58 protein-coding genes (1 of these 58 running past the window's edge) are annotated in these 57,671 nt (G+C 66.5%); 35 read left to right on the plus strand and 23 right to left on the minus strand.

What is annotated here, in order from left to right; translation table 11 throughout:
* The 3 genes from P9A17_RS32190 to P9A17_RS32200 all read right to left on the minus strand — a co-directional run.
* Positions 1-233: alcohol dehydrogenase catalytic domain-containing protein (locus tag P9A17_RS32190; RefSeq protein WP_278042869.1), on the minus strand; the 233-nt coding region annotated here is incomplete at its 3' end.
* 48 nt (positions 234-281) lie between these two features.
* Complete coding sequence (locus tag P9A17_RS32195) at positions 282-911, minus strand: cupin domain-containing protein (RefSeq protein ID WP_278042870.1); 630 nt, start codon at positions 909-911, stop codon at positions 282-284.
* A 152-nt stretch (positions 912-1,063) separates the two neighbouring features.
* Positions 1,064-1,198: a hypothetical protein gene (locus P9A17_RS32200; RefSeq protein ID WP_278042871.1), complete on the minus strand. Its 135-nt coding sequence runs from the start codon at positions 1,196-1,198 to the stop codon at positions 1,064-1,066.
* Positions 1,199-1,562: 364 nt separating this feature from the next.
* On the opposite strand from P9A17_RS32200, the gene P9A17_RS32205 reads away from it, so the two are divergent.
* The 6 genes from P9A17_RS32205 (at position 1,563) to P9A17_RS32230 (ending at position 6,890) form a co-directional block, all read left to right on the plus strand.
* Positions 1,563-2,804: an ABC transporter substrate-binding protein gene (locus tag P9A17_RS32205; protein WP_278042872.1), complete on the plus strand. Its 1,242-nt coding sequence runs from the start codon at positions 1,563-1,565 to the stop codon at positions 2,802-2,804.
* Between the two features lie 69 nt (positions 2,805-2,873).
* Entirely contained in the window at positions 2,874-3,734 is an 861-nt protein-coding gene (locus P9A17_RS32210) for a branched-chain amino acid ABC transporter permease (RefSeq protein ID WP_278042873.1), read from the plus strand.
* The gene (locus tag P9A17_RS32215) at positions 3,731-4,759 is read left to right on the plus strand and encodes a branched-chain amino acid ABC transporter permease (RefSeq protein ID WP_278042874.1); all 1,029 of its coding nucleotides are present in this window, start codon (positions 3,731-3,733) and stop codon (positions 4,757-4,759) included. Before P9A17_RS32210 ends, P9A17_RS32215 begins: the two co-directional genes overlap by 4 nt.
* Positions 4,743-5,528, plus strand: coding sequence for an ABC transporter ATP-binding protein (locus tag P9A17_RS32220; RefSeq protein ID WP_278042875.1), 786 nt, complete (start codon positions 4,743-4,745; stop codon positions 5,526-5,528). Before P9A17_RS32215 ends, P9A17_RS32220 begins: the two co-directional genes overlap by 17 nt.
* A complete protein-coding gene (locus P9A17_RS32225; protein WP_278042876.1) occupies positions 5,518-6,228 on the plus strand; it encodes an ATP-binding cassette domain-containing protein in 711 nt (236 codons plus the stop codon). The genes P9A17_RS32220 and P9A17_RS32225 overlap by 11 nt, the downstream gene beginning before the upstream one ends.
* A 38-nt stretch (positions 6,229-6,266) precedes the next feature.
* Positions 6,267-6,890, plus strand: coding sequence for an SRPBCC domain-containing protein (locus tag P9A17_RS32230; RefSeq protein ID WP_278042877.1), 624 nt, complete (start codon positions 6,267-6,269; stop codon positions 6,888-6,890).
* Here the strand turns inward: P9A17_RS32230 and P9A17_RS32235 are convergent.
* Together P9A17_RS32235 and P9A17_RS32240 are read right to left on the minus strand one after the other, a co-directional pair.
* Positions 6,859-7,977: an XdhC/CoxI family protein gene (locus tag P9A17_RS32235; RefSeq protein WP_278042878.1), complete on the minus strand. Its 1,119-nt coding sequence runs from the start codon at positions 7,975-7,977 to the stop codon at positions 6,859-6,861. The two genes, P9A17_RS32230 and P9A17_RS32235, sit on opposite strands and share 32 nt — an antisense overlap.
* Before the next feature lie 5 nt (positions 7,978-7,982).
* Entirely contained in the window at positions 7,983-8,831 is an 849-nt protein-coding gene (locus P9A17_RS32240) for a cupin domain-containing protein (protein ID WP_278042879.1), read from the minus strand.
* Positions 8,832-9,156: 325 nt separating this feature from the next.
* On the opposite strand from P9A17_RS32240, the gene P9A17_RS32245 reads away from it, so the two are divergent.
* The 15 genes from P9A17_RS32245 to P9A17_RS32315 all read left to right on the plus strand — a co-directional run bounded on the left by P9A17_RS32245 (position 9,157) and on the right by P9A17_RS32315 (position 24,931).
* Positions 9,157-11,151 (plus strand): acetoacetate--CoA ligase, encoded by a 1,995-nt coding sequence (locus tag P9A17_RS32245; RefSeq protein ID WP_278042880.1) that lies wholly within the window; start codon positions 9,157-9,159, stop codon positions 11,149-11,151.
* Positions 11,148-11,828 (plus strand): HAD family hydrolase, encoded by a 681-nt coding sequence (locus tag P9A17_RS32250; RefSeq protein WP_278042881.1) that lies wholly within the window; start codon positions 11,148-11,150, stop codon positions 11,826-11,828. The genes P9A17_RS32245 and P9A17_RS32250 overlap by 4 nt, the downstream gene beginning before the upstream one ends.
* Positions 11,829-12,135: 307 nt before the next feature.
* A complete protein-coding gene (locus tag P9A17_RS32255; protein WP_278042882.1) occupies positions 12,136-13,128 on the plus strand; it encodes an aromatic ring-hydroxylating dioxygenase subunit alpha in 993 nt (330 codons plus the stop codon).
* A 17-nt stretch (positions 13,129-13,145) separates the two neighbouring features.
* A complete protein-coding gene (locus tag P9A17_RS32260; RefSeq protein ID WP_278042883.1) occupies positions 13,146-13,364 on the plus strand; it encodes a hypothetical protein in 219 nt (72 codons plus the stop codon).
* On the plus strand, positions 13,361-14,077 hold the full coding sequence (locus P9A17_RS32265) for a cupin domain-containing protein (RefSeq protein WP_278042884.1): 717 nt from the start codon (positions 13,361-13,363) through the stop codon (positions 14,075-14,077). The genes P9A17_RS32260 and P9A17_RS32265 overlap by 4 nt, the downstream gene beginning before the upstream one ends.
* Before the next feature lie 69 nt (positions 14,078-14,146).
* Positions 14,147-15,025: a nitrilase-related carbon-nitrogen hydrolase gene (locus tag P9A17_RS32270; protein WP_278042885.1), complete on the plus strand. Its 879-nt coding sequence runs from the start codon at positions 14,147-14,149 to the stop codon at positions 15,023-15,025.
* On the plus strand, positions 15,022-15,888 hold the full coding sequence (locus P9A17_RS32275; RefSeq protein WP_278042886.1) for an FAD binding domain-containing protein: 867 nt from the start codon (positions 15,022-15,024) through the stop codon (positions 15,886-15,888). Before P9A17_RS32270 ends, P9A17_RS32275 begins: the two co-directional genes overlap by 4 nt.
* Complete coding sequence (locus tag P9A17_RS32280) at positions 15,885-18,332, plus strand: xanthine dehydrogenase family protein molybdopterin-binding subunit (protein ID WP_278042887.1); 2,448 nt, start codon at positions 15,885-15,887, stop codon at positions 18,330-18,332. The genes P9A17_RS32275 and P9A17_RS32280 overlap by 4 nt, the downstream gene beginning before the upstream one ends.
* Positions 18,329-18,841: a (2Fe-2S)-binding protein gene (locus P9A17_RS32285; RefSeq protein WP_278042888.1), complete on the plus strand. Its 513-nt coding sequence runs from the start codon at positions 18,329-18,331 to the stop codon at positions 18,839-18,841. The genes P9A17_RS32280 and P9A17_RS32285 overlap by 4 nt, the downstream gene beginning before the upstream one ends.
* On the plus strand, positions 18,838-21,201 hold the full coding sequence (locus P9A17_RS32290) for a xanthine dehydrogenase family protein molybdopterin-binding subunit (protein ID WP_278042889.1): 2,364 nt from the start codon (positions 18,838-18,840) through the stop codon (positions 21,199-21,201). The genes P9A17_RS32285 and P9A17_RS32290 overlap by 4 nt, the downstream gene beginning before the upstream one ends.
* Before the next feature lie 45 nt (positions 21,202-21,246).
* Positions 21,247-22,074 carry a cyclase family protein gene (locus tag P9A17_RS32295; RefSeq protein ID WP_278042890.1) on the plus strand — a complete coding sequence of 276 codons (828 nt, stop codon included), beginning with the start codon at positions 21,247-21,249 and terminating at the stop codon, positions 22,072-22,074.
* Between the two features lie 42 nt (positions 22,075-22,116).
* Complete coding sequence (locus tag P9A17_RS32300) at positions 22,117-22,830, plus strand: SRPBCC family protein (protein WP_278042891.1); 714 nt, start codon at positions 22,117-22,119, stop codon at positions 22,828-22,830.
* Positions 22,827-23,402, plus strand: coding sequence for a carboxymuconolactone decarboxylase family protein (locus P9A17_RS32305; protein ID WP_278042892.1), 576 nt, complete (start codon positions 22,827-22,829; stop codon positions 23,400-23,402). Before P9A17_RS32300 ends, P9A17_RS32305 begins: the two co-directional genes overlap by 4 nt.
* A gap of 107 nt (positions 23,403-23,509) precedes the next feature.
* The gene (locus tag P9A17_RS32310) at positions 23,510-24,400 is read left to right on the plus strand and encodes a PDR/VanB family oxidoreductase (protein ID WP_278042926.1); all 891 of its coding nucleotides are present in this window, start codon (positions 23,510-23,512) and stop codon (positions 24,398-24,400) included.
* A gap of 15 nt (positions 24,401-24,415) precedes the next feature.
* Positions 24,416-24,931 (plus strand): nitroreductase family protein, encoded by a 516-nt coding sequence (locus P9A17_RS32315; protein ID WP_278042893.1) that lies wholly within the window; start codon positions 24,416-24,418, stop codon positions 24,929-24,931.
* A gap of 15 nt (positions 24,932-24,946) precedes the next feature.
* Here the strand turns inward: P9A17_RS32315 and P9A17_RS32320 are convergent, their stop codons facing one another.
* The 5 genes from P9A17_RS32320 to P9A17_RS32340 all read right to left on the minus strand — a co-directional run bounded on the left by P9A17_RS32320 (position 24,947) and on the right by P9A17_RS32340 (position 30,316).
* Entirely contained in the window at positions 24,947-27,052 is a 2,106-nt protein-coding gene (locus tag P9A17_RS32320; protein ID WP_278042894.1) for an acyltransferase family protein, read from the minus strand.
* A 171-nt stretch (positions 27,053-27,223) separates the two neighbouring features.
* Positions 27,224-28,303, minus strand: coding sequence for an ATP-binding cassette domain-containing protein (locus P9A17_RS32325; protein ID WP_278042895.1), 1,080 nt, complete (start codon positions 28,301-28,303; stop codon positions 27,224-27,226).
* On the minus strand, positions 28,300-29,112 hold the full coding sequence (locus P9A17_RS32330; RefSeq protein WP_278042896.1) for an ABC transporter permease: 813 nt from the start codon (positions 29,110-29,112) through the stop codon (positions 28,300-28,302). The genes P9A17_RS32325 and P9A17_RS32330 overlap by 4 nt, the downstream gene beginning before the upstream one ends.
* Positions 29,109-29,918, minus strand: a complete 810-nt coding sequence (modA, locus tag P9A17_RS32335; protein WP_278042927.1) for a molybdate ABC transporter substrate-binding protein — start codon at positions 29,916-29,918, stop codon at positions 29,109-29,111. Before modA ends, P9A17_RS32330 begins: the two co-directional genes overlap by 4 nt.
* The gene (locus P9A17_RS32340; RefSeq protein WP_278042897.1) at positions 29,912-30,316 is read right to left on the minus strand and encodes a helix-turn-helix transcriptional regulator; all 405 of its coding nucleotides are present in this window, start codon (positions 30,314-30,316) and stop codon (positions 29,912-29,914) included. The genes modA and P9A17_RS32340 overlap by 7 nt, the downstream gene beginning before the upstream one ends.
* Before the next feature lie 207 nt (positions 30,317-30,523).
* On the opposite strand from P9A17_RS32340, the gene P9A17_RS32345 reads away from it, so the two are divergent.
* Together P9A17_RS32345 and P9A17_RS32350 are read left to right on the plus strand one after the other, a co-directional pair.
* The gene (locus P9A17_RS32345) at positions 30,524-31,978 is read left to right on the plus strand and encodes an aldehyde dehydrogenase family protein (protein ID WP_278042898.1); all 1,455 of its coding nucleotides are present in this window, start codon (positions 30,524-30,526) and stop codon (positions 31,976-31,978) included.
* A gap of 277 nt (positions 31,979-32,255) precedes the next feature.
* Entirely contained in the window at positions 32,256-32,639 is a 384-nt protein-coding gene (locus tag P9A17_RS32350; protein WP_278042899.1) for an STAS domain-containing protein, read from the plus strand.
* A 97-nt stretch (positions 32,640-32,736) separates the two neighbouring features.
* On the opposite strand, the gene P9A17_RS32355 is transcribed toward P9A17_RS32350, so the two are convergent.
* The 8 genes from P9A17_RS32355 to P9A17_RS32390 form a co-directional block, all read right to left on the minus strand.
* On the minus strand, positions 32,737-34,254 hold the full coding sequence (locus tag P9A17_RS32355) for an HNH endonuclease signature motif containing protein (RefSeq protein ID WP_278042900.1): 1,518 nt from the start codon (positions 34,252-34,254) through the stop codon (positions 32,737-32,739).
* Positions 34,255-34,345: 91 nt separating this feature from the next.
* Entirely contained in the window at positions 34,346-34,489 is a 144-nt protein-coding gene (locus tag P9A17_RS32360) for a hypothetical protein (protein ID WP_278042901.1), read from the minus strand.
* Positions 34,490-34,831: 342 nt separating this feature from the next.
* On the minus strand, positions 34,832-36,103 hold the full coding sequence (locus P9A17_RS32365) for a DUF4032 domain-containing protein (RefSeq protein ID WP_278042903.1): 1,272 nt from the start codon (positions 36,101-36,103) through the stop codon (positions 34,832-34,834).
* Between the two features lie 10 nt (positions 36,104-36,113).
* Entirely contained in the window at positions 36,114-37,313 is a 1,200-nt protein-coding gene (gene ugpC, locus P9A17_RS32370; protein ID WP_278042904.1) for a sn-glycerol-3-phosphate ABC transporter ATP-binding protein UgpC, read from the minus strand.
* 4 nt (positions 37,314-37,317) lie between these two features.
* Positions 37,318-38,145 carry a carbohydrate ABC transporter permease gene (locus P9A17_RS32375; RefSeq protein ID WP_278042905.1) on the minus strand — a complete coding sequence of 276 codons (828 nt, stop codon included), beginning with the start codon at positions 38,143-38,145 and terminating at the stop codon, positions 37,318-37,320.
* The gene (locus P9A17_RS32380) at positions 38,142-39,074 is read right to left on the minus strand and encodes a sugar ABC transporter permease (protein WP_278042906.1); all 933 of its coding nucleotides are present in this window, start codon (positions 39,072-39,074) and stop codon (positions 38,142-38,144) included. Before P9A17_RS32380 ends, P9A17_RS32375 begins: the two co-directional genes overlap by 4 nt.
* Positions 39,071-40,381 carry an extracellular solute-binding protein gene (locus tag P9A17_RS32385; protein WP_278042907.1) on the minus strand — a complete coding sequence of 437 codons (1,311 nt, stop codon included), beginning with the start codon at positions 40,379-40,381 and terminating at the stop codon, positions 39,071-39,073. The genes P9A17_RS32380 and P9A17_RS32385 overlap by 4 nt, the downstream gene beginning before the upstream one ends.
* 125 nt (positions 40,382-40,506) lie before the next feature.
* On the minus strand, positions 40,507-41,541 hold the full coding sequence (locus tag P9A17_RS32390) for a LacI family DNA-binding transcriptional regulator (protein WP_278042928.1): 1,035 nt from the start codon (positions 41,539-41,541) through the stop codon (positions 40,507-40,509).
* 120 nt (positions 41,542-41,661) lie between these two features.
* On the opposite strand from P9A17_RS32390, the gene P9A17_RS32395 reads away from it, so the two are divergent.
* Entirely contained in the window at positions 41,662-43,302 is a 1,641-nt protein-coding gene (locus P9A17_RS32395; protein ID WP_278042908.1) for a glycoside hydrolase family 13 protein, read from the plus strand.
* Positions 43,303-43,351: 49 nt separating this feature from the next.
* The gene (locus P9A17_RS32400; protein ID WP_278042909.1) at positions 43,352-44,344 is read left to right on the plus strand and encodes an NAD(P)H nitroreductase; all 993 of its coding nucleotides are present in this window, start codon (positions 43,352-43,354) and stop codon (positions 44,342-44,344) included.
* Between the two features lie 5 nt (positions 44,345-44,349).
* Here P9A17_RS32400 and P9A17_RS32405 read toward each other — a convergent pair whose 3' ends face one another.
* The 3 genes from P9A17_RS32405 to P9A17_RS32415 are packed head-to-tail and all read right to left on the minus strand — an operon-like array spanning position 44,350 to position 46,841.
* Complete coding sequence (locus tag P9A17_RS32405; RefSeq protein WP_278042910.1) at positions 44,350-45,000, minus strand: response regulator transcription factor; 651 nt, start codon at positions 44,998-45,000, stop codon at positions 44,350-44,352.
* A 33-nt stretch (positions 45,001-45,033) separates the two neighbouring features.
* Complete coding sequence (locus tag P9A17_RS32410) at positions 45,034-45,858, minus strand: universal stress protein (protein ID WP_278042911.1); 825 nt, start codon at positions 45,856-45,858, stop codon at positions 45,034-45,036.
* 11 nt (positions 45,859-45,869) lie between these two features.
* Positions 45,870-46,841, minus strand: a complete 972-nt coding sequence (locus tag P9A17_RS32415) for an NAD(P)H nitroreductase (RefSeq protein ID WP_278042912.1) — start codon at positions 46,839-46,841, stop codon at positions 45,870-45,872.
* 104 nt (positions 46,842-46,945) lie between these two features.
* On the opposite strand from P9A17_RS32415, the gene P9A17_RS32420 reads away from it, so the two are divergent.
* A complete protein-coding gene (locus P9A17_RS32420) occupies positions 46,946-48,655 on the plus strand; it encodes a GAF domain-containing sensor histidine kinase (RefSeq protein WP_278042913.1) in 1,710 nt (569 codons plus the stop codon).
* A 4-nt stretch (positions 48,656-48,659) separates the two neighbouring features.
* On the opposite strand, the gene P9A17_RS32425 is transcribed toward P9A17_RS32420, so the two are convergent.
* Both P9A17_RS32425 and P9A17_RS32430 read right to left on the minus strand, forming a co-directional pair.
* Complete coding sequence (locus tag P9A17_RS32425) at positions 48,660-49,376, minus strand: GAF and ANTAR domain-containing protein (RefSeq protein WP_278042914.1); 717 nt, start codon at positions 49,374-49,376, stop codon at positions 48,660-48,662.
* Between the two features lie 192 nt (positions 49,377-49,568).
* The gene (locus tag P9A17_RS32430) at positions 49,569-50,066 is read right to left on the minus strand and encodes a DUF1990 domain-containing protein (RefSeq protein WP_278042915.1); all 498 of its coding nucleotides are present in this window, start codon (positions 50,064-50,066) and stop codon (positions 49,569-49,571) included.
* A gap of 37 nt (positions 50,067-50,103) precedes the next feature.
* On the opposite strand from P9A17_RS32430, the gene P9A17_RS32435 reads away from it, so the two are divergent.
* From P9A17_RS32435 to P9A17_RS32475, 9 genes are all read left to right on the plus strand, one after another.
* A complete protein-coding gene (locus P9A17_RS32435) occupies positions 50,104-50,955 on the plus strand; it encodes an aldo/keto reductase (RefSeq protein WP_278042916.1) in 852 nt (283 codons plus the stop codon).
* Between the two features lie 21 nt (positions 50,956-50,976).
* Positions 50,977-51,606 (plus strand): PaaI family thioesterase, encoded by a 630-nt coding sequence (locus P9A17_RS32440; protein ID WP_278042917.1) that lies wholly within the window; start codon positions 50,977-50,979, stop codon positions 51,604-51,606.
* The gene (locus tag P9A17_RS32445; RefSeq protein ID WP_278042918.1) at positions 51,603-52,031 is read left to right on the plus strand and encodes a TIGR02611 family protein; all 429 of its coding nucleotides are present in this window, start codon (positions 51,603-51,605) and stop codon (positions 52,029-52,031) included. The genes P9A17_RS32440 and P9A17_RS32445 overlap by 4 nt, the downstream gene beginning before the upstream one ends.
* Positions 52,032-52,103: 72 nt before the next feature.
* Positions 52,104-54,170: a threonine--tRNA ligase gene (gene thrS, locus P9A17_RS32450; protein ID WP_278042919.1), complete on the plus strand. Its 2,067-nt coding sequence runs from the start codon at positions 52,104-52,106 to the stop codon at positions 54,168-54,170.
* Positions 54,148-54,720 (plus strand): HIT domain-containing protein, encoded by a 573-nt coding sequence (locus tag P9A17_RS32455; RefSeq protein WP_278042920.1) that lies wholly within the window; start codon positions 54,148-54,150, stop codon positions 54,718-54,720. The genes thrS and P9A17_RS32455 overlap by 23 nt, the downstream gene beginning before the upstream one ends.
* Positions 54,717-55,385: a phosphatidylinositol phosphate synthase gene (pgsA, locus tag P9A17_RS32460; RefSeq protein WP_278042921.1), complete on the plus strand. Its 669-nt coding sequence runs from the start codon at positions 54,717-54,719 to the stop codon at positions 55,383-55,385. Before P9A17_RS32455 ends, pgsA begins: the two co-directional genes overlap by 4 nt.
* Positions 55,382-56,302, plus strand: coding sequence for a phosphatidylinositol mannoside acyltransferase (locus tag P9A17_RS32465; protein WP_278042922.1), 921 nt, complete (start codon positions 55,382-55,384; stop codon positions 56,300-56,302). Before pgsA ends, P9A17_RS32465 begins: the two co-directional genes overlap by 4 nt.
* A gap of 31 nt (positions 56,303-56,333) precedes the next feature.
* Complete coding sequence (locus tag P9A17_RS32470; protein WP_278042923.1) at positions 56,334-57,464, plus strand: glycosyltransferase family 4 protein; 1,131 nt, start codon at positions 56,334-56,336, stop codon at positions 57,462-57,464.
* On the plus strand, positions 57,461-57,671 hold the start of the coding sequence (locus P9A17_RS32475; RefSeq protein ID WP_278042924.1) for an NUDIX domain-containing protein. 833 nt of this gene lie beyond the right edge of the window; 211 of the gene's 1,044 nt are visible here — the first part of the coding sequence; it begins with the start codon at positions 57,461-57,463; its stop codon lies off the right edge, out of view. Before P9A17_RS32470 ends, P9A17_RS32475 begins: the two co-directional genes overlap by 4 nt.

The following is a 57,671-nucleotide window of genomic DNA, read 5'->3' on the forward strand; positions in this document are numbered from 1 at the left end:
TTGGTGACGCCTTCGCCGATGGTGTCGACGATGCCGGCGGCTTCGTGGCCGAGCAGGAAGGGGAATTCGTCGTTGATGCCGCCTTCGCGGTAGGTCAGGTCGGTATGGCAGACCCCGCAGGCCTGGATGTCGACGATCACCTCGCCGGGGCCGGGATCGGGGATCACGATATCGACCACCTCCACCGGGGCAGCCTTACTCCGGGAGATCACACCACGCACAGTCACAGACATGTCTTGTCCTCCGGTCGGTTCGAACGTGTTGGCTGATAAGCGATTCAGTCAGTGGCCGTATTTGTCGGGTGCTGATACGCGGACCACGAGCAGCGCATCGGACACTTCGTCGCCGTTGTTCGCGAAACGATGGGGACAGTCCGCATCGAGCCGGATCGAGTCGCCGGCACAGAGGTCGTGAAACGTGCTGCCGATCTGGACGGACAGCCTGCCCGTCTGCACGACGACGATCTCCTGGCCCTCGTGCCGGACGAGTTCGACTCCGGTGTGGGCCCCAGGCGCCAGCCTCAGCGACGCGACCTCAAGGCCATGGGTCCGGCTGCGCTGGATCAGACGGCGGGTGACGCCGGGGCCGATGGCGATGGCCTGCTGCTCGGAGTGGCGCACCAACGAATGCTCGGGAGTCTTCGCCGGTTGGAACAGTTCGCCGACCGCCACGTCCAGCGCCGAGGCGACGGCGACCAGCGACCCGATTGAAACGCCGGTCTTGCCCCGCTCGAGCATCGACAGCATGGAAGCGCTCAGCCCGGTGTCCTCAGCGATGTCCACCAGCGTCAACCCTCGCTCCATACGGATCCGACGGATCTCCGCACCGAGCTTGCGGTTGGTGGTCTCCGAAGCCGCCCGGACATCGAGAAACGAGCCCTCGTCAGGGACACCCATGTCACTCCCCGCCATTGATTCAGGCTGAATTTTCGAGCCTGAGTTTCACTGTAGCTTATATAGCGGGAGTGGGAGGGCAGGGGCGCCAGTCGTCGCCTTGGCGTGCCGACATCGGCGTCAGGCGTGAAAGTTCAGGCACGCCAAGGGAGAACTGAACAGTCGGCAGATCAGTCGTCGACGCCGAGCATGAACTCGGCGGATTTGACGAGCACGGTCGCCGCGGAACCTTCAGCGAGGCCGAGCTCGACGGCCGCCTCTCTGGTCGACCCGATTCGGCCGCACCTGCGACTTGCGGAGCGCACCTCACAGCGGACTCGGCTGTTTCAGCAGAAATGAAGAGGTGGTTTCAGTGATCTTGTCGAGCACTGCCAGAGTCGGGACGACGGACGTGACGTGACATCATCTGTCGGCCCCCGCTCGTTTGCGCAGTACAGGGCCTATAGCCGTCCCCGTCGCCCCACAATCGTGTCACCCTTGCGATCTGGATCACACTCACCTATTCTTTCAATTGGCTTGAACTTTCGAGTCGCCAAGCCACCATCAGTCAATGCGATCGTAACGAGTTGTCCTGCACAAGTTTCAATCACATTGTACGCTCGGCCATATCGCAGATGGCTGCGGTTCACCACCAGCCGTGTAATAAGGACCAGTGTCGGAGGTCATGAAGTGAAGTTGAAATCGTGCTGTCGCGTTGTCGCTGCCGGGGCAGCCCTGGGGCTCGTCCTCACCTCGTGTGCTGAGGGCGGTGACCGCGGTACCCAGTCGTCCACCGGAGACATCGTTTTCGGTCAACTGATCGGGGTCACCGGTGACTACGCACCGTTCACGCCTCCGGCGATTGCCGCCTCCAAGATCGCCGTCGACGAGATCAACGATGCGGGCGGCATCATGGATCGCAACGTCGTGCTCGTGACAGAAGACAATCGGTCGACCGTGGACGGCGCCGTCGCCGGCTTCTCGAAGCTGACGACGGTGGACAAGGCGGCGGTCATGGGCAGCCTGGAGTCCGACGGCCAGGTGGCGCTCTTCGACCAGGTCCAGCAGCGGCAGCTTCCCAACATCTGCTCGTCGTGCGGCACGACCTTCCTCGACGAGCGGGGCGGAAAGTTCTCGTTCCGGGTCACCGCATCCGACAGCGACGCCGGCATCATCGTCGCCCAGGTGGCCCGCGACGCCGGTGTCAAGAAGCTCGCGATGATCGTCCAGAACACCGAAGGTGCTTCTGGCCCAGCCGAAGTCGCGACCGAGGCATTCCAGAAGTCCGGCGGAACGGTCAACTCGGTCACGATCGAACCCGGCGCCTCTTCGTACAACAGTGAGGTGGCCAAGGCGCTCGAATCGCAGCCCGACGCGCTGTATCTCGCCGCCGGCGTCGAAGCAGGTATTCCGATCCTGCGCGAGATCGCCCGGCGCGGTTACGACATCCCCATCTACGTGTCGCCCGACCTGATCACCGACGAGGTTGCCGCGCTGCCGAACGCCGGCCAACTCACCGCCGCGCTCATCGCCTTCGACGTCGAGAGCCCGGCCTACAAGTCCTACGCTGAGCGCTTCCGCGCTGCGACCGGTGGCGATCCCGAGCCCGGCATGTACGACGCCAACAACTACGACCAGTACATCCTGTTCGCCCTGGCGATGGAGGCCGCCAAGAGCACCAACGGAGCCGACGTCGCAGGCAAGCTCATCGACGTCGCCACCGCGCCGGGGAAGAAGGTCTACTCCTTCGCCGAGGGCAAGGAAGCTCTGGCCAACGGCGAGGACATCGATTTCGACGGAGCGTCGAGCACGCTCGACATGAACGAGTTCGGCAACCTCCAGTCACCGATCCTCGCGGTGCTCACCGTCAAGGACGGTGTCTGGACGCCGGGCGAGCAGGTCGAGGTCGACCCGGCTCTGCGCCCAGAATGACCACGGCGCCGGGGCGGTACCCCACCCCACCACCGCCCCGGCACCGTCAATAGATGGAAAGGTAAACCGTTGGACAACCTGCTATTCGGGTTACTGACCGGAAGCATGCTCGCTGTCGCGACATCGGGTTTCGCGCTGTTGCGCAACACCGAGCGATTTCTGCATATCGCCCACGGACAGTTCATGGCACTCGGGGCGCTGCTGGCCGTCGCGCTCGGCGAGATGCTCGGTCTGGTCGCAGGCATAGCGCTCGCAGTCGGCATCACCTCGGTGCTGGCGGTGGTTTCAGGCAAGTTGCTGTTCGACCCGGTGAAGCACCGGGGAGGCAATGTCCTTCTGTTCACGTCGGTCGGCCTGGCCTTCGTGACGTACGGCGCGATGATCGCGGTGTTCGGCACCGACCTTCGCGTGTTCTCGATCGAACTCGGCTCTGCGCGTCAGGTCGGCCCCTTCAACGTCGCGCCCGGCGAGATCGTCATGCTGCTCGTCGCGGTGGTGGTGATCGGCGGGCTATGGCTCCTACTGCAACGGACCGGGGTGGGGCGCGATATTCGGGCAGTGGCGTCCAACCGCGAACTGGCCCAGATCCGCGGCGTCGCCATCAACCGCGTCAGCTCCACCGTGTGGGCGATCTCGGGGGCGCTGGCGGCAGTCGCGGGGATCATGACCGGCATCCTGGGCTCGGTGTCGACCGAATCTGGTTGGGGCTACATCCTTCTCGTCCTCGCCGCCGCCGTGCTGGGTGGAACGGGCAACATCCTCGGTGTCATCGCCGCGGCATTGGTCCTCGGCATCGTGATGGACATGAGTGCGCTGGTGATCGACACCGCCTATCGCCCGATCGTCGCCTTCGCCATCCTCATCGGTGTGCTGCTGGTGCGACCGCAGGGCCTGTTCTCGTTCCAGTCCCGTAAGGAGGCCGCCGCATGATTTCGATCGAATTTCTCGTCACGGTCGCCACGCTGGCCTTCGTCTTCGCAATGGCCGCCCAGCTGCTCAACCTGGAGGCCGCCTGGGGCGGCATGTGGGATCTGGGCATCGCAGGTCTGATCGGTGTCGGCGCCTACTCCTATGTGCTGCTGACCACGTCGCCGGACGCGCTGATGCCCGGCCTCGGATTGCCGTGGCCTGTCGGGATGCTGGGGGCGGGCGTGATCACCGCGCTGGTCGCGATCGTGATCGGCTGGCCGGCGCTACGCCTGCGCGGCGAGTACTTCCTGATCACCACGTTCGCATTCGCCGAGATCCTGCGGCAGATCATCGTCATCCAGCGCGACATCACCGGCGGCACTTTCGGTTTGACGTCCGTTGTCAAGCCGTTCGAGTTCCAGTTCACCATCGACGGCTACCCCTACATCCGGCTGGCGCTGACGGTGCTGTTGACCGCGGTGGTGTGGTTGATCTGCTCGCGGATCGCCACGTCGTCCTATGGCGCCACCCTGCGCGCCGCCCGCGACAACGAGCCGCTCGCGATGGCGATGGGCAAGAAGATCAAAACCCTGCGGTTGTCCACCTACGCCACGGTCGGGCTCATGTGCGGATTGTTCGTCGGTCCCGCCTATGCCTGGATGCTCGGTGCCCTGGTGCCTTCGGTGTTCAGCTCGCACCTGACGTTCACGCTGTGGGCCGGTCTGGTGATCGGCGGCCTCGGAAGCCGCTTCGGGCCCATCGTCGGCGCGCTGCTGCTCACCGGTGTCAGCGAGATGGTGCGGCTGGTCCACGTTCCGCCGGAGCTGGCCAACCTGCACGCCGCAGCGCATCCGTTGCTCGTCGGCCTGATGCTGATCATCGTGCTGCGCTGGCGGCCGGACGGATTGCTCAGTGAGGGCGGCACATTCGCGCGGCTTCGGAAGCGCTACACCAAGCCGACCCCGAAACAGCCAGGCGCGGTGGCAGACACAACTGCCACCTCCACGCCGATTCTCACCGGGAGTGCGCATGACCGAAATGCCTGACCTCGAGGTCATCGGAGTGGACAAGACATTCGGCGGCGTTCGCGCGCTGCAGGATGTCAACATCACGATCTCCAGCGCCGAGATCACCGCGTTGATCGGACCGAACGGCGCCGGCAAAACCACGCTGTTCAACGTGATCTCGGGCTTCGGCACGCCGTACACGGGTCGCGTGGTCTTCGACGGCAAGGATCTGACCGGACTGCCCGCCTACAAGGTGGCGCGCGCCGGCCTGGTCCGGACCTTCCAGACCCCGGTCGGATTCAGCTCGATGACGGTCGTCGAGAACGTCGCCCTGGCCCTGGCCGGTTCTGACCTGGACCACCCGTGGTCACCGTTCCTGCGCTGGCGCAAGGACCGGCGCAGACGGCAGGAGGCGAACGACGCGGCATGGGCCCAGCTCGAACAGGCCGACGCCGCCCATCTGGGTGACCGCGCGATGGGCGACCTGTCGCCGGGCGACGCGAAACTCGTCGAGATCCTTCGCCAGTTGGCGCTTGCGCCCCGCATGCTGCTTCTCGACGAGCCCGCGGCGGCGATGACGGTCAACCAGATCGACATCCTGTCCGGCATCATCCGGGGCATTTCCGAGCGCGGCATCGGGGTGCTGGTCATCGACCACAACCTCAGCTTCGTGCTGGAGCTGGCCGCCAAGGTGCACGTGCTCGAGCACGGCGCAGTGATCGCCAGCGGCACACCGGAGCAGGTCGGCAGCGACCCGAACGTGAAGCGGATCTACCTTGGCGGAGAAGAGGAATCCGATGTTGCTTGAGACTGACGGCCTGTGCACTGGGTACGGACCGCTGACGGTGGTCCGCGATGCCACGTTGACTGTGGCGGCCGGCGAGATCGTCGCGATCGTGGGACCCAACGGCGCGGGCAAGTCCTCGCTGATGAAATGCATCGCCCGTTCACTGCCGGTGAAGGGCGGGTCGCTGAAATTCGAGGGCAAAGACCTCGCCGCGGTGCCGCAGAACCACATCGCCAAACTCGGGATCGGCTTTGTGCCCCAGCAGGGCAACGTGTTCCCGGAACTGTCGGTGCAGGAGAACCTGCAGGTCTCGTGCCGGGGCAGCCTCTCCGAAGCCAAGGCGATCACGAAAGACGTTCTGGCACAGTTCCCCCGGCTCAACGAACGCATCAAGCAGGCGGCGGCGACGTTGTCCGGTGGTGAGCGCCAGATGCTCGCGATCGCGTGTGCGCTGGTCAGTTCACCGTCGCTGCTCCTGCTGGACGAGCCGACGACCGGGCTCGCACCGCTCATTGTCCGCGAGCGTATCGCCGACATCCAGCGGCTGCGGGACGGGGGTGCGGGCGTGCTGTGGATCATCGAGGAGCATCCCAGAATCTGCCTGCCCGCCGTCGACAAGGTGCACTTCATGTCCGACGGAACACTCGGACCGGCGGTGCCCGCCAGCTCCCTGCTCGAAGAGGGTGCGCTCGAAGAGCTGTTTTTCGGCGTATCGCACTGACACCGTGACGCCATCCCGACCGGGGGATGATGGGCGTCATGCAGGTGAAGAACGAGTTCGTCATCGACGCCGACGTCGATCAGGCCTGGAGCCTGCTGATCGTCGCACTCGAGAGGTATGACGGGCCTGGCACTCTGACGGTCAGAATCGGTCCCGTGACGGCCGCCTTACGCGGTTCCGTGCGCGTGACTCGGAAAGTCGATGCGACACGGCACGCCATCCTTACGGCAACGGGTGAAGGCTCCGACGGGCAGGCCACCGCGAAGGTCCACGTCCGGCTGGAGTCGATCACACGGGCGCAGACGCGGGTGCTGATCGACACCGACCTCGAGATCAGCGGCCGCATAGCGCAATTCGGACGCGGCGCGATCGCCGATGCCGGCAGCAGGCTGATCAGTCGGTTCGCCGCGGACATCGCGCGCCACGTGACGACACCGCCGGCCGCCGTACTGACGGCGCCGACCGCACCTACCGTTCCTGCCGGGCCGGTCGTCACCGACCGCTACCGACAGGCGCTGCTGGGAGCTCTCCTCGGGTTTCTGCTCAGCTGGCTCGCATTCGGGCGGCGGGCCGGCGGACGTCGCTACATCGTCCTTTATCCACAGTGGAATCCTGTTGAGGACCAGCGCATTACCCGTGAATGGGGCCGCGGGTCTCGGTGAGCGGTGCGCCGCTGCCACCCCATCGGGCGGCGATGATCTCCGCGGCGATGCTGATCGCGGTTTCCTCCGGCGTGCGGGCACCGAGGTCGAGGCCGATCGGGCTGGACAGTCTGCCGACCTCGGTGTCGGACAGCCCTGCCTCCCGGAGTCGCACGAGACGATCATCATGGGTGCGCCGTGATCCCATGGCCCCGATGTATTGCACGTCGGGCAGCCGAAGGGCGATCGCGAGCAGGGGAACGTCGAACTTGGGATCGTGGGTGAGAACGGTGATGACGGTGCGCCCATCGACGCGTCCTGCATCGTTCTCGGTGGCCAGGTACCGGTGCGGCCAGTCGACGACGACCTCATCGACATCGGGGAACCGGGCCGTCGTGGCGAACACGGGACGGGCGTCGCACACCGTGACGCGGTAACCGAGAAAGGTTCCCACCCGCGCCACGGCCGCCGCGAAATCGATTGCGCCGAAGACCAATAGCCTCGGCTTCGGAGCAAAGGACCATACGAAGACCCGCATACCCTCACCGCGACGCTCGCCGTCGGGTCCGTACGTCAGCGCCGCATTCGTGCCCGATGCGAGGAGCCCCATCGCGTCGTCGGCCACGGCGTTGTCGGCGTGTGCCGAGCCCAGCGATCCAGTCGCCGGACGCCCGGCGGGTAGAACCATTCGGCGGCCGATTCGCGCGGTGTCGGGATGATCGATCACCGTTGCGAGCGCGACGGGAGTTTCCGAACGCACCAGTGCGGCGAGTTCGCCGAGTTCGGGGAACGACTCCCGGTTCACCTTCTCGACGAACACGTCGAGGATGCCACCGCACGTGAGCCCGACCGCGAAGGCATCATCGTCGGACACGCCATAGCGTTCCAGCGCCGGGGTGCCCGACTCGACGACGGCTTGGGCGGTGTCGTACACCGCACCTTCGACGCAACCTCCCGATACCGAGCCGACCGCGGTGCCTCCGGGTCCGACGAGCATCGATGCGCCGGGAGGCCGGGGCGCCGACCTGAACGTCGCGACGACGGTGCCGACACCGACCGATTCGCCGGCCTCCCACCACGTCATCAGGTCGTCGAGGACCTCACGCATGACCGTCAGCGCCGGGCGACGCCACCTGGGGCCGGAAGTGAAGTGCCCGGGGGCAAGTCGATCTGGTCGACGTCGACGCCGGCAGCGCGCAGCATGTCGACGTCGGCGGGGCAGGGACCGCCGACGCTGACGACCCGCTCGCCGCGGTCTGCGGCGACGGCATGCCAGAATCCGATCTCGATGTGGATCGTGTCGCCCGGACCGAATTGCAGCCGCTCGCCGGTGGTGACGTTCTCGGCGGTGCCGCGGCCCTCCAGGATGTGAATGGTGTCCTCGGAGTAGGCGTGGACGTGTTCTTTATTGCGCTCACCGGGTTGAAGTACGACGTAGTTCATGTTGGCGGCGACGGCGCCGATCCCGAGCCACACGACCAGCCGCGCGTCCTGGGAGATGAACGGTACTAGGAGGCCGGGATGGTCGCGATGGTGCACCGAGATGTCGGGCCAGACTTCGGACGCGGGGGCGGGGGCGACCGGGGCGCCGGTGATCGATGACTCTGCGGGACAAGGGCCGCCGACGATTCGGGTGCCTTCCGATGCCTTCAGCTGATACGGCGTCCCGGGCCGGACGTGCACCATCGAGCCCGCGACGAGCGACTGCGAGTCCCCGCTGGTTCCGTGGACGACCGCGCCCGCACCGTCGACGACGTAGTAGGCGGCTTCGGAGGTGTGGCAGAGGGTCCGCGACGTGCCTGCGTCGGTGAACTGCGCGTCGTAGAGACCGCGACACTCGGCGCCCGATTGCGGGCCGACGATCTCGCGCCACGTGCCGCCGACGAGTAACCCTTGATCAGGGCCCCATTCGTCGCGGGTGATGACCCTCATTCCCGCGGGAGTCCTCTGCTGTTCAGCCACAGCGTAAGCCTAACACTAATTTCAACTCAATCAAACATATTTCCAGGCTACTGAACCCGCCGGCATCGTGAAATCCGGCGCCGAGCGGGTGGTCCTGGCGACCGCGTCGAAAACGCAAGGCCGCGTTGGCCGGACGTCGTCCGTGTCATCCCCGACACCGATCGCGGCCGAGTGTATGCCCGTGTCAGCGTGGCGGCCGACCGTCACGCTGCGTCCTCGGCCCGCCAGTGGTTGCCGCTCTACCGTGTCCGCGGCGGTTCATTTAGATTGAATCCTGTTCCATTGCACTTAGTTGATGCTGCTGCGGCCGCGAAGGAGAACGTTCATGGATCTGTCCGGGACTGCGGATACGGTGCCCCCGGTGCTCTGGCGCCCGGATCCGGCCCGCGTTTCCGACACCGCGATCGTGCGCTTCACCCGGTGGGCGAAGATGTGCCGCGACACGCAGATCGAGGACGATGCCGATTACGCCGCGCTGCACGCCTGGTCGGTACGAGACCCCGAAGGCTTCTGGTCGGCGGCGGCCGGCTTTGTCGAAGTGATGTTCCACGATGCTCCGCAGGCGACCCTCGGTTGTGCGGAAATGCCCGGTACACAGTGGTTTCCCGGCGCCACCCTGAACTACGCCGAGCACGCTCTCGCCGACGGACCCGGTCGGCACGACCATGACACCGCCGTCGAGTTCGCCCGCGAGGACGGGGTCGAACGCACGGTCAGTTACGGCGAGCTTCGCGACCTGGTCGGCCGGGCCCGAGCCGGGCTGATCGCAGCGGGCGTCGGCCGCGACGACCGCGTCGTCGCACTCGCACCAAACAGCGTCGAAACGCTGGTGATGTTCCTGGCTGCCGCGTCGCTCGGCGCGATCTGGTCGTCCTGCTCGCCCGATTTCGGGGCGCGCGCGGTGCTCGACCGGTTCGCGCAGATCGAGCCCTCTGTGCTGCTGGCCGTCGACGGGTACTGCTACGGAGGCAAGCGTTTCGACATCCGGGAGCGGCTCGTTTCGTTGCGGGATCAGCTGCCGACGGTGCGCACCACCGTCTTTGTTCCGTATCTGGATCCGGACGCCGAACTGGCGGGCACCACCAGCTGGGCCGAGTTCACCTCGGAGGCGGGGACGCTGGATTACGACCCGGTGCCCTTCGACCACCCGCTGTGGGTGCTCTACTCCTCGGGCACCACTGGCCTGCCGAAGGGCATCGTTCAAGGCCACGGCGGCATCGTGCTCGAACACCTCAAAGCGTTGCGCCTGCAAAGCGATCTCGGTCCCGGGGACCGCTTCTTCTGGTTCACCACCACCGGATGGATGATGTGGAACTTCCTCGTCGGTGGCCTGCTGGTCGGGGCGACGGTCGTGTTGTTCGACGGCAGCCCCGGTCACCCGGACATGGGCGTGCTCTGGGCACTCGCCGAGAAGCACCGCGTCCGCCTCTTCGGCGTCTCGGCGCCGTTTGTCCACGCCTGTATGGATGCGGGCATCAGCCCGAGGTCTGACTACGACCTCTCAGAGATGAAGGCGCTCGGGTCGACCGGATCGCCCTTGTCGGTGAACGGCTTTCGCTGGATCGGCGACCACGTGGGTGAGCATGTCCAGATCTGCTCGATCTCCGGAGGCACGGACGTGTGCACCGCGTTCCTCGGTGCCGCGCCGACGGTTCCTGTGTGGCTCGGCGAGCTGTCCTGTGCCGCCCTCGGTGCCGACGTGCATTCCTACGACGAGGACGGTGGCGATCTGCGGGGCGAGGTGGGGGAGTTGGTGCTGACCCAGCCCATGCCGTCGATGCCGGTGAAATTCTGGAACGACCCCGACGGTTCCCGGCTTCGGGCGGCGTACTTCGAGGACTATCCGGGGATCTGGCGCCACGGTGACTGGGTGATCGCCACCGAGCGGGGCTCATTCGTCATCCAGGGTCGTTCGGACTCGACCCTCAACCGCGGCGGCGTCCGCATGGGTACCGCCGACTTCTACGCCGTCGTCGAGGGGTTCGCCGAGGTGTCGGACTCCCTGGTGATCGACACCACCGAACTCGGTGACGACGCCGAGGGCGAGCTGCTGTGCTTCGTCGTCCTCGCCGGCGGCGCGACGCTCGACGCCGTCGAGCCGTTGTTGCGGACCGCGCTGCGCAAGGAGCTCTCACCCCGCCACGTGCCCGATCGTTTCCTCGAGATCGCGGCGGTGCCAAAGACGCTCAGCGGCAAGAAGTGTGAGGTGCCCGTCAAGAAGATCCTTGCGGGGGTGGACCCGGACAAGGCCATCAGCCGTGAGGCGCTGCAGGACCCCGGCGCGATCGCGCCGTTCCTGGCGCTGGCGTCGAGGACGTGACGTACGAGGCCGTGTTGTTCGACCTTGACGACACGCTGCTCGATCATCGCGGCGCCGCCAAGGACGCGCTTCGGGCGTGGGCGGTGCACGCGGGTCTGAGCATGGCCGCCGACGAGCTCGCGACCAGCTGGCATTTCCTCGAACGCCGGTATTACGACCTGTATCAGCAGGGTGCACTGACCAAGACCGAACAGCGGCGCGCCCGGGTCCGAGAACTTCTCGCGCCCGCTGTGCTCAGCGACCGGGAGGCCGACGACCTGTTCGAGGCCTACTGGCACCTGTACCGCGCCGCGTGGCGCCCGTTTCCGGATGCCGAAGGAGCCATCCGCCGCGCAGTGGATTCCGGCCTGCGGGTAGGACTGCTGACCAACGGTGATGCCCGAGACCAGGCGCGCAAGGTCGAGGCGACTGTCCTTATCGACTTCGCGCTGCCGATGTTCGCCTCGTCCGAACTTCCCGGTGCCAAACCCGACCGTCGCGCCTTCGAGTTCGCTTGCAGCGCACTGTCGGTGGTCCCCGCGCGGTGTCTCATGGTCGGCGACTCGTTGATCAACGACATCGAGGGTGCCCTCAACGCGGGCCTGTCCGCGGTGTTGCTCGACCGCTACGGCCCCGAGCGTGCGGCCCCCGCCGGCTATGGCTTGATCCGCTCGCTGGACGAACTCCATTTCGGCTGATCGGTTGCGGTACACATCACACTGACTTAAAATTCAAGCAAATTGAATTCCGCAGCGGATCCAAGCCCACGCTCGCGGTTTGTCTGTAACCACACTGAAACTCGACGCCGTCAGCTTCGTGCCTCCGGATCCGGCGGGCAGCGGTACGACCGGCGATTCAGGGAGGTGAGAGTGATGCGGGTGGTTCCACGGAGCGCACTGTTCCGGCGCGGACTGGTCGATGGCGGGGACTGGCGGCTGATACGCCGGCTCGAACCAGCCGTAGCCCCATTCCCGTAGACCTTTCCTCCTGAACGGAACACCTCCCATGGCACAACAGGCACTCGCCGGCTTCTGGCACCCCATCGCCGCCGCCGAAGACATCACCGATCAACCCAAGCGTTTCGACCTGCTCGACGACTATGTCGTCGCGTTCCGCGACGAGAACGGCGTCGCCGCATTCCGTGACCTCTGCATCCACCGGGGTGCTGCGTTGTCGCTCGGCTGGGTCCGCAACGGCACGCTCGTCTGCCCGTACCACGGCTGGCAGTACGACCGCACGGGCGCGTGTGTGCGGATCCCGTCCCGCCCGGTCGAGGCCGCGATCCCGACCACCGCACGCGCGCAGGTCTACCGGGTTCGCGAGAAGTACGGCCTGGTGTGGGTCGCGATGGAGGAACCTCGCGATGAGATCCCGCTGTTTCCGAACGACATCTACGACATGCCCGGCTGGAAGTCCTACATCTCCTACCGCGAGGTGTGGAACACCTCGGCCGCCCGCGCGGTCGAGAACTTCATGGACTTCTCACATTTCCCGTACGTCCACGAGGGTCTGCTCGGCACCGAGGACAACGCCGAAATCGCGCCCTACACGGTCGAGAAGCTCGACAACGGCCTGCACTACTGGCTCGAGCAGGAGGAACCGAGCGATCTCTACGGTGCCGGCGGCAGCCAGAAGGTCCGCTACGAGTACACGCTCGTGGTGCCCTTCACGATCCATCTGAAGAAGATCGAGATCGGCACCGGCCGGGAAACGATCATCACGCAGTTCACCCTGCCGCGAACGGAGACGACGACCGAGCTGTTCGTCTTCATAGTCCGCAACCACTCGCAGGACGAACCGGACAGCAAGTTCGGCGATTTCACGACGACGATCATGGAGCAGGACCGGACGATCGTGGAAAGCCAGCGTCCCGAGAAGCTCCCGGACTCACTGCGCGAGGAGCTGCACATCAAGGTGCCCGATGCCGCGAGTCTGCTGTACCGGCAGCGGTTGTCGGCGCTGGCCAAGGTCGAGGCGTTCGGTCCGTACGGGGCATAGGGACCCACCATGCGGTCATGACAGTGAATGCCGATCTGCGGATTACGGCGGCCAACCGAGCGCCGGTACCCGATATCGACAGCAATACCGCGGGTATCGACGTATTGCCGTGGCATGCAGGGGTGTTTGCGACGAATTCCGATGGGATTTCTGCACGTGAGTTGCGTGCAACTCCAGCTCTTTCACGTACGCTGAAACAGCTTTTTCCGCCCACAAGCCCATCGGAGAGCTCATGACGCCATCTCGATCCGCCGCACCTGCCAGCCGGCGTAGCGCCGCGGCAGCCACCGGTGCGGGGAAGGCAGCCAAGACCGACAAGACCCGCAACGCAGCACGAGCGGGCAAGCGCAACGGTGACGCCCTGGCGGTCGTGGCCGATCGCGATTCCGACGCCGCCGAACAGACGATGCTCCTCGTCGGTGCCAGGATCCGGGCCATGCGCCTGCGCCAGCAGTTGACGCTGCGCGATGTCGCGGAGCGCACCGGTGTCAGCGTCTCGATGCTGAGCATGCTCGAGCGCGGAGTGTCCACAGCGTCGGTGGGCACGTTGGTGGCCGTCGCATCGGCGCTCGGTGTCCACATGTACGACCTGTTCGCCCACAAGGACGGGGCCGACGGGTCACCCGTGACCAAGCTCGCCGAGCAGACGGTGGTCCGGATGGGGGAGGGCACGACGCGCCGAGTCGCGCACAACGACGCGGTCGCCGGTCTGGAACTGGCGGTCAACGAATACGAGACAGGTGGTGCGAGCGGGCCGTCGCCGACGCACCACGACGGCCGGGAGTTCGGCGTGCTGATCTCGGGCCAGTTGACGATCGAACTCGACGGGCAGACCCATGTGCTCGAGCCCGGCGATGTGATCGCGTACTCGTCGGAACGCCCGCACCGCATCGCCAACACCGGCAGCGAACGAGCCGTCGCCGTGTGGGTCAACGTCGACGAAAGCTGACATAAACCCCGTCGGACTCTTTCAACTCCACTTAATGACTTCGACTGTATTGAATGTTACGCTCGCTATGTGACGGATGAACGGACGCCTGCCAGCGCGATCGTCACGATTGCGCTGGAGCAGATCGATGTCGCAGTCGGTGCCGTCGCCGACAACCGCGCGACCGCGCTGAGCAGGTCCAGGGATGCATTCACCGCAGGTGCCGGCCTCGTCGTCCTGCCGGAACTCGCCATCAGCGGATACGTGGTGGACGCCGACCTCGCCCGCGAAGTCGCCGAACCCCTCGACGGGCCGACGGCCGCCGAATTCATCGGTCTGGCACGGGAATTCGATTCACTTGTGGCGTATGGGTTCTGCGAGCGCGACGGCGAGAACCTGTTCAACACCGTTGTCGTCGTCGACGGAACCGGGCCCGTCCTGCACTATCGCAAGCTGCACCTGTTCGATCTGGAGAAGAACGTCTACACCCCGGGTGATCTCGGCCTTCCCATCGCCGACACCGTTTTCGGGCGCATCGGTGTCTGCATCTGCTACGACCTGAGGTTCGTCGAGGTGTTGCGGGCGATGTCGCTGCGGGGCGCCGAGCTGGTCCTGGCGCCCGCGGCGTGGGTGGGCGGATTCGATCGCACCGTGCCGGTGGCCGGAGGCACCCGCCACGTGGATTCTGTTCTCGCCCAAGCCAATCTCGACCAGGTGGCCGTTGTCGCGGTATCCCAGGTGGCCGGCGCGGCCCGTGGCGGTCCCGCAACGCTGGGCGGTTCGGTGGCGTGTGACGCGTACGGCGAACTGCTGGCCGGCCCGCTGTCACGCACGGCCGCCGACGCGGCGATGGTCGATGTGGACCTCGACGCGATCCGGGCGGCCCGTATCCGCGGCGAGCGGATCCGTCCACGCGAAGACCGACGTACCGACGTGTACGCCCTGACCTACGGAGGGGATGCCTGGTGAAGCCCCGGTCCTTTACCTACCACGCGCCCACGAGCCTCGACGAGGCGCTGGGCATCCTGGCCGCCGACCCGGACGACAGCAAGGTCCTCGCGGGTGGTCAGAGCCTGGTGCCGATGATGAACTTCCGGCTGGCCAGTCCCGCGCAGCTCGTCGATATCAACCGGATCCCCGGACTGGCCGGGATCGACGCGGCGGGGGACCGCGTCGTCATCTCTACCCGCACGAGACACATTCAGGTGCAGAACAATTCGCTGTCCGGGCCGCTGGGTTCGCTGCTACGCCGGGCCGCGGCCTACGTCGGGCACCTCCCCATCCGGACCCGCGGAACGTTCGGCGGCTCGATCGCGCACTGCGATGCCGCGTCAGAATGGTGCCTGGTCGCCTCACTGCTCGACGCCGAGATGACGGCGGTGAGTCAGGCACGCGGCGAACGGACCATCGCGGCGGCCGACTTCTTCCAGTCGATCTTCACGACCGCGCTGGAGCCCGACGAGATGCTCCTGAAGGTCTCGCTGCCTGCACTGGACGACACCTGGCATGCCGGTATCGCCGAGTTCGCCCGTCGGGCAGGGGATTTCGGGATCGTTACAGCGACTGCCGCCGTCAGCATCGTCGACGATACGGTTCGCGAAGCGCGGGTCAGCATCGGTGGTGTCAGCGAGGTGCCGTTCCGCAGTGTGGCGGCCGAGCGGACCCTGATGGGCCAGCAGTTGACCGACGATGTGCTGTCGGCAGCGGCCGAGGCTGCAGCCGTCGAGGTCGATCCGCCGAGTGACACACACGGTGACTCGGAGTACCGGCGCGATCTGGTGCGCGCGCTGCTGCCCCGCGCGCTCGGTAGGGCCACGTTGGTCGGGGCATGATGTCGGCCGCACCGACAGAACCGACGACCTGGACCGGGAGGGCGTTACCCCGGCTCGAAGACCCCGCCATCGTGCGGGGATGGGGCAACTACGTCGCCGACATCGCCTCCCGCAACACGGCGTGCGCGCACGTACGCTTCGTCCGCAGCACGGTCGCGTCCGGCCGCATCGTCTCCGTCACGGCGCCACCCGGAGTCACCGTGTTCACCGCCGCCGACCTGGCAGGCGTGCACCCGATCAGGGCGGCGCTGCACCGGCCGGATTTCGTCGAGATCGGCACCCCGATCCTCGCGACTGATGTGGTGCGATTCGTCGGGGACCCCATCGCGTTCGTCGTCGCCGAGACCGAGGCCGCCGCCGAGGACGCCGCGGAACTCGTCGACGTCGAGATCGAACCGCTGCCCGCGGTGCTCTCGGCAGTCGCGGCGCTCGCCGACGGCTCGCCGCTGGTCCACGACTCTGTTCCCGCCGATCATCAGAACGCGCCCAACACGATGGTCGACGGCCGCATCACGACCCCGGGAGCCGGTGACGCTTTCTCCGCGGCGCACGCTGTCGTGTCGGTGCGGGTCAGCTCCGGACGGCAGAGCGCGATGCCGCTGGAGGCCAGGGCCGCGCATGCCGCCTATGACCGGACCAGCGGCCGCACCACGCTGCACGCCACCCTGCAGATGCCGCACGTCACCCGCACCGGCATCGCCGACTGCATCGGGATGGCCGAGGACGATCTGCGCGTCGTGGCGCCCGATGTCGGCGGTGGCTTCGGCGCCAAGATGACCCTGGCCCGTGAAGATGTCGCCCTGGTGTGGGCGTCGCGGCACCTGCGCCGCGACCTCGCCTGGATCGAGACCAGGGAAGAGAACTTCATGGCCTCGTGGCACAGCCGCGAACAGGTCTACGACATCGAGGGCGCGTTCACCGCGGAGGGCGAATTGCTCGCCCTACGTGGCGATTTGATCTGCGACGTCGGTGCCTACTGCTGCTACCCGGTGACGTGGGCGGTCGAACCGCTGATGGCGCTGGCCGAACTGCCCGGCCCGTACAAAGTGTCCGAATACGACGTCCGGTCGCGCGCCGTCGTCACCAACAAGTGCCCGATCGCCCCGTACCGCGGGGTGTCCCGCCCGATGCAGGTGCTGGCGATGGAACGGCTCATGGACCGCGCTGCAGCGCAGCTGGGTCTGGACAAGGTCGCGATCCGGGACACGAACCTCATCTCGGAGTTTCCCCACCGCGCTCCGACAGGCCTGGTGCTCGACCTCGCATCGCACCGCGAAACACTGGCTGCAGCAGCGAAACTCGCCGACCTCGACGAGTTCGCGGTGCGTCAGGCCGCCGCGCTCAGGCAGGGCCGCTACCTCGGCATCGGCTTCTCCTGCTTCGCCGAACGCACCGGCTACGGCACCCCGGCCTTTGCGGCCCGCTCACGCCCGTTCGCGCTCGACGCGACCAAGGCGGCGCCGGTCATCACCCCCGGCTTCGAGCGCGTCATCCTCACGATGGACCCGTCGGGCGGCCTGACGCTGCGGATCGGCGCCTCGCCGCACGGCCAGGGCCTCAAGACGACGCTGGCCCAGGTGGTCTGTGACGAACTGGGAATGCGGCCCGACCAGGTTCGGGTGATCGCCAGCGATACCGACGCCACCCCGTACGGGTGGGGCAGTTACGCCAGCCGCGCGATGGTCATCGCCGGCGGTGCGTCGCTGATCGCCGCCAAGGACCTGGCAGAGCGGATCCGCGGCCTGGCCGCCGACCGCCTCGGTGGCCTGCCTGACGACATCGTTCTCGAAGGCGGCGAGGCCCGGCTCAGCGGTCGGGACGACGCCGTCGACCTGGCCGTAATAGCGCGTGACACATACCATTCCAGCCATCTGATCCCCGACAAGGGTGAGCCTGTCCTGGAGAGTGTCGGCACCTACGACCCGTCGGGGACGTTCGCCAACGCGTGCCACGTCGCCGAGGTCGAGGTCGACGCCCTCACCGGGCAGGTCGAGATCACCCGGTTCCTTGTCGCCGAGGACGCGGGCAGGCTGATCAACCCGGCCATCGTGGACGGGCAGATCCACGGCGGGGTCGTCCAGGGAATCGCCAACGCACTGTTCGAGGAACTGATCTACGACGACCGCGGGGTTCTCGTGACGACGTCGTTGATGGACTTCCTGCCGCCGACCGTCGCCGAGGTTCCCGACATCGAGATCGCGCACATCTACACGCTGTCACCGACGTCGCTGACCGGCGCCAAGGGTGTCGGCGAGGGCGGCACCATCGGAGCGCCCGCAGCGATCGCCAACGCGATCAGCGATGCTCTGAGCCCCCTCGGCGTCGGGGTGTTCCATCTGCCCGCGACGCCACACCGGATCAGATCGGCCATCCGTGAGCGTCGCGACGTCGCGCCCGCACCCCACCCCTCCGATGTTGCCGATGTTCAGGAGAGCACGCCATGACCTCACTTCGCCTCTACGTCAACGGCGATCGCTACGACATCGACGTCGAACCGCGGCGCACGCTGGCCGATGCGCTGCGCGACGACTGTGGCCTGACCGGAACACATCTGGGTTGTGAGCACGGAGTGTGTGGCGCCTGCACCGTACTGATGGACGGTCAGCCCATCCGCGCCTGCCTGATGTTCGCGGTGCAGGCCGAGGGCGCGTCGATCCGAACCGTCGAAGGTCTGGCCCCCGACGACACCACGCTGCATCCGGTGCAGCAGGCCTTCTGGGACAACCACGGATTGCAGTGCGGCTTCTGCACCCCCGGATTCCTGACCTTGATCGCCGGCTACCTCGAAGAGCATCCCGACGCCGAAGAGGAGGAGCTGCGGGACATGCTGTCGTCGAACCTGTGCCGCTGCACCGGTTATCAGAACATCCTGAAGTCGACGCTGTGCGCCCAGCGCGTCATGCGCGGCGACGAACCCGTTCCCGGATCGACCCCGGCAGAGACCACGACATGATCGGAGCCCGCGCCAAGCGCATCGAGGACCCGGTACTGCTCCGCGGGGCAGGACGTTTCGCCGCGGACACGATCCACGCCGGTGAACTGCACATGCGGGTGGTCCGTTCGCCGATCGCCTACGGGCGCGTGGTCTCGGTCGACGTGTCCGAGGCGCTGCTGCTCGACGGCGTGGTGGCCGCATGGTCCTACGACGACATCGCGACGTTGCCCGCCATCGCCTTCCGGCTCACACCCCGCGACGAGCTGTTGCCGTACCGCCAACCCGTCCTCGCCCGAAGGTTCGTGCGCTACGTGGGCGAGCCCGTCGCGGTCGTCTTCGCCACGTCGGCCTACCTCGCCGAGGATGCCGCCGAACTCGTCGAGATCGACATCGAACCTCTCGCGGCCCGTATCGACGCCGATCTCGAACCCATCACCTGGGTCGACGGCGAGCAGGCCACGTGGGCCGCGGGCACCGGGGCCGAGCTTCCGGAACAGGACTCCGAGGCAACGTGTTTCGTCGAGGAATACGGTGACGTCGAAACCGCGTTCACGGATTCTGCAGATCTGATCGCGGCGGGTACGCACCGGATCTTCGAGATGGACGCCCGCATCGGACGCCACACCGGAGTGCCGATGGAATGCCGCGGACTGGTGGCCCGGTTCGACGAGACCGAGCAACTGCTCGTCGTCGACGGTGCCGCCAAGGTTCCGTTCTGGAACCGTGAAGCGATCGCCGCGATCGCAGGTCTGCCCCCGCATCAGGTGCTGGTCCGCGAAACCCACGTCGGTGGTGGTTTCGGGCCGAGAGGCGAGCTGTATCCCGAGGACGTCCTCGTGACGATCGCGGCGATGCGGCTGCGCCGCCCTGTGAAGTGGATCGAGGATCGCCAGGAGCACCTGGTCGCCACCAATCACTCTCGGGGGCAACATCATCGGCTGCGTGCGCTGGTGCGGATCTCCGACGGCTGGATCGAGGCGCTCGACGCCGACTTCATCCTCGATCAGGGCGCCTACGTCCGCACGCACGGTGCGACCGTCGCGTCGCTGACTGCGTCGATGCTGCCCGGCCCCTATGTGATTCCGCACTTCCGCGCCACGGCGCACGTGCGTCTGACCAACAAGACCCCGGCCGGGACGTATCGGTCGCCGGGACGTTACGAAGGGACCTTCGCGCGGGAACGCCTGGTCGACAAGATCGCCAGGGAACTTCGTCTCGATCCGGCGGAACTGCGGCGCACCAACTTCATCCCGGTCGCGAAAATGCCCTACGAGCGGCCCATCCAGGCGATGGGAACGCATCTGGTCCACGACTCCGGCGACTACCAGCTGCTGCTGGACAAGGTTGCGGATCAGTACGATTTCGCAGGCATCCGTACCGAGGTCGAGAAGCGGCGTGCCGCAGGGGAGCTGGTCGGCTTCGGCTTCGGCTTCTTCGTCGAGAAGAGCGGCATCGGACCGTTCGAGGGGGCGCGCGTCTCTGTTGACGGCACCGGAAAGGTGACGATCAGCTGTGGTGCATCGTCTGTCGGGCAGGGTGTGGACACCGTGCTGGCGCAAGTCGTCGCCGAGCGTCTCCAGATTCCGCACGATGCGATCCGGGTGGTGCGTGGGCGGACGGACCAATTCGAGTACGGGCGTGGAGCCTTTGCGACCCGGCTGGCCGTGATGGCCGGCTCGGCGGCAAAGTACGCCGCTGATGCACTGGCGGAGAAGGCTATTCGGGTGGGTGCGCACCACTTCAAGGTCAGCACCGAGGAGGTGGCCATCCGCGACGGTGCGGTGGCCATCGTCGCGGACCCGTCTCGCACGCTGACGCTGGGGGAGGTCGCGCGACTGCTGGAACCCGTCGGCGCCGGTGAGATGAAAGAGGATCCGGGGCTGTCGGCCGACGGGTGGTTCCGTTCCGATCACATGACCTACCCGTACGGTCTGCACGCCGCGCTGGTGTCGATCGACCGGGGGACCGGGAACCTGGCGATCGAGCGGTTCATCGTCGGCTACGACGTGGGCCGGGCGTTGAACCCGACACTCGTCGAGGGCCAGATCGCCGGAGGCGTGGCACAGGGCATCGGCGGAGCGGTGTACGAGGAGTTCCTGTACGGCGAGGACGGCACCCCGCAGTGCACGACGTTCATGGACTACCTCATCCCTACGGTGCTCGAGGTGCCCGACGTCGAGACTCTCGTCACCGAGGACGCGCCGAGTCCCATCAATCCGCTGGGTGTCAAAGGGGCAGGCGAAGGCGGGACGACGGCGGTTGCCGCTGCTGTGGCGTCCGCGGTCGATGACGCCCTGCGCATCCCGGATTCGATTGTGTCGGTGCCGATTCGGCCGGATCTGATTCGCCGTCTGGTCAAATCGATTTCAGTGACATAGAATCTAATTCAATACTGTTGAGTTAGTTGGAGCGGAGAAGAACCCATGCGCATCGTCGATCTGACCCACCCGTGGGGCCTCCACACTCCGGGCTGGGTGGGTTACCCGGGCAACAAGATGTACTACACCCAGAACCTCCAGACGAACCAGATCGTCTCCCAGCGCATCGAGGCCTCGCTGCACTCCGGCACCCATCTCGACGGTCCGATGCACGGCACCGACGGCGGCCTCGACATGGCGTCGCTCCCGCTGGACTATCTGATCCACCCCGGCGCGATCGTCGACGTCTCCGACGTCGTCACCGACTGGGAGCTCATCGAGCCGGAGCACATCACCTCCAAGGTCGAGGTCAAAAAGGGTGACATCCTGATCATCCACACCGGCTTCATCGACTACTACCAGGGCATGCCGAAGCAGGATCTGGTGCGCTACTTCACGATGCACCCGGGCGGCAGCGTGCGGCTGGCCCGCTGGATGGCCGAGATGGAAATCCGTTGGTGGGGAATCGATGCCGGCTCCGGCGACCACCCGATGAACACCACGATTCGCAACATGCGCCCCGATCTGCTGAAGAAGTTCGAAGAACATGTGGGAATGACCTACACCGAGTTCTTCGGCGGCGAATACGAATACACCCACCACCTGTCGGGCCGTGAGATCAAGTCCGACATCTTCCCGATGCACCACCTGGCATTCCAGGACGGCTGCATCCATGCCGAGAACGTCGGCGGCGACCTGAAGACCGTGCTGAACCAGCGCGCCATCATCGGCGCGTTCCCGTGGAAGATCGAGGGCGGCGAAGCGTGCCCGTGCCGCATCATGGCGTTCTTCGACTGCGGTGAGGACGAGGTCATCGAAGGATTCGCGGGCTGACACCCACCAGCGCACGTCGTAGGAGATGAGGGAGCCCCGACAATGGCCATGCAGCTGAAGAACCAGTTCGAGATCGATGCGGATCTGGACCAGACCTGGAATCTGCTCACCGATCTCGAACGGATCATGCCCTGCATGCCAGGGGCGGCCCTCGACGGCATCGAGGGCGACAACTACCTCGGCAACGTCAAGATCAAGGTGGGCCCGATCGGCGCCCACTTCCGGGGCACCGCCCGGTTCGCGCAGAAGGACGATGCAACATACAGCGCGGTCATCACGGCCGCCGGCAAGGACCCGAAGGGACAGGCCGCAGCCAACGCGCAGATCCATGCCCGGCTCGAGCCCGTCACCCAGACGCGCACCCGCGTGCTGATCGACACCGACCTCGACATCAGCGGACGGATGGCGCAGTTCGGCCGCGGGGCGATCGCCGATGTGAGCAACCGGTTGATCGGCCAGTTCGTCAACAACATCTCAGGTCTCCTGACACAGCCCACGGGCGGCGTGGGTGGAGCGGCGCCGACTGCGACCAGCGGCGCCGCTCCCGCCGCGCCTGCTTTCGCGCCGGCGCCGGCCGCCGAGGCCAGCATGAACCCGCTGGAGTTCGTGCTGCCCATGATCAAAGACCGATACGGCCAGGCACTGATCGGCGGAGCTCTCGGATTCGCGTTGAGCTGGCTGGTGTTCGGCCGCCGTGTCGAACGCAAGCCGCGCTACACCTACATCCCTTACCCGTATCCCCAAGGCCCCCAGTGACGCCCAGGATCGAGTCGCTGCGGTCCGGTGATCTCACCGAGTCGCAGCGTGTCGTCTACGACGGCATCACCGGTGGCGACCGACTCAAAGGCACCCAACACTTTCCGGTGGTCGCCGATGACGGTTCATTGACCGGGCCGTTCGGAATCATGCTGCACGCCCCCGGAATCGGCGACGTGCTGCAGCAACTCGGAGCCGCGATCCGCTACCGCACGGGCCTCACGCCGCGGGTCCGGGAGATCGGGATCCTGCTCGTCGGCGCGGCACTGAAGTCGGACTACGAATGGTGGGCACACTCGCGTGTCGCCCGAGCCATGGGTTTCAGCGACGATGAGCTGGATCAGTTGTCGCGTGGGTCGTTCGATGCGTCCGACCCGATCGAGCAGGCCGCCGCCGATCTGTGCGTGACACTGCTGGGAGACGGTGCAGTTTCGGATGCCGACTACGCGCGGTACGCCGACACCCTCGGGATCGAGTCGATCATCGAACTGACGACGCTCGTAGGGTACTACCGCACGCTGGCACAACTGATGACGGTGTTCAACACCGGAATCCCCGAGACACCCGCGTGACGGGCCACCTCGAAACCGTGTCACACGGTTCGACTTCGGTGACACTGTCCGGCGGTGAGTTCGAGGTCGACGTACGGGTGGCCGACAAGGTCGCGGCCTCTGACGGCGTGGCGGCTCTGACGTTGACCAGGGCCGACGGGAAGCCGTTCCCGCGCTGGACACCGGGCTCCCACGTCGATCTGATCCTCGGTGACGTGCCGACGCGGCAGTACTCGCTGTGCGGGGACCCCTCCGACCACGACACATGGCGGCTGGGCGTCCTGCGGGACCCCGAAGGACGTGGCAGCTCACTGTTCGTCCACGACACGCTGCGGGCCGGGGACGTCATCCGGATCCGCGGACCCCGCAACAACTTTCCGCTCGTCGATGCTCCGCACTACCTGTTCATCGCCGGCGGCATCGGAGTCACCCCGATTCTGCCGATGATCGCCGCCGCGCACGCTGCGGGCGCGAACTGGAACCTGGTGTACGGCGGACGCCGTCGCGCATCGATGGCTTTCGTTGACGAGCTCGCCGGATACGGCGACCGCGTCTCGCTGCACCCGCATGACGAGACCGGAATGCTGGACCTGGACTCGCTGCTCGGCTCGCCGCGGCCGGACACGTTGGTGTACTGCTGCGGACCCGAGCCGTTGCTCACCGCCGTCGAGCAGCGGTGTGCGGCATGGCCATCGGGATCCCTGCACGTGGAACGCTTCAATGCCAAACCGCTCACCGAGCCCGCCCGCTCGGACTCGTTCGACGTGGTGCTCACCGCCAGCCAGCTGACGTTGACGATTCCGCCCGACCGCTCGATCCTCGACGTCGTCGAAGAGGCCGGCGTCGACCCGCTGTACTCGTGCGGCGAGGGGACGTGCGGCAGTTGCGAGACCCCGGTGCTCGAAGGCGAGCCCGACCATCGGGATTCGGTCCTCAGCGCGGAGCAGCGGCAGGCGAACGACTGCATGATGATCTGCGTGTCGCGGTCACGCACACCGCGACTCGTGCTCGACCTCTAGACGATTGGAGTAATTGTGGAGACGTGGGACGCGATGCGGTCCAGGAAGAACATCCGGACCTACAAACCGGAGCCCATTGCCGAAGCGGAGATGCAGCGCATCCTCGAGGCCGGCTGGCGGGCGCCATCAGCCAGGAATCGGCAGCCGTGGGACTTCGTCGTCGTCACTGATCCTGGCCAGCTGCAAGAACTTTCGACGGTGTGGGCCGGTGCCAAGCACATCGCTGCGGCGCCCGCGGCCATCGTGATCGTCGCTCCGGTGCCCGAAGACGATCAGCGCGCGCTGGTCGACCGGTACGACCTCGGTCAGGCGACGATGGCGATCGCCATCGCGGCGGCTGATCTGGGGATCGGTACCGCGCACTCCTCGGTCGGCGACCAGGACAAGGCCCGAGCGATCCTCGGCGTCCCCGAGGACCATTTCGTCGCCTTCATGCTCGGCGTCGGCTATCCGGAGGACGGACCGCTCAAGCCGATAACAAAACTGGACCGCAGGCCCTTCGACGAGGTCGTCCACCACGGCCGTTGGTGACGCGCACCCGCGCGATCACCACCAGCCCGTCGCGGCCGCGATCTGGCGTCCGAGTTCGTCGGCCAGCGTGCGCATGTAAGTGGCCGACAGGTGGTGCGAGTCGTGGTAGACGAGGATATTGCCTTCCATGACACGGCAATCGGTCCTACCACAAACGGCGTCGGTGAGGTCGAGGGGACGCAGCGTCGGATAGTGGGCGACGAGGTCCAGCGTCGGGTTGGTGTCGGACAGCGCCCATGAACGTTCGACGCCGCAGCTGACTGCGGTGCCGCCACGCGACAGGCAGTCGGCCGGATCGGTCAGCCACCCGTCGTGGACCAGCCACGGGGTGTCCCGCATCCCGAGTACGCTGATTCCGTTGCTGGACAGCGTGTCCCAGACTCCGAGGTAGCTTTCGGGAACCATGTCGCCGGGGGCGTCGTGGTTCGGCCGCGTCGTCGTCGTGAACACGTAATCAGGGCGGTCGGCAACCAGCTTGGCCATTGCCTCCTGGTTCCATTCATGGCACTGCGGATACGGATTGTCGGACAGTGCGATCGTCGGCACCTGCTCCGTGGTCAGCGGACATCCCATCTTGAGGTAGGTGACCACGCGGAACCCGTGCGCCTTGCCCACGATGTCGAGGGCGGTGATCCAGTGCTCGGCGTGCGAACCGCCCGCCAAGGCGATGGTGCGCACTGCGTTCGGGTCGCCGTAGACGCAATTAATCAGCTCCGCGGTGACGAAGTCGCTGATGCACCCGTCCTTCGTGGTTGCCGGGATGTCGTCGCGAGCCTCGAGCACCGACGGTCGCATCGGGAGTTCGGGGACCCGGACGCTGTTGGTCAGAGCGCGCGCACCGGGATAGTCGCGGACAGGCAGGAGAAGGAGTTCATGGCCCTTGGCGCGCTGCAGCAGGACATGTTCGCGCCAGCTGAAGGACGTCACCGTCAGCGCCACCGCCAGCAGCGCCACCGCTGTCCCGAGAGCGAAGGTCGGCCGGCGCACATGACCCCAGACCTGCATGGCCCGGCGAGGTGATGCGGTGCCCGCCGGGGCACGGCGGAGCGGGTTCTCGACCAGGCGGTAGGTGGCATACGCCAGCACCATCGAGACGGCGAGCACACCGAGGCCGTCGAGGAGGCCCACCCGCGGTCGGCCGGTGTGCACCAGCCAGAAGATCAGCAGCGGCCAATGCCAGAGATACAGGCCGTAGGCGAGCGCGCCGAGCATCACCAGCGGGCGCGTCCCCAGCAGCCGCAACGGCGCAGCGACCGCGGCGGGCCGACCGGCGCCGGCCGCGATGACGAGAAGCGTTGCGCCGACCGGCACCAGCGCCCACGGACCGGGAAACAGCTGGGCACCGTCGATCAGCGCACCGCAGGTCAGGATTGCCACGACCCCGATCGCCGCGACGGCCGAGCGCAACCACATCGGCATGCGAAGGCGTGCGAACAGCAACGCCGCGATGACGCCCGCGAGGAGTTCCCAGGCACGGGCGAAGCTGTCGTAGTACGCCGCTGCCTGGTCGTGTCCGTGGGCGACGATCGCATACCAGAACGACGCGACGGTCAGCGCGCCGATCACCACGCCGAGCACGACCTTCAGCCGGGGACCCAGGATCGGGCGCAGCGCGGCCGCCAGCACCGTGACGACGAGCAGCAGTGCGATGTAGAACTGGCCCTGGACCGACATCGACCACAGGTGCTGCAGCGGGCTGACCGCTTCCCCGGCGCGGGTGTAATCGGAGGCGGCACCCGACAGGTACCAGTTCTGGTGATACCCGAGGCTGGCCAGGCTCTGATCCGCGAACGACTCCCACCGAGTCTCGGGCTGCAGCGTGACGGTCAACAGCGCCGCGGCTCCGAGAACGACGACCATGGCGGGAAGCAGGCGCCGGACGAGCCGGCGCACCAGCGGCAGGGGAGACAGGGAGGCGCCGGGAGTCAGCGCGCGGTTGAGCACCATCGCGCCGAAGAAATAGCCGGACAGCACGAGGAAGACGTCGACGCCGCCCGACACCCGACCGAACCAGATATGGAACGCCGCGACCAGGGCGATCGCCAGACCACGAAGGCCATCAAGATCGTTGCGGCGTGCGCTGTCGGCTGATTTCTCCGATCCGCTCAACCCGACCGACAACGCTCACCGCCTCACTGACCACCACTTCTTCCGCCAGCAATTTACCCAAACCAGCATCCTGAGGACGAATTGACGATCTTGCGCCGAGAGTGCGTGCAGAGCGCCCCTACGGGCATATTCACGATCTGAGCGCACTCTCGGGCGTGAGACGACGACCGGCCGTAGCGGCGACTAGGACGTTAGCGCCGGATGCAGCTCGACCTCCTGGGCTTTGACGACGAAGTGCACTGGGCGTCCGGGCTCGAGGTTGAGGTCTGCGACGGCCGCCGCGGTGATGTCGGCCGCCAGGCCGGTCCCACCGTCGGGCTGATCGACGCCGCGAACCCGCACGGCGGCGCCGTGCACGTCCACCTCGCCGAGGGTCACCGCGATAACGTTGCGCGGACTGCCATGTGGCGCCTCGAGATGAACGGCCACTGCCCGTGGCTGGAACAACGCAACGGCCGCTGTTCCCACCGCAAGCTCGCCCGTACCGTAAACCTCGGTGCCCCAGTCAGTTCGGAGCACGCCGGGCGCGGTCACCGTGCCGGGGATGAGGTTGATGCCCGCGATACGAGCTGCGAAAGCGCTACGGGGCGCCGTCAGCACCGCACGGGCCGGTCCGCTTTCGACCACCCGGCCGCTTTCGATGACGATCACCTTGTCGGCGATGGACAGCGCGTCGAGCAGGTCGTGGGTGACGATGATCGCCGTCCGCCCTTGTTCGCGCAGGATGTCGCGCAGCAACCGCCTCAGCGCCGGCGCGGCGGTGACGTCGAGCGCGGCCATCGGCTCGTCGAGCAGCAGCACCCGCGGCTCGGCCGCCAGCGCGCGGGCGACGGCGACCCGCTGTGCCTGCCCGCCCGAGAGCTGCGCGGGTTTGCGGTCGGCGAGGTGCGCGGCATCGACAGCTTCCAGCCACCGCTGCGCGGTGGCGCGAGATTGACTGCGGGACTGCCCTTTGCACCGAGGTGCATACGCGACATTGGCGGCGACGGCCAGATGGGGGAACAGCATGGCCTGCTGGCTCAGCATCGCCACCCCGCGAGCATGAGCCGGCACGAATGTTCCGGTGGCGGTGTCGGTCACGACGCTGCCACCCAGTTCGACGCGGCCCTCGTCGGGGCGCAGCAGGCCCGCGATCAGCAGCAGCAGGGTGGACTTGCCGACGCCGTTGGGGCCGAGAACGGCCAGCACCTCGCCGTCGTCGACAGTGACGTCGAAGTCGACCGCGCGTTCGTCGAGACGCGCCTGAACGCGCACGCCGCTCACAGCGGTCCTGACAGGCGCCGGCCGGCCGATGCGACGACGATCAGTGCGGCGACGACGATGAGCAACAACGACAGCGCGACCGCGGCATCGGCGTCGGTTTCTCGTTGCAGATAGATCTCCAGCGGCAGCGTCCGGGTGACACCCTGTAGCGAGCCGGCGAACGTCAGCGTCGCGCCGAACTCACCGAGCGATCGCGCGAAGGCCAGCACCGCGCCCGAGATCAGACCGGGCAGCACCAGTGGCAGGGTCACGGTTCGCAGCACCGTGGTCGGTTTGGCGCCGAGCGTCGCGGCGACGTGCTCGTACCCCGCACCCGCCGACCGCAGGGCGCCTTCGAGGCTGACGACTAGGAAGGGAAGCGACACAAAGGATTGCGCCAGCACCACCGCGGCGGTGGAGAACGCGATGCGGATCCCCGCGACCTCGAGGTGGTGCCCCAGAAGTCCCTGCCTGCCGAATGTGTACAGCAGCGCGATTCCGCCGACAACCGGCGGAAGTACCAGCGGGAGAAGGACGAGCGCGCGCAACACCGATTGGCCGGGGAAGCGTCCCCGAGCCAGCACCAGTGCCATCGGCACCCCGAGCGCCACGCACACCGCGGTGCTGGCCGCCGCCGTCTTCAGGCTCAGAAGCAGTGCGGCACGCGAGGATTCCGACGTGATGAGAGGGATGAAGTGGGGCCAGTCGATCCGCAGCAGGATCGCGATCAGGGGTGTGATGACGAACAATGCGCCGAGCGCGGCAGGCAGGTAGATCCAGACCGGAAGTCCGACCTGGACCCGCCCGCCGCGTCCACGCGAAGCCGTCACGGTGTGGCGAAGCCCGCCGCCGACAGCACCTCCTGGCCGCGAGGACCGGTCACGAGTTCGATGAACTTCTCGGCGGCCGCAGGATTGCCTGCCTCGTTGAGCGCGGCGATCGGATAGGTGTTGACCGCATCGGCGGATTCGGGGAAGGGGATCGCGGTGACTTTGTCACCTGCGCCGGAGGCATCGGTGACGTACACGAGTCCGGCGTCGGCCTGACCCGAGGTGATCTTGCCCAGTACGTCGGTGACGGCGGACTCCTCGCTCACCGGGGTCAACGCCACACCCGTTGCCTTCTCCACCTTTTCGGTGGCCGAGCCGCACGGAACCTGGGGTGCGCAGACGACCAGCGCGACGTCGGGTTTGGCCAGATCGGCGAAAGACGCTATGCCCTTGGGGTTTCCGGGCGGAGTGACGATGGTCAGGGTGTTGGTGGCGAAGTCGACCGGCTCGCCCGACACCAGCCCGCCGTCGACGGCCTTCGTCATGTTGTTGGTGTCGGCGGAGGCGAACACATCGGCAGGCGCACCCTGGGAGAGCTGTGCGACGAGATCGGAGGACCCCGCGAAGTTGAACGTCACCGTCGTTCCGGGATTGTCCTTCTCGAACTGGGCGCCGATCTCGGTGAACGTCGATTTCAGCGACGCGGCGGCGAACACCGTCACGTCCCCGGTGATCGCCTCAGAGGTCGCCGAGGCCGCGGCGCTACTCGACGTTGCGCCCGAATCTGTCTGGGACGATGAGCAACCCGCAACCAGCGCTGCGATACTCAGGGCTGCGGCAGCGTAGGCCGACACCTTTTTCACGATGTTCCTCCTGGGGTTTCGATGATGACGGTTGTCGCCTTGACCACCGCGACTGCGACGACGCCCGGCTCGAGGCCCAGTTGACGGGCCGATTCGGTGCTCATCAGCGAGACGACGGTGAACGGGCCGCACTGCATCTGGACTTCGCTCATCACCTTGTCGGCGGTTACCTTCGTGACGAGGCCGACGAGCCGGTTGCGGGCCGAACTGCCGCCGCCGAGTGGATCGGGCGGAGGTGTCGCATGGTTGCGGGCGTACTCGGCGAGCGCCTTGCCGTCGATCACTTTGCGGCCGGACTCGTCTTTGGAGGCGGGGAGGCTGCCACTGTCGATCCAGCGCCGAACGGTGTCGTCGCTGACGCCGAGCAGGATTGCGGCGTCCCTGATCCGGATGGCGGGCACGCGCGACTCCTTCGAATGACGTATCCGCATATGCGGATGCATGGCTCTAATCAAACCACGTTCAGTGCAGGACGTGGCGAATGGATCCGTATAAGCGGGGACTGCGGCAGAAGATGACCTGCCCTTGACCCTGCGGCGTTCGCGATGCTAAGCAAGTGCTCAGCATTCCGTTGCAGGGTGCGCCTGTGCCGAGAAAGGGTCAAGGACATGACAGTGCAGTCGGTATTGGACGATCTCCAGAAGCGGCCCGGGACGGGCGAGGTGATCGCGGTCATCAACCCCGTGACCGAAGAGAAGATCACCGAGTTCACCGACTGCGGCGAAGCGGCGGTCGACGAGGCTGTCGCCCGGGCCAAAGCTGCGTTCGAAGCAGGAGTGTGGTCCGAACTGCCCGGGCGGGACCGCGCCAAGATCATGTGGAAGATCGCCGATCTGATCGATGAACACGCCGACGAGATCGCTCAGCTCGACTCGTTGAACACCGGAATGCCGCTGCTGCACGCCCAACTCGGCCTGCCCAACTGTGCGGAGTTCTTCCGCTACTACGCCGGCTGGTGTTCGAAGATCAGCGGCAGTGCCTTCGACGTGAAGACGGCGGGCATCGCCTCGGACAACTGGGTCGACATGCACACGTACACGCTCAAGGAGCCGTACAGCGTTGTCGGGCTGATCTTCCCGTGGAACGGCCCGATCTTCAACGCCTGCGCCAAGCTCGCTCCCGCGCTCGCGGCCGGCTGCTCCATGGTGGTCAAACCCGCTGAGGAGACACCGCTCTCGGCAGTCCTGTTGACCCGGTTGATCCACAAGGCCGGCGTCCCGGAGGGGGTTGTCAACCTGCTCACCGGCTACGGACACACCGCAGGTGCGGCCATCACCGCCCATCCCGACGTCGAGAAGGTCGCTTTCACGGGTTCGACCGAGATCGGCAAAGAGATCGTGCGCGCATCGGCAGGCAATCTGAAGAAGGTCATGCTCGAACTCGGCGGCAAATCGCCGGTGCTGATCTTCGACGACGCGGACGTGGACAACGCGATCTTCCGCGCCGCGCTGGGCATCTTCGTGCACTCCGGTCAGGGCTGCGTGTGCGGTTCACGCGTCTTCGTGCAGCGCGGCGTGTACGACAAGGTGGTCGACGGTCTGGCCAATCTCGCCAACAACCTGCCACTCGGCGGACCCAATGAGGAGAACATCTTCAGCGGGCCCCTGATCAGCGCCAAGCAACTCACCCGCGTCCTAGGGTTCATCGACGAGGGGAAGTCCGACGGTGTCGAGGTGGTCGCGGGCGGGCATCGACTCGACCGCAAGGGCTACTTCGTGCACCCCACGGTTCTGACCAACGTCACCCGCGACATGCGGCTGTATCAACAGGAGATCTTCGGGCCAGTCGTCGCGGTCCTGCCGTTCGACGACGAGGACGAAGCCGTTGCGATGGCCAACGACACCACCTACGGGTTGGCGGCCAGCGCCTACACCGAGACCCTCAGCCGTGCCCATCGGATGGCCAAGCGGCTGCAGGCCGGCACCGTAACGATCAACTGCCAGTTGGTCTTCGACCATGCAGTGCCCTTCGGCGGCTACAAGCAGTCGGGCTGGGGACACGAGTTCGGTCAGGAAGGGCTCGAGGGCTATCTCAAGACGAAATCCGTCTGGGCCCAACTGTGAAAGTCAGTCCGGGAACACGGGTTCGGTCGTCGCGCGCTTTCGGCGTTCGTGTTCCACCTGAATCCGAAGGCACCCTGCGAGCGCCAGCGTGCTGACTGTGACAGTCAACGCCGTGACCATGACCTACCCCACTGCCGGTTTGACGGCGTAATTCTGTGTCGTGATTTGTCGTGCCACACGGGTTACCGGTCATGTCGTCTCTGAAACCGTGCGGCCGCAGAGTGTGCTGAGATGATGGCAGAGAAGTGCGATTCCTGACCGGTAGTGAGGCACGAAGATGGCTGACGAGATCGACAAATCCGCGTTCCCGCCCGCGCGCAGCGAGGTGACGGTGCACAAGGACCTCGTCGACGGTGTCGTCGTGCTCGCGTTGTTCGATGTGGTGGACGCCGCTACGGCGCCCGAGGTCAGTTCGGCCGTCGACGAGGCGCTGGCGAATTCGCCTTCTGCGCTCGTCATCGACCTCACCGGGGTGACCTTTCTGGCCTCGGTCGGCATGTCCATCCTGATCAAGGCGAAAGAGGACGCCGGCAAGGACATCGGCTTCGCGGTGGTCGCCGAAGGCAACGCGACCCGGCGGCCGCTGACGCTCGTCGGTCTCGATTCAGAGATGACGTTGTGTCTGACCCGCGACGAGGCGCTGCGCGCGGTCGCTCGCTAAGCGGAAGTCGCCACAGCAGAGCGAGCCGATTGCCGCACAGAGCAAGCTCTTTCGTGGTTTATGCGCAGCGGCGCCCACGGGCACAAAATCAGCGGCGTCACGCCACTTGTCCGTCGGGTGGTGCGGGGCCGCCTGGTTCGCCGGGGTCGTCACTGGCGGATAGGCCCTCAGTTTCGGGGTCGTTGTCGGGGTGTGCGTCTGCGTCGGTGTCCTTCACCACCGCCGAATCAGGCTCGGGTTCAGTGTCTTCGGGGCGTAGGAGCCGTTCGGGTACATGGTAGTTGTTGATCCGGTTCTGTCCGGTGTCCAAGGGTTCGGGTGGGATCCATTCGACCTCATGTTGGTCGTTCATGGTGGTGGTCCAGCCGCCGTCGGTGACGCTGCGGTTGTCGGCGCCGCAGGCCAAACCGAGTTCGTCGACGTTGGTGTTCCCGCCTTTGATCCAGTCGGTCACCACATGATGGGCTTGGGAGCCGTAGGCGCCGATCGTGCAGCCAGGTTTGGTGCAGCCCCCGTCGCGCGCGATCAGCATGATCCGCTGCGCCGGCGACGCCACCCGTCGGGCCCGGAACAACTCCAGGGCGGAGCCGGTGGCTTTGTCGAACACGGCGAGCTGACAGTTCGAGTGGCCGGCCATGCGCACTACTTCGGCGATCGGCAGCTTCGTGCCACCCCCGGTGACCCCGACCCCGGCGCGGGATTCCAGATCCTGCAGCGTGGTTCGGATGATGACGGTGACCGGCAGCCCGTTGAGTTGGCCGAGCCCGCCACTCATCAGGGCGATCCGCAGGACCGCGGTCAAGGCGTCGTGCTGGCGCTGGAACAGGGTGCGGTGATCGTTGTCGATCTGTTCTTGTGTCGGTGTGCCCGAGGTACACGGTTCGGGATCGTCGGGGTTACACATCCCGGGGGCGGCGTACTTGGCGAACAGCACTTCTACCATTGCTCGCAGTTCCGGGGTCAACGTCGCGGTCAGATCCGTCGTGCCGTCAGGCTTCTGCGTGCCCATCGTGACGCCTCGCCGACGGCCACGCTCGGTGTCGTCGGGTGCAGGGCCGTCCTGATCGAGCAGGAACAGCATCAACTCCGCGGACTCTTTGACCTCTTTGGGTCCGTTGCCGACCGCAGCCCGCACGAGTGTGACTTCGAACTGCTCCCGGGTGACCGTGTCGACGAAACCCGGCAACTTGGCCACCGCTTTGCGGATCACGGTGACGTGTTCAGCGTTGATCAACCCTTGGGCCGCGGCGACCGCGGTCGCATGCAGCACCGGCGGCAGGGCGGGCCCGGTGATCGGTTGGCGCGGCGCCAACACCGACGCCTCAGATAGGCGGCGGTGGGCCTCGGAGGTGGAGATGCGCCATCGCACCGACAGCACCTCTTTCCACGTTTTGGCGCCCATCTGCTGCGGGGTCGACTCCACCTGCAGCCGCGCCAGCAGTCGGTGACTCACCGACGGCAACTGGCAGCCGAGAACCTCGAGTTCATCGAGGGCAGAGACCAGTTCGTGCCGAGTCAACAGATCGACTTCGCAAGCCGCCACGTCGGCGTATGCAGAGTGCAGCGCGGCAACTTTGGCCTGCAGCTCCCCGGTCGACATTCTTCGAACATACATTCGACCACCGACAAGTTTCGCTAGCCGGAGCTGTGATGTATCAGGACATCGGTGACGGTTCTGCATCAGGAGATCGGTGACAGTTGATGAGTCAGGACTTCGGTGACGGATTGGGGCGTGGGCCGCGGGGTCGGCCGTTGCCGACGTATCTGACACCGGGTGCGGGTCGGGTGCGTTCTGCGAGGACTTCGCCGTCGAGGTCGGTGATGATGACCTTGTCGACGTCAGTGATCATTAGCACCTGCTGGAAGGCGCGCTGTGCGTCGACTCTGTATGTCACTGAGTCCAATCCGATGTTGCCGATGCCGCACACCGTTCGCAGGCACGTGTTCGCCGGCAGATTTGCAGTTGGTTGTAGGCACGGGAACTGGTATCGGTTGGGCATTGGTCTGTCATAGACCGACCGTTCGAGTTTGGGCCGTGGTGGCTCGGCCTTGGGGGTCGCTTCCCAGGCTGTATCGATGGGTTCATTGACAGACACTCCCGCAGCCTTGGCGCAGAAGTGTCACAACCAAGACCACCCGAAGTGTCACCGATGTCCTGAGAGATGACACGCACGGCGAAGGGATACTGCCCGCTAGGTTTCGTCGTCGTCATCCGACAGCACGGAGAACGGTTCTGTCGGGACCTCGACGACTGCGAGCTGAGCTGCCGATTCCGACGGTACTACGTTGCGCGACAACGCCTGTAGCGCCCTGTCGGTGCCGATGTCGTGACCGGCACGCTCCGACAAGAGCCACCGCACCTCGAGGAGATCGCAATACGCCTGGATTGGCGTTCCAGCACGTCCCACCGCGGCGTGGGCCCGGTGCATCGTGGGGGTGGCGACCTCCATCACCCACAGTTGCGCCGCGGTCCGGTCGTCGACGTCATGGCCTGCCTCGCAGCACAACTGGCCCTGATACGCATGGAGATCGCCCAGCAGAATCCGGGCCTGCCCCTCACCGACGTCGAGGCCGGTGAGCCTGCGCAACTGCGTCGCGTGGTAGCGGCGGTCGCCGACGGCCACGTGCAGCCGGAGGTCGTCGGCGCCCGCGCTGACGGGTTGCAGCGACACCTCGTCGACTGCGAAACCCAATTCGTTGAGCCTGCGAATCGTGCCCTCGACCCGGTACCGGTCGGCGAACCCGAAGGTCGGCCTTGCGTGCAGGAGGTCCCACAGCCCCTCATACCGGTCCCGGATTCCAATGGCCTCTTCGATGAAACCTGGCTCCAGCTCCGGTCTTTCGAGCTTGGCGGCCAGATCCAGCAGCCCGGCGGCGACGTTTTCGACGGTGATGTCGATGTCGTGGGTGCGTTGCCCATCCGACAGTGCGGGGTGGACCTCACTGGTCTCGGCGTCGACCAGAAACGCCTGCAGGACTTGACCGTCGCGGGAGAACAGCGTGTTCGCCAACGAGCAGTCGCCCCAGAACACGCCGTGCCGGTGCAACTCCACCAGCAGCGTCGCCATCGCGTCGAAGAGCCGCGCGCGATGCTTGGGCGCGTCCGGCGGCAAGCGCATGAACAGTCGCCGGTACTGCCACGATCCCACCAAATAGCGCGTCAGCAGGATGGCGGTGTCGAAGTCGGGCTGAAAAACCAGTCCGGCGGGCCGGACCGCGTTGAGAGCCATCTCCTCGAGCCGGCTCAGGGCGTCGTACTCGCGCGCGGCGATGCGGGGCGGCAACTCCTTGAGAGCCCATAGATCGCCGTCGGACTCGACGAACTTCACCAGGTGCCGACTCGGCCCCACGGCGATGTCGCGCAGCGCGACTTCGGGCGTCGACCACTCGGCGAGCGGCCGATCCCACGGCAGCGCCAGCAATCCCGGGCACGGGGCCCGCAGCCGCAATTCGGGAGCGGCCATCGGCTGTCAGCTAGCCGGCGGCAGCCGCGTGCCGCCCCTGCGATTCGGTTGCACGAGTCAGGTTGTCGCCGGACTGCGGATCGAACAGATGCAGACGCTCAGCATCGAGCCACAGCGTGGCCTTGTCGCCCGAACTGACCCGGCTGAGCGGATCGAGCTCCACACAGATCTGCGTCCGCAGCTGCTCACTGTCGAGGTCGTTGGCCAGATCGGCGAGATGGCCGGTGATCTCGGCGGGGGCCTCGAACGGGACAAAGGCATACTGCTCGTTACCCAGCCACTCCGTGACATCGATCTCGACATCGAAAGTGACACCGCGCGAACGCTTGTCGTTGTCCACGAACTCGGCGTCCTCAAAGGCGCCGGGCCGGATTCCGGCGATGTAAATCTTGCCGTCCTCGACCGACCCGCGCCACTCGTCGCGCAGCGGGATCGTCACGAACGGCAGCTCGATCTCGTTGCCGTTGACCCGAGCCGGAACGAAATTCATCGGGGGAGAGCCGATGAACCCCGCGACGAAGAGGTTGACGGGCTGATCGTAGAGCTCGCGCGGGCTCGCCACCTGTTGCAGCACACCCTTTTTCAGCACCGCGACGCGGTCGCCGAGAGTCATCGCCTCGGTCTGGTCATGGGTGACGTAGACCGTCGTGACACCGAGTTTGCGCTGCAGGCGCAGGATCTCGGTGCGCATCTGCCCGCGCAGCTTCGCATCGAGGTTGCTCAACGGCTCATCGAAGAGGAACGCGTCGGCCTCGCGCACGATCGCACGTCCCATCGCGACGCGCTGGCGCTGACCGCCGGACAGGTTGGCCGGCTTGCGGTCCAGGTGCTCACCGAGCTCGAGGGTCTTGGCGGCGTCGTTGACGCGCTTGCGGATCTCGTCGTCGGAGAGCTTGCCCGACAACCGAAGCGGGAAGGCGATATTCTCGAACACCGTCAGATGCGGGTAGAGCGCATAGTTCTGGAACACCATCGCGAGGTTGCGGTCGCGCGGAGCCTTGTCGTTGACGCGTGTGTCGCCGATGAGCATGTCGCCGGAGGTGATGTCCTCCAGGCCGACGATCATCCGCAGTAGCGTCGACTTCCCGCAACCGGACGGACCCACCAGGATCACGAACTCGCCGTCGGCGATATCGAGGCTGACGTCGTTGACGGCCGGATAACCGTCGCCGTACTTCTTGACGATGTTGCTCATGGTGATTGCTGCCATGGGGTTATCCCTTCACTGCTCCGGAGGTCAGGCCGGCGACGATGCGCCGCTGGAAGATGAGGACCAAGATCACGACGGGGATCGTCACGATCACCGACGCGGCCATGATGTAGGGGACAGGGGACTCGAAATAGGAGGCGCCCTGGAAGAACGCAAGCGCCGCGGGCACGGTGCGGGCGCTGTCGGTGGACGTCAGCGAGATCGCGAACAGTAAGTCGTTCCAGCAGAAGAAGAACGTCAGGATCGCGGTCGTGAACACACCGGGTGCGGCCAGTGGGACGATCACCTTGCGGAACGCCTGCCACTGGGTGGCACCGTCGACCTGCGCGGCATGCTCCATTTCCCAGGGGATCTGGCGGAAGAACGCCGACATCGTCCAGATCGACAGCGGCAGCGCGAAGGTCAGGTAGGGGATGATCAGGCCGATCCACGTGTCGTAGATCCCCAACCCCCGCCACATGTCGAACAACGGGCCCACCAGTGCGGCCTGCGGGAACATCGCGATGCCCAGCGCGAGCGACAGCAGGAGCTTCTTGCCCCGGAACTCCAGTCGCGCAATGGCATACGCCGCGAACATCGCGATCACCACCGAGATGACCGTGGCGATGATCGCGATGCCGATCGAATTGATCAGCGCCCGGGTGAACAGCGGGTTGCTGAAGATGACGCTGAAGTTGTCGAGCGTGAACGTGCTCGGCAGGAACGACGGCTTGCCCGAGACGATGTCGGACGGCGGTTTGAACGCCAGGCTGATCATCCACAGCATCGGCACGAAGCTGTAGATCACGATGACGATGCCGGCGATCGTCCACCACTTGCTGCCCTTGGTCACTGGTCACCCCTGACTTGCGAGAGGTCGGTTTTGAAGATCTTGATGAACACCCATGCGATGGCGACAACGGACAGGAACAGCAGCACCGAGACCGCCGACCCCATACCGAGATTCACCAGCGTCACGTTCTGTCGATAAGCCAGGAACGAGATCGTCTCGGTGTTGTTCGCACCCGCGGTCATCACATACGGGTTGTCGAAGATGCGCCAGGCGTCGAGTGTGCGGAACAGCAGGGCCACCATGATGGCGGCCTTCATGTTCGGAAGCGTGATCTTCCACAGCCGCTGCCACGCGGTGGCGCCGTCGACCTTCGCGGCTTCCTGCATGTCCTCGGGCACCTGCACGAGACCCGCCAACAGCAGCAGCGAGATGAACGGTGTGGTCTTCCAGATCTCGGACAGGCAGATGACGAAGATCGCCGACCACTGGTCGCCGAACCAGTCGAACTCGGACAGACCGAGCCACTGGTTGACGAACCCGGAGTCGGTCGCGAAGGCGTAGCGGAAGATGAACGCCGAGACGACGGTGACGATGCCGTAGGGGATCAGGATCGCCGTGCGCAGCGGGCCGCGGCCACGGATGATGCGCAACATCACGAACGCGAACCAGAACCCGAGAACCAACTCGATCGCGACCGTCACGACGGTGATCGCCAACGTGGTGAGAAAGTCGTTCCACCAGATCGGATCGCTGAGGACCACGAGGTAGTTACTCAGGCCGACGAAACTGCGACCTTCCGGATCGGTGAGCCGGAAGTTGTACAGCGACAACACCAATGCGTAGCCGAGCGGGTAGGCGGTCACGAGAAGCATCACCGCGTACGACGGCAGGGTCAGGTAGAGCCCGAGCCTGCGTTCGCCTTTGACGCGCTCGCTCACCGAAGGTTTGGCGGGATCCTTCTGGATAGGGGCTTCGTCAATTGCGGTCACAGCAGCCGCCTCCCCGCCAGCACGTCAGCCATGAATTGATCTGTCCTTTCCGGAGTTTCGGCGTTCACCGAAGCGGGCGGATGCCACGTCTGCTGGATCGCGCCCGAAATGTCGGTGTAGAAGGGCGTCGGCGGGCGGGGACCGCCGTCGGCGATGGACTCCCGGATCAGGTCGGCGTTCTCGTACGTCTCCCGGATCTCGGCGTTGTCATAGGACGCCGCATACGGCGACGGCTCGCTCTCGTCGAGCATGTACTGCGTGGCCTTCGGTTCGGCGTTGATGCACTCGACCAGTGCGACGGCGAGGTCGGGATGCTTGGTGTACGCGCCGATCCCGAGGTTGGCCCCCCCGAGCGGTGGAGCGCTGGGAAGGTCGGGTGACACCCGCGGGTACCGGGCCCAGCCGATGTCGTCGACCACTGCCTGTGCCAGGCTGCCCTCTTCGGCGGCGCTGCGGGCCGCCGCGAGCACATAGGGCCAGTTGACCATGAACATGCCCTGGTCGGATTGGAAGTTGGCGCGTGCCTGTTCCTCCGAGGCGTTCGACATGTCGGTGGGCGCGGCACTGGATCGGCCCAGGGTGCCCACGATCTCGGCGGCTTTCTCCCCGGGCGGGGTCGCCAGCGACGGCTTGGCGTTGCGGCCCGCCTCGACGTCCTCGAGCAGTGCGCCGCCACCGGAGAGCACCAGCGCATTGATCAACACGGTGTAACCCTCGTAGCGCTGCGCCTGCACCGCAATCTTCTTCTGTTGGGACTCAGCCGCTTTGAGCATCTCGTCCCACGTGAACGTCGGCGAGGCGGGGTCTACGCCGGCCGCTGCCGCAGCCGACTTGCGGTACCAGAGCAGTTGCGCGTTGGACTTGTAGGGTGCGCCGTAGAGCGTGTCCTCCCAGATCCCGGTCTCGATCGGAGCGGGCAGCATCCCGGCTGTCAGCCGGCTTCTTTCTTCGGCGGAGTACGGGCGCAGGAAGCCGGCATTGGCGAATTCGGCGGTGAAGACCACGTCCATGCTGACCAGGTCGATCGACGAGTCGCCGGCAGCGAGGCGGCGCACCATCTGTTCGCGCTGTGCGGTGGCAGTGCTGGGCAGGGATTCGATGCGAACCTGGTAGGCGCCGTTCGATGCCTCCGCGCACTGTTCGGCGCGTGCGACAGAGCCTCCGTTGTCGGGAAGGATGTACCAGGTCAACGTCGGCGGGCCACCCTCACTGCCGCAGGCGGACAACAATGATGCAGCGACCAGAGACGCACTGGCCAGCGCGATTGCGCGACGTCGTCGCCCGCGGGCGAACTGATTTCGTTTCATCACGTCCTCGTCTATGAAGTTTGACCTCGTCGAAGGAAGTTACTGTCTCCGATGAGGGCCACGTGCAGCACATTCGGTACGCCTGTGAGTGTGTCACACCTCACAGAGCAGGTGGGGTACTGGTATCAGCGCGGCGAGGCGGTCGATCCGCGCACCACGAGACGGGTCGGCAGTGTTGTCGATGGCGGAGTGACCGGCGGTGCGGTCGCGACGGCCTCGCCGGTGAGCTGGCACAGCACCTCCCGGGCGGCGATCTGACCCTGCTCGCGCACCGGTTGTGCGACGGTGGTCAGGTCATTCAGGTCGGCAGAGGGATGGTCGTCGACTCCGATGATCGAGATTTGCTGTGGGACAGAGATTCCGGCGCGACGCAGCGTTCGCAGTGCGCCGAGCGCGATTTCGTCGGAATGGCAGAACACCGCGGTGGGCAGGTGCGGTCGGCTCAACAACGTTTCCATACCCCGTGATCCGCCGTCGATGCTCCACTTCACGGTGATCACCGTTGGGTCGATGAGCCCTGCTTCGCGGACCTGATCATGAAATCCGCGGATGCGCGCCTGATCGGTCGCCCACGGGATGTCGGTGTCGTCGGCAGCCTGGATCATGGCGATGTCGCGGTGACCTATGCGCAGCAGATGGCCGACGGCCTGTCGCGCGGCCTGCTCGTCGTCGATCCCGACCCACGATCGGTCGCCGTCGGTGCGATGTCCACCGACGAAGACGCTGGGCACGCCGAGCTGGTCGAGGCGGGTGCGCTCGCGTGCTGACAGTGGAAGCGAGATGACCACGACCGCATCAACCTTGCGGCGCAAGGGAAGTGCCTCGAAGAAGCGGTGTCGTGTCGCGGCGTCGGGAAGCGTGCACAACACCAGATCCATGCCGACGGTGTCGAATTCGTCGGCAATGCCTGCCAGAACCGTCGAATAGAACCACGCGTCGATGCGGGGTACGACGACCCCGACGCGGCCGGTGGTTCCGCCAGACAGGCGCGACGCCTCCGGTGAGACGACGTAGGCCAACTCCCGGGCCGTCTCGAGAATCCGATCGCGGGTCGCGGGGGAGACACCCGCCTCGCCGCGCAGCGCGCGGGACACCGAGGCGATCGACACGCCACAGCGCTTCGCGACGTCGGTCATGTTGACCGTCTGCTTCGGGATCATCAAGTGCCGAGGATAAGGCAACGTAATTATTTGCGTGACTGGTTACACGATTGACATTGCTGTGGGACACCGCGAATCTGGTAGCGCAAACGTTTACGTACCAGTCGTCGAGGAGTTCGCGTGGCACCCGATCAGTCGTGGTGGCAGACCGCCGTCGTCTACCAGGTCTACATCCGCAGCTTCGCCGACGGCAACGGCGACGGCATCGGCGACATCGAGGGCCTGCGGGCGAAGTTGCCCTACCTCGGCACGCTCGGTGTCGACGCCATCTGGATCAACCCCTGGTACCCGTCGCCGATGGCCGACGCCGGCTACGACGTCTCCGATTACCGCGACATCGAGCCGACCTACGGAACCCTCGACGAAGCTCAGGAGCTGATCGCCGAGGCACATGATCTCGGCATCCGGGTGATCCTCGACATCGTCCCGAACCACACATCCGACCAGCACGCGTGGTTCCGCGCGGCCCTGGCCGACGAGCCGGGCGCGCGCGAGCGCTTCCACTTCAAGGAGGGCCGCGGCGACGGAGGTTCAGAGCCACCGAACAACTGGCGCAGCATCTTCGGCGGCCCGGCCTGGACCCGTGTGGCCGACGGCAGCTGGTATCTCCACCTGTTTGCCCCCGAACAACCCGACCTGAATTGGGAGCATCCCGAGGTGGTCGCTGAGTTCGAGGACGTCCTGGCGTTCTGGTTCGATCGCGGAGTCGACGGCTTCCGCATCGACGTCGCGCACGGTCTGGTCAAGGTCGAGGGACTGCCCGACGGCGTCGATCCCGCTGTCGACGCGGCACCTCACTCGATGCTGGTGTTCGGTGACCGGCACCCTGCTTGGGATCAGGACGGGGTGCACGAGGTCTACCGCGGCTGGCGCGCGGTCGCCGATCGCTACGCGCCCGAACGTATCTTCATCGCCGAGGCGTGGGTGAGCAGCAACGAGCGGCTGGCGCGCTATCTGCGTGCTGACGAACTGCACACCGCGTTCCAGTTCGACTTCCTCCGGTCGCCGTGGCGCGCCGAGAAGCTGCGTGAGGTCATCGACGACGCCATCGCGTCCGCCGCATCGGTCGGAGCCCCGCCGACGTGGGTGCTGTCCAACCACGATGTGACACGCACGGTCACGCGCTTCTCCCGCTCGCAGCCCGACAAACTCATCGAGACCGATTGGGAGCGCAAGCGGTGGTCCGGTGAAGAGCCTGACTACGTACTCGGTCGCACGCGCGCCCGCGCTGCGGCGCTAATTCAGTTGGCACTGCCCGGCACCGCCTACATATACCAGGGGGAGGAACTGGCGCTCGAGGAGATCGAGGACCTGCCCGCCGAAGCACGCCAGGACCCCACCTGGGTTCAGTCAGGGTTCACCGACGTCGGCCGAGACGGCTGCCGAATCCCGTTGCCCTGGACTGAGACTGCTCCGCCCTACGGGTTCGCGGCTGACCCCGCGGCGGTCACGTGGCTGCCGCAGCCCGACCACTGGGCCGAGCACAGCGTCGAGGCGCAGGATCGCGACTCCGCCTCGACGTTGAACCTCTACCGCGACGCGCTGAGGTTGCGCCCTTCGCTGTGGCGTGACGGCGGCGACCTCAAGTGGCTCGAGGCCCCCACCGGAGCTGTGGCGTTCGAGCGTGGGGGAGCGCAGTGCTGGGTGAACACCGGCAAGGAGAGCATCAGCTTGCCGCAGGGCGCGACCGTCGTGCTGTCGTCGGGTCCGAGTTCTGACGCGCAACTGCCACCGGACACCACGGTCTGGCTGCAGACATAGAGGTCTTTGTGCCCTCTACACGGCCCTGCTCGAGGCGCAGCCTGGAGGCATGAACGGTCACTTTCCCGACATCGAGACGCTGAGGTCGGCACTGTCGCTGGCAAATCGTGCGCCGTCGGTGCACAACTCGCAGCCGTGGCAGTGGCGGTTGGGTGACGCGAGTGTCCATCTGTACGCCAATTCGAGCTTGCTGCTGCCGCATACCGATCCTGACGCCCGCGATCTGATGCTCAGCTGCGGGGCGGTGCTGAACCACTGCGTCGTGGCGCTGGCCGCACTCGGCTGGCAGGCGAAGGTGCACCGACTCCCCAACCCCGCGGAACCGGATCACCTGGCCGCGCTGGAGCTGCACCGCTATCCTGCCGCGGAGCTGGATGTCACGCTGGCCGCGGCGATTCCGCGCCGCCGCACCGACCGCAGGCACTTCAGCTCGTGGCCGGTGCCGCGCGGCGACATCGCGCTGATGGGTGCCAGGGCGGCGCGCGCCGGCGTGACGCTGCGCCGCGTGGACGACCTCGCGGGTCTCAAGAGGCTGGTCAACGCGGCCGCGTACGCGCATCGATCGGATCAGGGCTACCTCGTCGAACTCGCCACGTGGAGCGGTCGGTATGCCTCCACGGCGGGCGTCCCGGCCAGGAATGTGCCCGGACCCGACACGACGGGTCCGATTCCGTTGCGCGCGTTCGCCGGTGGCGTTCTCGCTCAGACGCCGAACACCGCATCCGCCGACGACAATGCCGGCATGCTGGCGCTGGGCACCGTCGGTGACGATCCCCTGTCGTGGCTGCGTGCGGGGGAGGCGACGAGCATCGTGCTGCTGACGGCCACAGCGCTGGGGCTCGCCAGCTGTCCCGTCACCGAACCGCTGGAGATCGCCGAGACCCGGGAAGCCGTGCGCCGCGACGTGTTCGGTTCCGACGGACATCCCCAGATGCTCCTGCGGATCGGCTGGGCGCCCGTCAACGCCGACCCGCTGCCGTCCACGCCGCGCCGTGAACTAGCTGAAGTCGTTGCCCGCCTTGATGGTTCACCTCTGGACTGACGAGCTCAACCCTGACCCGGCGGGTGTTTCCTGTCCAGCTTCGAGACGAACACCGCCGCCTGGGTGCGACGCTCCATGCCGAGCTTGGCCAGCAGCCGCGAGACGTAGTTCTTCACCGTCTTCTCGGCGAGGAACATGCGTGCAGCGATCTGCTTGTTGGTCAGCCCTTCACCGAGCAGGTCCAGCAGCACCCGTTCCTGATCGGTCAGGCCGGACAGCGGGTCCGATCGCTGCCCTTCGCCGCGCAGCTTGGCCATCAGGGCCGCGGCGGCACGGTTGTCCAACAGCGAGCGTCCCGATCCGACTTCCTTGATGGCTCGGGCCAACTCCATGCCCTTGATGTCCTTGACCACGTAACCGCTGGCGCCGGCGAGGATCGCATCGAGCATCGCCTCGTCGGACGTGAACGACGTCAGCATCAGGCACCGCAGATCGGGCATCCGGGAGAGCAGGTCGCGGCACAACTCGATGCCGTTGCCGTCGGGCAGTCGGACATCGAGCACCGCTACGTCGGGCGCCAGGGCCGGAATGCGCGCCAGCGCCTCGGCGACCGACCCCGCCTCACCGACGACGTCGAGATCGGTATCGGACCCGAGCAGGTCGATCAATCCCCGCCGGACCACTTCGTGATCGTCTACCAGGAAAACCTTGACCATGTTGCGACGCATACCCCTACAGATCGGCACCGGTCACAGTGCGTTGTGCGGTTCACACACCAGTATCGAACAGTCGGTGTCGCGCAGTGCGGCGTTCCCGGGCGCTCCGACCAGAGAGGTCACCCCGCCCGGTCTGTCGCGGCCGGTGACGACGAGCTGGACTGATTCGCCGTGGTTCGCGAGATAGTCCATGGTGTCGCCGTGGTTGCCCACCGACGAGATGTCGAGATCCGGGTAGCAGTGCCGCCATTCGGCGAGCCGACGCTCCCACTGGGCGTTGATGTCCGAATGCGTCCGGGTGGGTGTCAGCACGCGCACGGGTGCGTGCCGCCGACGGGCCTCGTCGAGGCCGTGGTGAAGCACCGCGCTGCCTGCGACGTTGTCGGTGACCTCGATGACGACGGCACGGTCGTGGCGGCGATGGGGCCGGTGCGTCCGCACGACGGCGACCGGGCAGTGCGCCGACGCCGACAGCGCGGCGGCGGTCGAGCCCATCGTGCCCCGGGCGGTGTGCCGGAAGCCGCGGGCGCCGATGCACAGCATCGCTGCCGACCTGGCCGCCTCCCGCAACGTCTGGACGGGGCGGCCCTGAAGGATCTCGACCTCGATGGCGACCGGGCGCTCGGTCGATTCGACCGCGCTCAGCGCGTAGCGGATGGCGGTGTCCGCTGTCGCGAGCTTGCGGGCCTGGTCTTGCGGGTCGACGGCATCCTGCTCTGCTGTGTCGATGACATACACCAGACGTAGCGGGATCCCGCGGTCCGTCGCCGCATCGATCGCCCACAGGGCGGCGTCGACCGCCGCTGGGGAACCGTCGATCCCGACGACGACGCTCCGGTTGGTAGATTTCTCGGACATGTTGCACCCCTTCATACTTCAAACACTTCATGAATGGGTCGCCGCGGCGTCGGTGGTGGCGGTGCGGTCAGTGCCGGTGCGACACCGACCCGAACCAGCGCCTGGGGGATGGCGGTGGTGCCGACGAGCGATGCGACGATGTCGCGCCCCGCGGGCACTTCGGTGACGTGCGTGACGGTGCAGGTGGCCATCCCCGCCAGTGTGGCGTTGAGAAGGACCTCCGACAGTGCTTCCCCGCAACGCAACACGCTCTCTCGGGAATCGTCATCGGTGGACAGCACGAGGATGGTGGCCTGATCCTCGGCGACCTCGCTGCGGCGTTCGGGCGCAGCGGTGACCGGGAACGTCCGCCCGACATCCACCCTGTCGCTTTCGGCGGCAGAAATGAGAGCGCTCCTCGGAATGCCGTCGCTGGCAATGAAATCTGCTGTCCACCAGTACAGTTCGGAGTGGTAGTCGAAGTCGTACAAGCGTGTCGCCTCCGACAGATGGGAGACCTCGGACAGCGCACTGCGTTGATCGTCGGCAACGATATCGATGCGTACCGGCCCGCGGCGGGCGCCCACCATGCCGCACAGTCCGTCGGCGTCGTGCGGTGGGGCCAGCGGCAGGCGGTCGCTGCGCCGCAACAGAACTGCGTCGGCACGCACCTTCTGCTGCGTGGTCACCTGGGGTGCGGCGGCGAAGTCGATGCCGGCGACGTGCAGCGGGTCGGCAGGGTCAGGCAGGCGGCGCACGATCGTGTCCCAGCCGGCTGCGGCCATGGCCACCCGGAAGTGGTCCAGCACGGCACCGCAACTGATCAGAGCTTCGCGGCCGGAACCGTCCGTCGCCCTGATCATGCGGCGGGGGTCGGCGAACAGGTCGACACCGCTTTCGGTGGCCACCCAGCGCCAAGGCTGGCTGTTGTGCAGTGACGGTGCCCGGCACGCCACCTGGAGCGCGTCGACGATCGTCTCGGTCGGCACCCGCGTTGCTGGCATCGTGATCTCCGTTCGGTTCACCACCAACACTGCTCGCCTGGCGGTCTGCCCGACAGGGCCAATGGTCCTCACCTCCGGGGGCTGCCGTGGTGCACGATGGTGTCGTGGCTCAGATCGACGGACCCGACTTCGGCGACGGCGTGGTTCCGCTACGGACCACGCTGTCTCAGCTGCGCCTGCGCGAACTGCTCAGCGAGGTGCAGGACCGGGTCGAGCAGATCATCAAGGGCCGGGACCGCCTCGACGGTCTGGTCGAGGCGATGCTCGTGGTCACCTCAGGGTTGGAACTCGACGACACCCTGCGCACAATCGTGCACACGGCGATCGATCTCGTCGACGCGAAATACGGCGCACTGGGTGTCCGGGGTACCGACGACGAGCTCGTCGAATTCGTCTACGAGGGCATCGATCAATCGACCAGGGAGTTGATCGGCCACCTACCCGAGGGCCGCGGTGTGCTCGGGGTGCTGATCGAAGACCCCAAACCCATTCGCCTCGAAGACATCTCACTGCACGCCGCATCGGTTGGCTTTCCGCCGAACCACCCGCCGATGCGCACGTTCCTCGGGGTGCCGGTGCGCATCCGCGACGAGGTGTTCGGGAACCTGTACCTGACCGACAAGATCGGCGGGCAGCCGTTCAGCGAGGACGACGAGGTGCTCGTTCAGGCGCTGGCCGCCGCGGCGGGGATCGCGATCGACAACGCGCGCCTCTACGAGCAGTCGAGGGCCCGCCAGTCCTGGATCGCGGCGACCCGCGACATCGGCACCGAGCTGCTCTCGGGAACCGATCCTGCCGGTGTGTTCCGCCTGGTCGCCGATGAGGCGCAGAAGCTCAGCGGCGCGGCCACCACGGTGGTCGCCATCGCCGACGATCCGGACAAGCCGGGTGCTGACGTCACCGAGCTGACGGTGATCGCCGCCGCCGGCCACGCGATCGACGCCACCTCCATCCCGATCACGGGAACGGCGATCGGGGAGTCCTTTGCGCGTCGGGAGCCGGCCAAGTTCGCAGGCGGCCCCGATATCGGTGTGGGGTCCTCGTCGGGTCCGTCGCTGGTGCTGCCGTTGCGGGCTCCCGACGCCGTGCCAGGGGTGCTCATCGCGCTGAGAAGCGTTGGCGAACAACCCTTTCGAGAGGGCGAGCTCGACATGATGGCGGCCTTCGCCGATCAGGCCGCCCTGGCCTGGCAGCTGGCCAGCACACAACACCGGATGCGGGAACTGAGCATCCTGACCGACCGGGACCGTATCGCCCGCGATCTGCACGACCACGTCATCCAGCGACTCTTCGCTGTGGGGCTCTCACTACAGGGAACGCTGGCCAGGGCGACGTCCGAAGAAGTGCAACAACGCCTTTCGGGCAGTGTGGACGATCTGCAGGAAGTCATCCAGGAGATCAGGACGACGATCTTCGATCTGCACGGCGGGGCGTCGGGCATCACCCGGTTGCGGCAGCGCATCGACGAAGCGGTCACGGCGTTCCCGGGTTCGGGGGTGCGAACGTCGGTCCAGTACCTGGGTCCGCTGTCGGTCGTCGACGCGGCGCTCGCCGACCACGCCGAGGCCGTGGTGCGAGAAGCGGTCAGTAATGCGGTTCGCCATTCTGGTGCCACCGCGCTGTCGGTCACGGTGAGCGTTGACGACGATCTGTCGATCGAGGTGACCGACAACGGCCGGGGGATCGCCGACAATGTGACGGGAAGCGGATTGTCGAACCTGGCACGTCGCGCCGCCGATGTCGGCGGCGCGTTCGACGTCCACCGTGTTGCGGGCGGCGGAACTACGCTGACGTGGCGCGCGCCGCTGCCGTGACCGCTCAGCCGGCCTCGCCATTCGGTGAAGTTGCCGTGGCGACCAAGTCCGTGGCGACCTGGATCAACGGGACGTTGGAGTCCTGAGAAAGCTTGCGCAGCAGTTCGAATGCCTGGACGGCGTCGACCCGATAGCGCTCCATGATCATGCCCTTGGCCTGACCGATGACGTCTCGGCTCGCCAGAGCCTTCTGGAACTGGGATTCACGACGGGCCGAATTCCAGGCGACCGACGAATGGGCGGCGAAGATCAGTCCGAGGGTTCGCGACTCGTCACCGAAGGCGTTGGGCTCCTCGGCGTACACATTGAGCGCGCCGAGACTCTCGTCGGCGATGAACAACTGGAAGGCCATGATCGACCGGATGGGGGTCTCCGCCAGCGCGTCCCGGCGATAGTTGGGGAACCGGTCGTCGGTCTCCAGATCGCGGACGTGGACGGTCTTCTCTTCCCACGCCGCCGTGAGGCAGGGGCCTTCGAGATAGCGCTGCTGGATCTTGTCGAGAAGCAGCGGCCAATGGTGCGTCGTTGCAGGGGTTTCGACATGTTTTGCGTTGCGGGTCAGCGTAATTCCTGCATACAGCGCACCGGGAATCTCAGCGGCTGCATGTTCGGCCAGCTCGGCCACCACGGTGTCGGCGTCGGTGGCAGGCCTGTTGTGCAGACCCTGGACCAACTCGGCCACCCGAAGATGTGCGGCCTCCACATCGGCTGTATCGCTCACCGTCACCATCCGAAATTCGCGTCAATAAGGTATTCAAGGCTACCGCTGACCGACGCCCACGTCGCATGCATGGCTCAATGTCGCGGTGTGCCAGTTTGTGGGGCCCAGCAGTGGACGAGCAGGTCCTCTCGGAGGCGTCCGCGCTCATCCCTCGACCGCAGGACGGATTCACAGCGAACTCGCCGCCGACCGCTAGAGGGCCCGCAGGTATCGATCGGTGATCAACCGCTGCACCGCCGACGTCAGCGGCGACCCCAGCCGGCTCCACCAGGTGGCGTGCCGCGAGAATGCCGCGACTTCGGCGTGCACGTCTTCGGTCACTGGGTCGTACCGGACGAGGAAGAGTTCCTCGCCCCGCTCCGCATGCCCGGGCAGGGTGCCGTAGGCGAAGCCGCGACGATCCGGTTCGTCGACGACGTACACGACGCGGCACGGGGCGACCACAGGTCCGAGATGCACCAACACCTCAGCGCCGATGGCAGCGACCGGCGCGGTCGCCTCCACCCGCAGACCCGCGCCGCGCAGCATGCCCCAGCGCATCCCTTCGGTGGCAGCTTGCTCGAAACGTTCACGGCCACGCCCGATCACCGCAGATTTCCGGATGTGGTGGTAGCCGGTGGGCATCGCACCCGCGGTTGCGCCCACCTCCGAGTACGTCAGCGCCCTCCCGGCGAGGTCGGTCAACTTCACGCTGTCAGCTTGACACCGCCGGCGTACCGTCGGTGCCGTGACCTCTCCCACCTTCGCCCTCGGCGGCGACCTCACCGTCAACCGGCTCGGTTTCGGCGCGATGCGCATCACGGGCAAGGGTGTGTGGGGACCGCCCGCCGACCGCGACGAATGCCTCCGGGTGCTGCGCCGCGCCGTCGAACTCGGCGTCGACTTCATCGACACCGCAGACTCCTACGGGCCGTACGTGTCCGAAGAGCTGATCCGGGAGGCGCTGCACCCGTACGACGGCGTCGTCGTCGCGACGAAGGCGGGTCTGCTGCGCACCGGTCCCGACGACTGGACGCCGCTCGGGTTCCCCGCCTACCTGCGCCAGGAATGCGAGATGAGCCTGCGACGACTCGGCGTCGACACCATCGACCTGTTCCAGCTCCACCGCATCGATCCGAAGTTCCCCGCCGAGGATCAGATCGGTGAGCTCGCGGCGCTGCAGCAGGAAGGGAAGATCCGGCACATCGGCCTGTCGGAGGTGACGGCCGAGCAGCTCACCGCAGCGCGCACGACGGCCACGATCGTCTCCGTGCAGAACATGTACAACCTCACGATGCGCGCCGCAGAACCGGTTCTCGACGTCTGCGAAGCCGACGGCATCGCCTTCATCCCGTGGTTCCCGCTGGCCGCAGGACCGCTGGCCGCGGCCGACGGCCCGCTCCAGCGCATCGCCGCCGACCACGACGCCAGCCCCTCCCAGCTGGCGCTGGCCTGGTTGCTCAAGCGGTCACCGGTGATGCTTCCCATTCCCGGCACGTCGAAGGTCGCACACCTGGAGGAGAACGTGGCCGCATCCCGGATCGAGCTCACCGACGCGGAGTTCGAGACGCTGAGCAAAGCCGGTTCCACCCAGGGGTGACGTAACCAATACGGTGGGCTGGTGAGCACCCACGATGCGACCGAGGCCCACGTAGGCGGGGGATTCAACGCCCCGGAACCGACCAGCCACGGCGGGCCGGACTACGGACGCTTCGTCGCCGCGGTCCGCGCGCTGCAGGACCACACCCGCGCCGCCGACGCCCCCGACGCCGTCTTCACCGAGGCCGCCGATCTCGTCGAGGCGGTCTGCGCCCTGCTGGCGCCCTACGACGCCGACGAGTGGTCGTCGCCGTCGGGTCGCCGGATGGACCTGCCCAACCGCGGCAACATCCTCGGAGTACCGGTCGACCTGCGACTGACCGAGGACGGCCGCATCGCCGGCACCGCGCGCTTCCGGCGTTTCCATCTCGGCCGCAACGGTGCGGCGCACGGCGGCGCGGTGGCGCATCTCTTCGACTCACTGCTGGGATTCACGGCCTTCAAGCTGAGCCGCACCAAGGCGCAGCGCACCGCCTTCCTGCACGTCGACTACCGCAAGATCGCCCTCGTCGAGAAAGATCTGCAGGTCGAGGCCGGTATCGACGACATCGACGGCCGCAAGATCTTCGTCTCCGGACGACTCCTCGACGGCGAGCACGTGCTGGCCGAGGCGCATTCGCTGTTCGTCGCGCTCAAACCGGGCCAGCCGTGACCGAGAGCGAACGGCCCGGCTTGAAACGCCGGTGGGCGCGATGGAGGGACCGACTGCGCGAGCGGCGCAGTGTGGACCTCGGATACCGCATCGGGGTCGGAGTCGTCGGCGCCGCCGTGCTGTTCGTCGGCATCCTCGCGATCCCGTACCCGGGTCCGGGTTGGGCCATCGTCTTCGTCGGGTTGGCGATCCTCGCGACAGAGTTCGACTGGGCCAAGAGTGCACTGCACTACGTGCGCAAGCGCTACGACGCGTTCATGGACTGGTTCAAACGCCAAGGCCTGTGGGTGCAGGTCCTCGGCGCGGTGTTCACCGCCGCAGTCGTGGTGGTCACGCTGTGGCTGTTCGGCGCCATCGACTTCGCAGGGGAAGTCGTCGACATCGAGCAGGACTGGATGGATAGCCCTATTGGTATCGGAGCCTGACATCCCACCCCGATAGCATGGTCGCGGTCGATCCCGACCCACACCCACCGCCCCACGTTTGGAGAGCCCCGCATGAGCGCCCCCGCCCGCCCCGCCCCAGCAGCCCCGATCCGGGTCGCGGCCGGGACGACCGCCGGGCAGGCGGTGCGCGACGCCGGATTGCCCGCCCGCGGCGAGGCTGACGCCGTCGTCGTCGTGCGCGACGCCGACGGACGGCTGCGCGACCTGTCCTGGGTCCCCGACACCGATGCCGACGTCGAACCGGTCCCGGCCGACACCGAGGACGGCCGCAGCGTCATCCGCCACTCCGCCGCGCACGTGCTCGCACAGGCGGTGCAGGAGCTGTTTCCCGCGGCCAAGCTCGGCATCGGCCCGCCGATCACCGACGGCTTCTACTACGACTTCGACGTGGCCGAGCCGTTCACCCCGGAGGATCTGGCCAAGCTCGAGAAGCGCATGCAGAAGATCGTCAAAGACGGCCAGCTGTTCTCCCGGCGCGTCTATGAGTCCAAAGACGAAGCGCGCGCAGAACTCGCCGGCGAGCCGTACAAGCTGGAGCTCATCGACGACAAGTCCGGCGCGGACGACCCGGAGGTCATGGAAGTCGGGGGAGACGAGCTCACCGCCTACGACAACCTCAATCCCCGCACCCGCGAACGGGTTTGGGGCGACCTGTGCCGCGGGCCGCACATCCCGACCACGCGCTACATCCCGGCGTTCAAATTGACCCGCAGCTCCGCCGCGTACTGGCGCGGCGACCAGAGCAACGCCAGCCTGCAGCGAATCTACGGCACCGCGTGGGAATCGCAGGAGGCCCTCGACCGCCACCTCGAGCTTCTCGAAGAGGCGCAGCGACGCGACCACCGCAAGCTCGGGGTGGAGCTCGACCTGTTCAGCTTCCCCGACGAATTGGGTTCGGGCCTACCGGTTTTCCATCCCAAGGGCGGCATGATCCGCCGCGAGATGGAGGAGTACTCGCGACGCAAGCACATCGAGGCCGGCTACGAGTTCGTCAACACCCCGCACATTACCAAGGAACAGCTCTACATCACCTCGGGGCACCTGGAGTGGTACGCCGACGGCATGTTCCCGCCGATGCACGTCGACGCGGAGTTCAACGAGGACGGCACGGTCCGCAAACCGGGCCAGGACTACTACCTCAAGCCGATGAACTGCCCCATGCACTGCCTGATCTTCCGGTCGCGCGGGCGGTCCTACCGTGAACTTCCGTTGCGGCTCTTCGAGTTCGGCAGCGTCTACCGCTACGAGAAATCCGGCGTGATCCACGGTCTGACCCGCGTGCGCGGAATGACCCAGGACGATGCCCACATCTACTGCACCCGCGAGGAGATGCGTGCGGAGCTGACGTCGCTGCTGCAGTTCGTCCTCGACCTGCTCGCCGACTATGGCCTCAACGACTACTACCTGGAGCTGTCCACCAAGGACCCGGACAAGTTCGTCGGCTCCGACGAGATCTGGGAGGAGGCCACCGAGACGCTGCGCGAAGTCGGCGTGGCCTCGGGGCTGGAGCTGGTGCCCGATCCGGGCGGCGCCGCGTTCTACGGCCCGAAGATCTCGGTGCAGGTGCGTGACGCGCTGGGCCGGAGCTGGCAGATGTCGACCATTCAGCTGGACTTCAACATGCCGGAACGCTTCGAGCTGGAGTACACCGCGGCCGACGGCACCCGCAAGCGCCCGGTGATGATCCACCGCGCGCTGTTCGGGTCGATCGAACGGTTCTTCGGGATCCTCACCGAGCACTACGCGGGCGCCTTCCCGGGGTGGCTGGCCCCGGTACAGGTCGTCGGCATCCCGGTGGCCGAGGACCACGTCCCCTATCTCGAGGACCTGGTCGCCGAACTTCGCCGCCTCGGGATCCGCGCCGAAGTGGACGGCAGCGACGACCGGATGGCGAAGAAGATCGTCAACCACACCAACCAGAAGGTGCCGTTCATGCTGCTCGCGGGTGGCCGCGACGTCGAGGCCGGCGCGGTGAGCTTCCGGTTCGGTGACCGCACCCAGATCAACGGGGTTCCACGGGCCCAGGCGGTCGACGCCATCGTCGACTGGGTTGAACGACGCGAAAATGCCGCGCCCACAGCGGAACTCGTCGCAATTGACCAAGCGGGTGAGGGGTGACGTGGATCCCGAGGACACGATCGTAGACCGCGGCGCCGGCGAACCGGATCATCTGCAGCGGCTCTGGACGCCCCATCGGATGACCTACATCGTCGACGCCGTCAAGGTGGGGTCGGCGTCGTCGTCGGAACCGTTCACCGACATCCCGAACATGTCCGACGAGGACGGCCTCGTCGTCGCGCGCGGTGAGCTCGTCTATGCGGTGCTGAACCTGTACCCGTACAACCCGGGTCATCTCATGGTGGTGCCGTACCGGCGCGTCGCCGAACTGGAGAACCTCAGCGATGCCGAGAGCGCCGAGCTGATGGCGTTCACGCAGAAGGCGATTCGCGTGATGAAGACAGTGTCACGCCCGCACGGATTCAATGTCGGGCTGAACCTGGGCACGTCGGCTGGCGGTTCGCTCTCAGAGCATCTGCACATGCACGTGGTGCCGCGCTGGGGTGGTGACGCCAACTTCATCACCGTCATCGGGGACTCGAAAGTGATCCCGCAACTGCTCCGCGACACCCGGGCGCTGCTCGCCACCGAGTGGGACAAGCAGAAGTGAGCAACTTCTACCTGATGACCCGCGCCGCGTACGCGAAACTGTCGAAGCCGGTGGCCAAAGGGGCGCTCAAGGTAGGTCTGACGCCGGACAGCGTCACGATCCTGGGCACGGCGGGCTCGGTGTTGGCCGCGCTCACGCTGTTCCCGATCGGCCAACTGTGGTGGGGCGCCTTCGCGGTTTTCGTCTTCGTGCTCGCCGACATGCTCGACGGCGCGATGGCGCGGGAACGGGGTGGGGGAACAAGATTCGGCGCGGTGCTCGACGCCACCTGCGACCGGATCAGCGACGGTGCGATCTTCTGCGGGCTGCTGTGGTGGGCGGCGTTCGGGCTGCACAGCGCCGAACTCGTGGTCGCGACGATGATCTGCCTGGTCTCCTCGCAGGTGATCTCGTACATCAAGGCGCGCGCCGAAGCCAGTGGCCTGTCCGGCGACGGAGGCCTGATCGAGCGGCCGGAGCGGCTGGTCATCGTGCTGGCCGGTGCGGGCCTGTCCGGCCTGCCGCTCATCCCTGATGTGCTGCTCGACATCGCGATGTGGGTGCTCGCGATCACCAGCATCGTGACGATAGGGCAGCGGTTGCACAGCGTGCGGACGTCGGCGGCCGCGATGGACCCGATCACCGTGCCCAAGGCGAACGAGAAGCCGGAGACCACCGAGCAATGACGCAGCTTCCGGGGTTCTCCACGGTGGGTGGCCAACTCACCGACTGGGGCTACGCCGCCGGCTGGCGGCTGGTCCGTGCTGCCCCGGAGATCATGGCGCGCAACACCTTTGACGCGGGAGCGTTGTGGGCGTCGCGCGGCGGCGGCCCCGAGCAACTCCGCAAGAACCTCGCGAGGGTGACCGGCACGACACCTGACCGCGTCCCGGGCTCGCTGATGCGGGCGTCGCTGGCCTCCTACGCACGGTACTGGCGGGAGGCGTTCCGGCTGCCGTCGATGGATCTCGTCGAGCTGGGCCGTCGATTGTGGGTCGATGAGATCGAGACGGTCTACGCCTCGCTGGACCGCGGCAACGGGGCGATTCTGGCGTTGCCGCACAGCGGAAACTGGGACATGGCCGGGGTCTGGCTCGCGCAGAACCACGGGACGTTCGCGACCGTCGCCGAGCGACTCAAACCGGAGTCTCTCTATCTGCGGTTCCTTGCCTACCGCGAAAGCCTCGGCTTCAACGTCGTGCCGTCGACGGGGGGCGAGCGTCCCGCCTACGACATCGTCCGGGACTGGCTCAAGGACAACGGCATCCTGTGTCTGATGGCCGACCGTGACCTCAGTCGCAGGGGCGTCCAGGTCGACTTCTTCAGTGAGCCGACGCGCCTGCCGGCAGGTCCGGCGAAACTCGCCCTCGAGACCGGGGCGGCGCTGTTTCCTGCGCACTGCTGGTTCGAGGGGGACGGCTGGCGGACCAAGATCTACCCCGAGATCAACACCTCCAGCGGCGATGTCACCGTCATCACGCAGGCCCTGGCGAACCAGTTCGCCACAAACATCGCGGCGCACCCCGAGGACTGGCACATGATGCAGCCGCAATGGCTGGCGGATCTGTCGGATGAGCGCAGGGCACGCCTGGAGGGGACCTGATGAGCGCTCGCGCGAAGAAGCGAGTGTCCTGATGCGGATCGGGATGGTGTGCCCGTACTCGTTCGACGTCCCCGGAGGGGTGCAGTCGCACATCCTGCAGCTGGCCGAGGTGATGCGGGAGGGCGGTCACGACGTCAGCGTGCTGGCCCCGGCCTCACCCGAGGCCCACGATTGCCTTCCCGACTACGTGGTGTCGGGCGGGAAGGCGATCCCGATTCCCTACAACGGTTCGGTGGCCCGCCTGCGGTTCGGTCCCGCCACGCACCGCAAGGTGAAGAAGTGGCTCCAGCAAGGCCAATTCGACGTGCTGCATCTTCACGAACCCAACGCCCCGAGCTTGTCGATGCTGGCACTCAACATCGCCGAGGGGCCCATCGTCGCGACCTTCCACACGTCGACGACCAAGTCGTTGACACTGTCGGTCTTCGAACCGTTCCTGCGGCCGATGCACGAGAAGATCGTGGGTCGCATCGCCGTATCCGATCTGGCGCGCCGCTGGCAGATGGAATCGCTGGGCAGCGACGCCGTCGAGATCCCCAACGGCGTCGACGTCGGCACCTTCGCCTCCGCTGCGCGGCTGCCGGGCTATCCGCGTGCCGGTAAGTCGGTGCTGTTCCTCGGCCGGTTCGACGAACCGCGCAAGGGCATGACGGTGCTGCTGGGCGCATTGCCCGCGCTCGTCGAACGGTTCGGCGACGTCGAGATCCTGGTCGTCGGTCGCGGCGACGAAGATCAGTTGCGCACCGACGCCGGTCCGCACGCCGGCCATCTTCGCTTCCTGGGCCAGGTCGCCGACGCCGAGAAGGCGTCGGCGATGCGCAGCGCCGACGTGTACTGCGCACCGAACACGGGTGGCGAGAGCTTTGGCATCGTTCTGGTCGAGGCGATGGCCGCAGGCACCGCGGTGGTGGCCAGCGACCTCGACGCATTCCGCCGCGTTCTCGACGACGGGGCAGCAGGCCGGTTGGTTGCCGTCGACGACTCAGCGGCCCTGGCCGAGGGCCTGATCGAGGTGCTGTCCGACGACGTCGCCCGTAGTCGTTACATCGAGGCCGCCAGTGCGGCGGTGCAGCGCTACGACTGGTCCGTGGTCGCCCAGCAGATCATGCGGGTGTACGAGACCGTCGCCGGTGCGGGCGTGAAGGTACAGGTCGAATCGTGATCCCGTGGCTCACGGCGGTGGTCATCGCGCTGGCGTTGGCCGCCGTCCTGCTCATCCTGGCGTGGGCTTACCAGACCGCCAACCGGCTCGACCGGCTGCATGTCCGCTACGACCTGTCGTGGCAGGCACTCGACGGGGCGTTGGCCCGGCGAGCGGTCGTCGCCCGCGCCGTGGCCGTCGAGGCGTACGGCGGCGGGCCTGACGGTA

The organism is Mycobacterium sp. 236(2023) (assembly GCF_029623955.1).
Taxonomy (GTDB): domain Bacteria; phylum Actinomycetota; class Actinomycetes; order Mycobacteriales; family Mycobacteriaceae; genus Mycobacterium.

Coding starts and splice junctions, on each gene's coding strand:
- P9A17_RS32225 (WP_278042876.1), top strand. CDS start 5,518: ATGTTGCTTGAGACTGACGGCCTGTGCACTGGGTACGGACCGCTGACG.
- P9A17_RS32295 (WP_278042890.1), top strand. CDS start 21,247: ATGCGCATCGTCGATCTGACCCACCCGTGGGGCCTCCACACTCCGGGC.
- P9A17_RS32465 (WP_278042922.1), top strand. CDS start 55,382: ATGACGCAGCTTCCGGGGTTCTCCACGGTGGGTGGCCAACTCACCGAC.
- P9A17_RS32345 (WP_278042898.1), top strand. CDS start 30,524: ATGACAGTGCAGTCGGTATTGGACGATCTCCAGAAGCGGCCCGGGACG.
- P9A17_RS32220 (WP_278042875.1), top strand. CDS start 4,743: ATGACCGAAATGCCTGACCTCGAGGTCATCGGAGTGGACAAGACATTC.
- P9A17_RS32390 (WP_278042928.1), bottom strand. CDS start 41,541: ATGATCCCGAAGCAGACGGTCAACATGACCGACGTCGCGAAGCGCTGT.
- P9A17_RS32290 (WP_278042889.1), top strand. CDS start 18,838: ATGATCGGAGCCCGCGCCAAGCGCATCGAGGACCCGGTACTGCTCCGC.
- P9A17_RS32410 (WP_278042911.1), bottom strand. CDS start 45,858: ATGTCCGAGAAATCTACCAACCGGAGCGTCGTCGTCGGGATCGACGGT.
- P9A17_RS32285 (WP_278042888.1), top strand. CDS start 18,329: ATGACCTCACTTCGCCTCTACGTCAACGGCGATCGCTACGACATCGAC.
- P9A17_RS32400 (WP_278042909.1), top strand. CDS start 43,352: ATGAACGGTCACTTTCCCGACATCGAGACGCTGAGGTCGGCACTGTCG.
- P9A17_RS32470 (WP_278042923.1), top strand. CDS start 56,334: ATGCGGATCGGGATGGTGTGCCCGTACTCGTTCGACGTCCCCGGAGGG.
- P9A17_RS32405 (WP_278042910.1), bottom strand. CDS start 45,000: ATGGTCAAGGTTTTCCTGGTAGACGATCACGAAGTGGTCCGGCGGGGA.
- P9A17_RS32260 (WP_278042883.1), top strand. CDS start 13,146: ATGACAGTGAATGCCGATCTGCGGATTACGGCGGCCAACCGAGCGCCG.
- P9A17_RS32365 (WP_278042903.1), bottom strand. CDS start 36,103: ATGGCCGCTCCCGAATTGCGGCTGCGGGCCCCGTGCCCGGGATTGCTG.
- P9A17_RS32415 (WP_278042912.1), bottom strand. CDS start 46,841: ATGCCAGCAACGCGGGTGCCGACCGAGACGATCGTCGACGCGCTCCAG.
- P9A17_RS32195 (WP_278042870.1), bottom strand. CDS start 911: ATGGCGGGGAGTGACATGGGTGTCCCTGACGAGGGCTCGTTTCTCGAT.
- P9A17_RS32300 (WP_278042891.1), top strand. CDS start 22,117: ATGGCCATGCAGCTGAAGAACCAGTTCGAGATCGATGCGGATCTGGAC.
- thrS (WP_278042919.1), top strand. CDS start 52,104: ATGAGCGCCCCCGCCCGCCCCGCCCCAGCAGCCCCGATCCGGGTCGCG.
- ugpC (WP_278042904.1), bottom strand. CDS start 37,313: ATGGCAGCAATCACCATGAGCAACATCGTCAAGAAGTACGGCGACGGT.
- P9A17_RS32360 (WP_278042901.1), bottom strand. CDS start 34,489: ATGATCACTGACGTCGACAAGGTCATCATCACCGACCTCGACGGCGAA.
- P9A17_RS32245 (WP_278042880.1), top strand. CDS start 9,157: ATGGATCTGTCCGGGACTGCGGATACGGTGCCCCCGGTGCTCTGGCGC.
- P9A17_RS32230 (WP_278042877.1), top strand. CDS start 6,267: ATGCAGGTGAAGAACGAGTTCGTCATCGACGCCGACGTCGATCAGGCC.
- P9A17_RS32215 (WP_278042874.1), top strand. CDS start 3,731: ATGATTTCGATCGAATTTCTCGTCACGGTCGCCACGCTGGCCTTCGTC.
- P9A17_RS32355 (WP_278042900.1), bottom strand. CDS start 34,254: ATGTATGTTCGAAGAATGTCGACCGGGGAGCTGCAGGCCAAAGTTGCC.
- P9A17_RS32255 (WP_278042882.1), top strand. CDS start 12,136: ATGGCACAACAGGCACTCGCCGGCTTCTGGCACCCCATCGCCGCCGCC.
- P9A17_RS32280 (WP_278042887.1), top strand. CDS start 15,885: ATGATGTCGGCCGCACCGACAGAACCGACGACCTGGACCGGGAGGGCG.
- P9A17_RS32385 (WP_278042907.1), bottom strand. CDS start 40,381: ATGAAACGAAATCAGTTCGCCCGCGGGCGACGACGTCGCGCAATCGCG.
- P9A17_RS32235 (WP_278042878.1), bottom strand. CDS start 7,977: ATGCGTGAGGTCCTCGACGACCTGATGACGTGGTGGGAGGCCGGCGAA.
- P9A17_RS32350 (WP_278042899.1), top strand. CDS start 32,256: ATGGCTGACGAGATCGACAAATCCGCGTTCCCGCCCGCGCGCAGCGAG.
- P9A17_RS32265 (WP_278042884.1), top strand. CDS start 13,361: ATGACGCCATCTCGATCCGCCGCACCTGCCAGCCGGCGTAGCGCCGCG.